Here is a 56,455-nt window from a genome sequence, read left to right as displayed (position 1 = left end):
CAGCGCGTTCGGGTTCTCGCCGCCCTTGAATTCGTTCATCGAGCGCTGGGCCCAGCGCAGCGACATGCGCATCGACTTGGCCGCCTCCTCGGCGGTGGCCGGACGGCCGTCGATCTCGTACGGGGTGCATTCGTCGAACTGCATCACGATGTCCGAGTTCAGCGCGCGCTGGATCTGCATCGAGATCTCCGGCGACAGGAACTGGCGCGAGCCGTCGATCGGCGAGGCGAACTTCACGCCCTCTTCCGTGATCTTGCGCATCGCGCCCAGCGAGAACACCTGGAAGCCGCCCGAGTCGGTCAGGATCGGCTTGTCCCAGCCCATGAACTGGTGCAGGCCGCCGAATTTGTTCATCACGTCCACGCCCGGGCGCAGCCACAGGTGGAAGGTATTACCGAGGATGATCTGCGAGCCCACTTCCTTCAGCTCGACCGGCGACATCGCCTTGACCGAGCCGTAGGTCCCGACCGGCATGAAGATCGGGGTTTCGATGGTGCCGTGGTTGAGCTTCAAGCGGCCGCGGCGCGCGTGCGACAGGCCGCTGGTGTCTTTCTTCAGGAGGGTAAATTCGAGCATCGGTATTCTTAACGGGAGTGAGTCGTCAGCAGCATGGCGTCGCCATAGCTGAAGAAACGGTATTCGTTGGCGATCGCGTGGGCATAGGCCTTGCGGATCTCGTGGTAGCCGGCGAAGGCCGACACCAGCATCATCAGGGTCGACTTGGGCAGGTGGAAGTTGGTGATCAGGCGCGTCACGGTCTTGAACACATAGCCGGGGGTGATGAACAGCGCCGTGTCGCCGCTGCCCGCAGCCAGTTGGCCGGACTGCGAGGCCGATTCCAGCGCGCGCAGCGAGGTCGTGCCCACCGCCACCACGTCGCGGCCCGCCGCCTTGGCGGCGCGCACCGCGTCCACGGTCTCTTGCGGGATCGTGTACCACTCGGTGTGCATCTTGTGCTCTTGCAGGTTCTCCACGCGCACCGGCTGGAAGGTGCCCGCGCCCACGTGCAGGGTGACATAGGCCAGCTTGATGCCCTTGGCGGCCAGGCGGTCCAGCAGCGGCTGGTCGAAGTGCAGGCCGGCGGTCGGCGCGGCGACGGCGCCCGGCTCCTTCGAATACACGGTCTGGTAGCGCTGCTCGTCGAATTCGTCGGCGGTGTGCTCGATGTAGGGCGGCAGCGGCAGGCGGCCATGGGCCTCGATCAGGTCGAACACGTCGCCTTCGAAGTGCAGGGTGAAGAATTCGCCCGCGCGCTCGCCGGTGGTGACGTCGAAAGCGTCGGCCAGGCGGATGCGGTTGCCCGGCTTGGGCGACTTGGAGGCGCGCACCTGGGCCAGCACGGTGCGGTTGTCGAGCACGCGCTCGACCAGCACCTCGACCTGGCCGCCGGTTTCCTTGACGCCGAAGAAGCGCGCCTTCAGCACGCGCGTATTGTTCATCACCAGCAGGTCGCCCGGCTGGAGCTGGTCGACGATGTCGGCGAAATGGCGGTCGGTGATCTGGTCGCCATCGAGCTGCAGGAGGCGCGACGCGCTGCGGTCCGGCAGCGGCAGCTGGGCGATGCGCTCGGGCGGCAGGTCGAAGTCGAAATCGGAAAGCGAGTACATTGTTCTCAATTCTGGGAAAATGGACGCTGCCAGCCTTACAATATAGGCTACAGCGCGTGCGGCGAACCCTCTATTTTACGCCAGCGAACGCCAATTTGCCGCAATATGCCCGCTTCCAAGACCCCTTCCGCCCCGAAAACGACAGAAAGCAAGCTAGCCCGGCTGGGGCTGCGCACCGATATGGACCTGGTGCTGCACCTGCCGATGCGCTACGAGGACGAGACGAAGATCGTCACGATCCGCGAAGCCTGCATGCGCGGCCTGCAAACCTGGCAGGTCGAAGGGATTGTGATCAAAAATGAAATTACCTACAAGCCGCGCCGCCAGCTGCTGGTGACGATCCAGGACGACTCGGGCGACCTGATGCTGCGCTTCATGAATTTCTACGGCAGCCAGGTCAAGCAATTGTCCGAAGGCGTGAGGGTGCGGGCGCGTGGCGAACTCAAGCACGGTTTCTTCGGCGCCGAAATGGTGCACCCGACGTACAAGGTCGTCAACGAAGGCGCGCCCCTGCCGACTTCCCTCACCCCGGTCTATCCCTCGGGCGAGGGCCTGTCGCAGACCATCCTGCGGCGCGCCATCGCCGACGCCATGCGCCGCATCGACTGGACCGACACCGTTCCGGAAGCGATCCGCGCGCGCATGCGCCTGATGGACTTCGCGCCGGCGGTCAAGCTGCTGCACTACCCGCCCAAGGACGTCGACGAACACGCCCTGATCGAACGCTCGCACCCGGCCTGGGAGCGCATGAAGTTCGACGAGCTGCTGGCCCAGCAGCTGTCCCTGAAGCGTGCGCAGCAGGCGCGGCGCGAGAAAGGCGCGCCCCACCTGCGCGCGGTGGGCGCCCTGTCGGAAGCCTTTTTGCAGGCCCTGCCCTTCAAGCTGACCAACGCCCAGCAGCGCGTGGTCAAGGAAATCCGCGCCGACCTGCGCGAAGGCTATCCTATGCAGCGCCTGCTGCAGGGCGATGTCGGGAGCGGCAAGACCGTGGTGTCGGCGCTGGCGGCGGCACAGGCCATCGACAGCGGCTACCAGGCGGCGCTGATGGCGCCGACCGAGATCCTGGCCGAACAGCACTTCCGCAAGATCGCCTCGTGGATGGAGCCGCTGGGGGTGAAGGTCGCGTGGCTGACCGGCAGCCTGAAGAAAAAGGAAAAGACGGCCGCCAACGAGCTGATCGAATCGGGCGAGGCGCAGCTGGTCATCGGCACCCACGCGCTGATCCAGGACACGGTGCAGTTCGCGAAACTGGGCCTGGTGATCGTCGACGAGCAGCACCGCTTCGGCGTCGGCCAGCGCCTCACCCTGCGCAACAAGGGCAGCGACGGCCTGGTGCCGCACCAGCTCATGATGTCGGCCACGCCGATCCCGCGCACCCTGGCGATGACGTATTACGCCGACCTGGAAGTGTCGGTGATCGACGAGCTGCCTCCCGGCCGCAGCCCCATCGTCACGCGCGCCATCGACCAGAACCGGCGCGACGAAGTGATCGAGCGCGTGCACGCGGCGGCGCTGGAAGGACGGCAGGTCTACTGGGTCTGCCCGCTGATCGAGGAATCCGAAGCCTTGCAGCTGCAGACCGCGACCGAGACCTACGAGACACTGGCCGAGGCCCTGCCGGATTTGCAGGTGGGCCTGGTGCATGGGCGCATGAAGCCGGCGGACAAGCAGGTGGTGATGGATGCCTTCTCGGCCGGCGAAGTGCACGTGCTGGTGGCGACCACCGTGATCGAGGTGGGCGTGGACGTGCCGAATGCGTCACTGATGGTGATCGAGCATGCGGAGCGCTTCGGCTTGTCGCAGCTGCACCAGCTGCGCGGGCGCGTCGGCCGGGGATCGGCGGCATCGGTGTGCCTGCTGCTGTATCAGAGCCCGCTGGGCCAGGTGGCCAAGCAGCGCCTGATGACGATGCGCGAGACCACCGACGGCTTCGAGATCGCGCGGCGCGACCTGGAGATCCGCGGACCGGGCGAATTTTTAGGCGCGCGCCAGTCGGGGCAGGCGATGCTGCGCTTCGCGGACCTGGAGACCGACCAGTGGCTGGTGGAGCGGGCACGGGACCTGGCCCATCACTTGCTGCAGCACGAGACGCCGGAGAATATGGCTGTGGTCGATGCCCACCTGTCGCGCTGGCTGGGCGGAAGAGAGGAATTTTTAAAGGTGTAGGACCAAAAAGAAAGAACAGTTATTTGAATTTCTCGACTAGGCAAAAGTCAAGCATTCAATCTCAACTAAATCTTGTTTCCTTTTGCCATTAGCACACCCCAAAAAAATCACTACTGAGCAATTCTTATTGGCTCATCAATTTTTTTGTCGCTTTTTCGCTTGTTGAATAAAGCTTGAAAATTTACAGGCGGAAGAATTGTCGGATCTTGACCCGCATTCACACAAATAATCGAGACAAAGCTGCGCAAATACGGGTAAGCGATAGCTGGCGCATTGACCTGCATAAAAGTATCGCGAAGCGTATCATCTGTCACTTTATATTCAGAATTCTCGCTATCAGCAACCTCAAACTCTGCACAATAGTGAACACGGATACCCATCCCGTCATTAACTATAGTACGAAGTTGAAGATGAATTATTACCGAGCTCTCCGACTCTTTCGACTTGACAGCCTCTACCGATAAAGCAAGATCAGTTCCGTCGAGACCAAGCTCCAACTCTTCCAGCACACCAAATTCGACATGCTTTGCAAAAAACCGTTGAGGTCTGATTTGTAACATTATCAACCTTATGCTGCAAGCGCGTAACTATTATCGTTTGCCGCAAGGAAATCTGCGCCTTGCTCAATGGGAAGACTTAGGGTAGCCAAAGTCTTTTTGTTCTCAAACGCACCATATAATTCTGTAGAACAATCAGTATTTAATAGCTCGACCTTCCTTTCGCACTCGATCCCGAAAGCATGAAGTTCTTTTTCCAAGTCATCCAATGACATTTCGTTAATCTTGCGTGTCAAAAAATCGAAAAAGTTCTTATTCATTTTATTTCACCTTTGCCCACGACAATTGTATTTGAACAGTAATCCTTGCTTCTAACGCAGAGCACTGTAGTATTTGGGACGTTCAATCTAAGGGACAACTTACGCTCCCTTATAGATTTAATATATAAATGATGTTTAACGGCCTGCGCCTCAAAATAGTTCACCATAAAATTGAATAAAATGCAGTTGTGCTGATCTTGCTTTACAAATCTACCGCGGAAATTTTTTTCAATTTTATTAAAAAGAAGCTCTTTTGCATCATTAAAAATTTTTAAGCCATCCGTCGTAGTGATATCAATGAATCGGTCTTCATCGATCGTCACTGTTGACTTCAGCACTGCGAATTCGTGATATTTATTTTTCCCATTTTCGGCGTCCCAAGCCTGTGCTCGCGCCCATTCATGCGCATTCTCAATGGGATCTGAAATACCATCAACAAAGAAGTAGACACCGTGTCCAAGCCACTCGTGCGGCTTCTGGCTATTGTTATAACCTGCCTGGAGAATTCCTTTCGCGCCTGTATCGGAAGTTCCATGATAGGCCTCAAATGCGATTGCAGGCATCTAATAGGTCAAGAAATACATTAGAAATTGCTAGAAAACGCTGCATTGTGAGGAGCGCCCCTAGTACTAGACGATGGCCACCGCCTAGCGTCCGCAGCCTCCACGGCTGCGGACGCTAGGCTTGAGGGTATCACGGTACGAAAATCTGCACAATAACTTTCTTCTTTGAAACGTTACGTGGTCCAGTGGACCGAACTATGCAGCGTGGGCAACAGGGCTGACGGCCAGATGACAAATTACCAACGCTTACTTCGCCAAAGAAGCATGAGCAAATCCCACATCTTTATACGAAAATCATAACTTTATGGTACGCGTCCTATGGAAGATAGTGTCTGGTTGGTGCAATAAGCACGCTCGCGCAGGTCGTGAAAGCAAGGAGTATCGAAGGGCCATGTACCCTTCTCGTACTGAGTAAGCAATCTATACCGTTAGAGAAGACCGGAAGAAACAAGTGCATAGCTCAATGTTCTCGTCTTGCGAAAGCAGTTATCGATACGGATAACGTCCTAGATTCTTAGGTGTCTAATTGGTAATGGCGCTGGTGAAGGTCAGCCGGTTCCCGAACGGATCCTTGACCGCCATGTCGCGCGAGCCCCAGGGCGTCTCGTCGATCTGCGGCCGCGCATAGCCATAGCGCTTGCCGGCCAGCTCGGCGTGCAGCGCGTCGATGTCGCTGGTCTCGATGCGCATCGCCGCTCCCGGGCAGCAGTCGCCATGATGCTCGCTCAGGTGCAGCACAAGGCCGCCGCGCGACACCTGCAGGTAGAGCGGCAGGTCGGGTTCGAAGCGATGCTCCCAATCGACCGTGAAGCCGAGAAAGTCCACATAGAACTCCCTGGCCTTGGCTTCGTCGAAGATGCGCAGGATCGGCGCGACAGGTCCCATCCTCACCGGCTTATTCATCCTTGGTCAGCTCCACGCCGTCGACGGTCATCTTCCATTGCTTGCCCACGCGGTGCGGCGGCTGGCTGACCACGAAGGTGGAGCGCACGATGCCCCAGCCGACGTCGAAGTTGTTGCCGTTGAATTCCAGCAGGTCGACTTCGATATCGACCCGCTTGCCCGGCTGGTCGCGCTTGTACCTGACCTTCCCGTCCTTGGACAAGTTCAGCTCCATGGCCTTGCCTTGCCAGTGGCCGAGATAAGCGGTCTTCGATTCGGGGACGGGAGCGGCGTGGGCGCTGCCGGCCAACAGGCAGGCTGCGAGCAGGCAGCGGCGAAAGATATGCATAGGGGCTCCGGACGAGGAATGGATCGGAACGGCGAACAAGTATTCTCCCGTTCCGCCTCGACTGTCAACTCATCCTAGCGGGCGCGGTCGCTGGTGTAGGTCAGCCCGATCTGGCGCCGGATCTCGTCCATCACGCCCATCAGCGCCAGGGTCTCTTCCATCTTCATCGACGGGCTTTCGATCAGCCCTTCGCGCCAGCAGCGCTGCGCCTCGATCACTTCATGCACGTAGCCGTTGCCGAGGTAAGGCGTGTCGATGGTGCGCGACGTGCCGTCTTCCAGGGTAACGGTCACCGTCTTCGCGCGGTGGAACATGGTGTTCATGCGCACGCTGCCCTTCTCGCCCGATACGGTCAGCTCGCAAGGCGTGCGCGCCAGGAAGGAGCAGCTGCACACCGACATGCCGCCGCCCGCATGCTTGAGCGTGAAGCCGGTCTGCACGTCCACGCCGGTCGGTCCCATCACGGCCTGGGCCTTGATCTCTTCCACTGGACCGAGCAGCGCCGCCGCGATCGACAGCGGGTAGATACCCAGGTCGAGCAGCGCGCCGCCGCCCAGCTCGGGGTTGAACACGCGGTGCTCCGGCCCAAAGCTGGCAGTGAAGCCGAAGTCGGCCACCACCTGGCTCACCTTGCCGATCTCGCCCGATTCGACGATGCGTTTGGTCTCCAGGAAGGCCGGCAGGTAGCGCGTCCACATCGCTTCCATCATGAACAGGCGCTTCGAGCGCGCCAGGGTGACCATCTGCTCGGCTTCGCGCAGGTTCATGGCGAACGGCTTTTCGCACAGCACGCCCTTGCCGGCGCGCAGGGCCATCAGGGCGTTGTCCGCGTGCTGCGGGTGCGGGGTGCCGATATACACCAGGTCGATGCCGTCCGCCGCCGCCAGTTCCTCGTAGGAGCCGAAGGCGGCAGCGGCGCCGAACTCCCCGGCGAAGGCCTGGGCCTTGTCCAGGCTGCGCGACGCGACGGCGGCCAGCACGGCGTCCGGCACGTCCTTCAATGCGTTGGCGAAGGCCTTGGCGATCTTTCCGGTGCCGAGTATGCCCCAGCGTACTGCGTCAGCCATTGTGTGCTCCTTGTCGATCCGCCCGCTTGGGACGGAATACGGTCGTATCCAGATAAAATTCGGCGTCCTGGCCCGGCCACCAGCCCGGCACGCCCAGCGCCTGCAGCGGCGTGAAGGCGGCGGTGCTCAAACCTTCGCGGACCAGTTGATCAGCCACATGTTCGTCCAGCCAGGCGCGCCGCGCCTCATGGCCGAGTGCGAAGAAGGCATCATCGGCGAACACCACGCGCACATGCGCCGTGATCGCCTTGCGCGGTGCGACCAGCTTTTCCATCAGCGCGTGGCCGAACAGCCAGACCTCGGCGTCGCGACCGAACATCGCGCGCTTGTGAAACAGGGCGTCCAGCCAGCGGTGGCCGCGCAGATCGTCGACCAGCGCGCGTCCGGTTTCGTCCTCGCGCACCACCAGCAGGGCGGCGTTCTCGTCGAAGATGGTGGCCGCGTCGCGCGCGGGACCGCGCGACTTGCCGACGCCGTCCTGCGCGATCTGGGCCGCCTGAAGGGCGTTCAGTTCGCGTTTGATGAGCGGGAAGGTCTGCCACACCAGCCCGTTGAAGAAATCGTGCAGGTTGTCGCGCGAGGGCACCTGCCCGGTGGCGCCGATGAATTCCTCATAGGCGCTGCCTTCGGGGAGCGCGGCCTGGGGTACGAAGCGCAGCGGCAGGCCGGCGTGGTTGCGCAGGCCGAGCGCCTGCGCATTGCGGTTGAAGGCGTCCAAAAAGTCCTCGCCTTCGAGCGCCAGCCGTTCGAAGGCCGGGCGCACCGCGTCGTACCACGGACGCGCCCAGTCGATCTGCGCCAGCATGAAGGATTTACACCATCTTCCAGTTGATGGTTTCGCCGGCGTTCAGCGGCACCAGCTGGTGTTCGCCCATCGCCACGCTTTCCGGCAGGGTCCAGGCTTCGCGCTTGAGCGTGATGGTGCCTTCGTTGCGCGGCAGGCCGTAGAAGGCCGGGCCGTTCAGGCTGGCGAAGGCTTCGAGCTTGTCGAGCGCGCCGGCCTGGGCGAAGGCTTCGGTGTACATCTCCATCGCGTGCAGCGCGGTGTAGCAGCCGGCGCAGCCGCAGGCGGCGTACTTGGTGTGCACGGCGTGCGGCGCCGAGTCGGTGCCGAGGAAGAAGCGCTCGTCGCCGCTGGTGGCGGCGGTCACCAGCGCCAGGCGGTGTTCCTCGCGCTTGAGCACCGGCAGGCAGTAATAGTGCGGACGGATGCCGCCGCGGAAGATCTCGTTGCGATTGTAGAGCAGGTGATGGGCGGTGATGGTCGCCGCGATCGGGCCTTCGGCCTCGGCCACGTACTGGGCCGCGTCCTTGGTGGTGATGTGCTCGAACACGACGCTCAAGGTCGGCATGTCACGGCGCAGCGGGCGCATCACGCGCTCGATGAACACGGCTTCGCGGTCGAAGATGTCGATCTCGGGATCGGTGACTTCGCCATGCACCAGCAGCGGCATGCCCACTTCCTGCATCATTTCCAGGGTCTTGTAGCACTTCTTCAGGTCGGTCACGCCCGCCGCCGAGTTGGTGGTGGCGCCGGCCGGGTAGAGCTTGACCGCGTGGATGAAGCCGGTGTCCTGGGCGCGGCGGATCTCGTCCGGGTCCGTATTGTCGGTCAGGTACAGGGTCATCAGCGGCTCGAACTGGACGCCCTCGGGAATCGCGGCCAGGATGCGCTCGCGGTAGGCCAGCGCCTCGGCGGTCGTGGTGACCGGCGGCTTCAGGTTCGGCATGATGATCGCGCGGCCGAACTGGCGCGCGCTGTGCGGCAGCACGCTGGCCATGGCGGCGCCGTCGCGCACGTGCAGGTGCCAGTCGTCGGGACGGACGATGGTGATGGAATCTGGGGTATCGATGGTGGACATGGCGGTTCTCGGATTGCGGATGCCGACATTTTACCCGCAGCGGCCATCCGGGTTACGCGCTTGCGCGGCGCCATGCCGTGAATTGCATTAATGACACCCCTATTTCTTGCCGGGAAAGCCAAAAACTTTTTTCTCGATTCATATAGATGATGTGGTTGACACGTATGAATTCGTGGATTAGCATGGATTCACGTTCCAACAAACCTGGATGGACGAACAAGGAGACAGACATGATTCATTTTGTGGTGCACGAAGATGGTGACTCGGTCGGTACGGTCGTGGTCGAGGGTGTGAAGTCCGGCGCAACGCTCAACGGCTGGGTGATGGAGCAGGACCGCGTGGTCGAGGTGCGCACCGTCAGCGATATCCCGATCGGCCACAAGATCGCGCTGAACGCGCTGCAGCCGGGCGACACGGTGATGAAGTACGGCGTCGACATCGGCAAGGTGGTGGCCCCGATCGCGGCCGGCGAACACCTGCATGTCCATAACGTCAAGACCAAGCGCTGGTAAGCCGCATCGCCCTACCCGGCCATCATCGAATACCGAACTGCGAATTGAACGGAGACACCCCATGATCAACCAGGACACCACCTTCCTCGGCTACCGCCGCGAAAACGGCCGCGTCGGCGTGCGCAACCACGTCATCGTGCTGCCGGTCGACGATATTTCCAACGCCGCCGCCGAGGCCGTGGCGAACAACATCAAGGGCACCATGGCCCTGCCCCACCCCTACGGCCGCCTGCAGTTCGGCGCCGACCTCGAGCTGCACTTCCGCACCATGATCGGTACCGGCGCCAATCCGAACGTGGCGGCCGTGATCGTGATCGGCATCGAGCCGCAGTGGACCCAGCTCATCGTCGACGGCATCGCCAAGACCGGCAAGCCGGTACAGGGATTCGCGATCGAGGGTCACGGCGACCACGACACGATCTACCGCGCGTCGAAGGCGGCGCGCCAGATGGTGCAGTGGGCGTCCGAAAAACAGCGCGAGGAATGCCCGATCAGCGAACTGTGGGTGTCGACCAAGTGCGGCGAGTCCGACACCACCTCCGGCTGCGGCGCCAACCCGACGGTGGGCAATGCCTTCGACAAGCTGTACGGCCTGGGCGCGACCCTGGTGTTCGGCGAAACCTCGGAACTGACGGGCGGCGAGCACCTGGTGGCGGCGCGCTGCGCCACCCCGGACGTCAAGGAAAAGTTCATGACCATGTTCAACCGCTACCAGGACATGATCAACCGCTACAAGACCTCGGACCTGTCCGATTCGCAGCCGACCAAGGGCAATATCGCGGGCGGCCTGACCACGATCGAGGAAAAGGCGCTGGGTAATATCCAGAAGATCGGCAAGAAATGCCGCGTCGACGGGGTGCTGGACAAGGCCGAGACCCCGACCGGTCCGGGACTGTGGTTCATGGACTCGTCCTCGGCCGCCGCCGAGATGGTGACCCTGTGCGCAGCCTCGGGCTATGCGGTGCACTTCTTCCCGACCGGCCAGGGCAATGTGATCGGCAACCCGATCGTCCCCGTCATCAAGATCTGCGCCAACCCGAAAACGGTGCGCGTGATGGAAGAGCACATCGACGTCGACACCTCGGGCCTGCTGCAGCGCGAGATCAACATGGACGGCGCGGGCGACAAGCTGCTCGAGTGCATGCTGCGCACCGCCAACGGCCGCCTGACGGCAGCCGAAGCGCTGGGCCACCGCGAGTTCGTGCTGACCCGCCTGTACGAAAGCGCATAAGGTCCGCCCGGTCCCGCGGGCGACCGGACACCGTTCTTGCCGCGATGCGCGGCGAGGACGGTGTTTCAGTTTCGACGGCGCGCGCCTATGCCGCCTAGGGCTGCCGGTCCCGGACCGGCCTGTCCGCGAAGTATTCCTTGATGGCCGCCGTGAACGCCATGCGGCTATGGCGCGTCCTCTCCACCATCCCCACGCAGCGCTCGACAGTCACGCCGCGCAGCCGGACCACCCTGAGCCCCTCGTCCTGTTCCCAGCGCACATTGGCCAGCTGGGGCACGATCGACACGCCGAAGCCCTGGCGGACGATCTCGATGATCGCCTCCACCGAGTTCAGCTCGAGTTCCTCGCGCGCACCCACGCCGCATTCGTCCAGCACGTCCTTCACCAGGCTCCCGGTCCAGGTATGGCGGTCGAAGCGGATGAAGGGCGCTTCGCGCAGCACGTCGAGCGGCTTGTCGGGCAGGTCGAAGTGCGGCCGGCGCGGGACGATCAGCACCATCGGTTCGTGATACAGCGGGGTCCACACCAGGCTCGACGCCAGCGCGCGCGGCGGCTGGGTGACGATCGCGGCGTCGAGTTCGCCGCGCTCCACCTGCACGACGAAGTCAGCCGACAGGCCGCCGAACAGCTGAACCTTCAGCGCCGGATGCTGCCGCTTGATGGTCCACAGTGCGTCGGCGAAGGCGCCCATCAGCGCCGACACCAGGGCGCCCATCACGACCCTGCCGGACAACTCGTCATGGCTGTCGGAGCCGGCCAGGGCCTCGAAACGCGCCAGCAGGTCTTCGATCTGCGGCACCGCCTTGCGTCCCGCCGTGTTCAGCACCACCGAGCGCGGGCCGCGGTCGAACAGCACCTGGTCCAGCTCCTCCTCCAGCGCCCGCACCTGCAGGCCGACCGCCGCCGCGGTCAAGCCGATCTCCTTGCCGGCGGCCGCGAAGCTGCCGTGCCTGGCGACGGCGAGGAAAGTCTTGAAATTGCGGATCGAGGCCATGGGGTCCCAGCGGGATGATCGATAGAGGAATAGTAAAGAATTACTGTATCTCGTACAAATAAAGATTAGCTTTATTTTGTAGGAGAAGTCCTCGACAATGGCCTTGTCAAAGCTGAATTTTTAAGCAGATTATCAAGGTGATCTAGATGACCGAAATGCTTGAAGTAAAGATTTGGAGAGGCAGGGAGAACGGCGAGTTCGTCACCTACGAGGTGCCCCGCCTCGAGAGCCAGACCGTGCTGGACGTGGTGACCCATATCCAGCGCCACATCGATCCCGGGCTCAGCTACCGCTACGCCTGCCGGGTCGGAATGTGCGGGTCCTGCGCCATGACCGTCAACGGCAAGGCGCGCTGGACCTGCCGCACCCACGTGGCCAAGGTCGCCACGCACGGCAAGCTGGAGCTGGCGCCGCTGTCCAACCTGCCCGTGGTGAAGGACCTGGTCACCGACATGACCGAGTTCTTCGACAAATGGGCGGGCGCCAAGGGCCGCTTCAAGGGCGAACGCACCCGGCACGAGGACTTCGCCCTGGTCCAGCCGGACTCGAAGGAAAGGCGCGCGGCCGACGCCGGAATCGAATGCATCGGCTGCTCGATCTGCTATTCCTCCTGCGACGTGGTGAGCTGGCGTCCCGAGTTCCTCGGCCCCGCCGCCCTGAACCGGGCCTGGACCCTGGTCAACGACGTGCGCGACGTGGAGCGCGACGCGCGCCTGCTCGCGGTGTCCGGGGACGCCGGCTGCCATGCCTGCCACACCCAGGGCTCGTGCACCGAGCGCTGTCCCAAGCAGCTGGCGCCGACCGCGGCGATCTCCGGCCTCAAGCGCCTGTCGATCATGGCCCTGCGGAGGGACAAATGAGCGCGGTCCTCACCGAAATCCGGCTCTGGTACTGGCAGCGCCTCAGCGCCATGGTGCTGGCCTTCTGCGTCCTGGTCCACCTGGCCATGATCATCTACGCGGTGCGCGGCGGCCTGTCCGGCGCCGAGATCCTGGCGCGCACCCACGGCAGCGTGGGCTTCGGCCTGTTCTACACCGTCTTCGTGCTGGCCTGCGCCATGCACGTGCCGATCGGCCTGGCGCGCATCCTGCGCGAGGCCCTGCACTGGCGCGAGCCGGCGATCCGCCTGGCCGCCGGCCTGTTCGCGCTGCTCCTGCTGGTGCTGGGGCTGCGCTCCGTCTATGGAGTGGTCCTCTCATGAAACGCCGCAACGACTACCGCGCCCGCAACCACCCGGCCTACTGGGCCTTCATGGTCAACCGCGTCGCCGGCCTCGCGCTGGCCCTGTTCCTCCCGGTGCACTTCTGGGCGCTGGGCCAGGCGATCGGCGGCGAGGCCCAGCTGGAAGGCTTCCTGCGCTTCACCGACCAGCCGCTGTTCAAGTTCGCCGAATGGGGCCTGGTGCTGCTGCTGGCCGCCCACACGGCGGGCGGCGTACGCCTGATGCTGATCGAGTTCGGCGCCTGGAGCGGCCTGCGCAAGAACCTGATCGCCGCCAGCGCCGGTTTCGCCGCCATGACCAGCATGGCCTTCGCCCTCGCGCTGGTCTTCTGACCAGCCCCGCCAGCCAGAACTGAAAGGTACAACTCCATGAAAATCGATCTGCCGGCAGTCGAAGAAGCTGCCAAGGAACTCTACATCCGGGCCCTCAAGATGCTGCCGCCCGATATCAAGGGCGGCTTTGCCCGCCTCACCGAAACCGAGAGCCGGCCGCGCGCCCAGGGCATCCTGGCCACCATGGTGCAGAACATCCAGGTGGCCGAGGAGAACGAGAACCTGCTGTGCCAGGATACCGGCGTCCCCATCTACAACGTCACGATCGGCAGCGGCGTCGAGGTCGACGGCCATGCGCTGAAGGCGGCGATCCGCAAGGGCTGCGAGCGGGCCACCCGCGAACACCCGCTGCGCTCCTCGGTGGTGCACCCGATCACCCGCAAGAACGAGCACACTTCCTGCGGCGCCGAGGTTCCGGTGATCCACATCGACTTCAGCGACCAGCCGCAGGAACTCGACATCCTGATGGTCCCCAAGGGCAGCGGCTCGGAAAACAACTCCTTCCTGAAAATGGCGATTCCGGCGGAAGGCATCGCCGCCGTCAAGGCCTTCGTCATCGATTCGGTGGTGAATGCCGGCGGCAAGACCTGCCCGCCGACCGTGGTCGGCGTCGGCATCGGCGGCACCTCGGACCTGTGCGTGGCGCTGGCCAAGCGCGCCGCCATCCGCCCGCTGGGCAGCCGCTGCGAGGATCCGGAAGGAGCCAGGCTGGAAGAAGAGCTGACGGCCGCGGTCAACCGCCTCGGCGTCGGCCCGCAGGGACTGGGCGGCGATTCCACCGCCTTCGCCGTGCACATCGAGCTGGCGGCCACCCACATCACCATGAACCCGGTCGCCGTCAACATGCAATGCCATTCGGCGCGCCGGGCGCGCGCGCGCTTCACGCCCGACGGACTCACCTACGGATACTGACCATGGCCCACTACCAATTCACCATGCCGGTGACCGAAGAGCAGGTCCGGCAGCTGCGCGTCAACGATACCGTCACCCTCGAGTCGACCCTGTTCGGCATCCGCGACGCCACCCAGATCCACATGCTCGACCGCGGCCGCAGCACCCGCTTCGACCTGGACGGCCACGCGGTGATCCATACCGCGCCGAACGTGCGCAAGGTCGAGCGGAGCGAAGCCTTCCCGGCCGGCTACCAGCCGGTCTGCATCGGCACCACCACCTCCGACCGCATGGAACGCTTCACCCGCCCGCTGATGGAACGCTTCGGCGTGCGCTTCATCGTCGGCAAGGGCGGCATGCGCGAAGGCTCGCTCGAGGCCTTCCGCGACCTGGGCGGCGCCTACCTGGCGATCGTCGGCGGCACCGCGGCCCTCGAGACCACCTGGATCGAGCAGATCGAGGACGTCGACCTCGACGACCTGAACCCGGAATCGCTGTGGAAGTTCCGGATCCGCCATTTCGGCCCGCTGCTGGTGGCGATGGACAGCCACGGCGGCAGCCTGTACACCGAAGTCAGGGCCGACGTCGACGCACGCCGCGCCGAGGTCCTGGCCAGCCTGGGAGTCGTGTAATGAAACCGATCAAGCGCATCCAGACGGACATCCTGATCCTGGGCTCGGGCGGCGCCGGCCTGTTCGCGGCCCTGCACGCCCACCAGGCCAACCCGGGCCTGTCGATCACGGTCGCGGTCAAGGGCTTGCTGGGCAAGTGCGGCTGCACCCGCATGGTCCAGGGCGGCTACAACGTGGCGCTGGCCGAGGGCGACTCGGTCGAGCGCCATTTCATGGACACCATCGAAGGCAGCAAGTGGCTGGCCAACCAGGAACTGGCCTGGACCCTGGTGACCAAGGCGGTGGAGCGCATCCGCGAGCTCGAAAACGAACTGGGCTGCTTCTTCGACCGCAATCCGGACGGCACCGTGCACCAGAAGGCCTTCGCCGGCCAGACCTTCGACCGCACCGTGCACAAGGGCGACCTGACCGGCATCGAGATCATCAACCGGCTGGCCGAGCAGGTGTGGGCGCGCGGCATCGGGCGGCTGGAGGAGCACCGCGCGGTGGAACTGGTCAAGACCGCGGACGGCGCGGCGCTGGCCGGGGTCCTGATGATCGACATGCGCAGCGGCGAATTCGTGTTCGTGCAGGCCAAGGCGGTGCTGCTGGCCACCGGCGGCGGACCGACCATGTACAAGTTCCACACGCCCTCCGGCGACAAAAGCTGCGACGGCCTGGCGATGGCCCTGCGCGCCGGCCTGCCGCTGCGCGACATGGAGATGGTGCAGTTCCACCCGACCGGGCTGCTGGCCGGCACCCACACCCGCATGACCGGCACCGTGCTCGAGGAGGGCCTGCGCGGCGCCGGCGGCTGGCTGGTCAACGGCGAGGGCGAGCGCTTCATGAGCAACTACGATCCGCGCGGCGAGCGCGCCACCCGCGACATCGTCTCGCGCGGGATCTATTCCGAGATGCGGGCCGGCCGCACCACGCCCAACGGCGGGGTCTACATCCAGATGTCGCACCTGGGCGTCGACAAGGTGCGCAAGCAGTTCAAGGGCATGGTCGAACGCTGCGGCGACTGCGGCTTCGACCTGGCCGGCGGCAAGGTCGAGGTGGTCCCGACCGCCCACTACATGATGGGCGGCGTGGTGTTCCGTCCCGACTGCACGACCCACCTGCACGGCCTGTTCGCCGCGGGCGAGGACACCGGCGGCGTGCATGGCGCCAACCGCCTGGGCGGCAACGGCGTGGCCAACTCCACCGTCTTCGGCGGCATCGCCGGCGAGAGCATGGCCGCATGGACCGCGCGCAACCCGGACTGGCGCGCGCCGGATGAAGACGCCATCGCGCGCAGCATCGCCGCCCACGAAGCGCCGTTCGGCCAGGCCGCCGGCAGCCTGGAGGCGATCCGCGAGGCGCTGTACGAATGCATGTGGAGCGACGTCGGCATCCTGCGCAGCGCCGCGGGCCTGCGGCGCGCCCAGGCGCGCCTGGCGGAGCTGGAGGCCCAGCTGCTGCGCACGGGGATCGCGGACGGCGAGCGCGCCTACGCCCTCAGCTGGCACGACTGGATGAACCTGCGCAACCTGATCGCCGTGAGCCAGGTGATCGCCGCCGCCGCGCTGCTGCGCCAGGATTCGCGCGGCGCTCACTTCCGCGAGGACTTCCCCCTGCCCGGCGAACTGCAGCAATCGAGCTTCACGGTGGCGCGCGCCGATGGCGATGCGCTGGTGCTGGACCGCGAGCCGGTGCGCTTCGAGCGCGTGCGTCCGGGCGAGACCATCCTGGAGGAAGAACAGGCGCCGGCGACCGCCTGAATTGGATCCCCGTGGAAACAGACATAAAAAGATTAAAAAAATGTCCAACTCATTCAGGTCATCTAGTTGAATTGCATGGAAAGTTGGGCTAGTATGAACTCTCGAATTTGCATCAAGAGGCACACAGACAAAGCATTTCGCCGGGGCAGCAACAACAACCACTGCCAAAGCAGGGACCCCACCCACTCTTGGAGGAGACATCCATGCGTTTCAGATCCATCCTGCCGTACGCCGCAAGCGCCGTCCTGCTGACCACCTCGCTGGCCAGCCATGCCGAAGTCACCGAACTGAAGGTCGCAGAGCAGTATGGCATCAGCTACCTGCCGCTGATGATCATGGAAGAACAGAAGCTGGTCGAGAAGCACGCGGCCGCGGCCGGCATCCCCAACCTCAAGGTCTCGTGGGCCAAGTTCGCGGGCGGTAACGTCATGAACGACGCGCTGCTGTCCGACAGCCTGCACTTCGCGGCCGGCGGCGTGGCGCCCCTGGTGACCCTGTGGGCCAAGACCCGCACCAACTACGGCGTCAAGGCGGTGGCGGCGCTGAACTCGATGCCGCTCTACCTGAACACGCGCAACCCGAACGTCAAGTCGATCAAGGATTTCACCGACAAGGACAAGATCGCCCTGCCGGCGGTGAAGGTCTCGATCCAGGCGGTGACCTTGCAGATGGCGGCCGAGCAGGCCTTCGGCCCCGGCAAGCAGAACCAGCTGGACAAGTTCACCGTGTCGATGAGCCACCCCGACGGCCAGGCGGCCCTGCTGTCGCCCAACAGCGAAGTCACCGCGCACTTCAGCTCGCCGCCCTTCCAGTACCAGCAGCTCGAACAGCCTGGCGTGCGCAAGGTGCTCGACTCCTACCAGGTGCTGGGCGGCCCGGGCACCTTCAACCTGGTGTGGGCGACCTCGAAATTCCGCGAAGACAATCCCAAGGTCTACGCCGCCTTCGTCAAGGCGCTCGACGAGGCGGTGGCGATGATCAACAAGGACAAGAAGTGGGCGGCCGAGAGCTACCTGCGGATCTCGAAGGACAAGGACAGCGTCGACGACATCCTCAAGATGCTCAACGATCCGAACGTGGCCTACACCACGACCCCGCAGAATGTCGGCAAGTACGTGGACTTCATGCACAAGATCGGATCGATCAAGGTCAAGCCCGCCACGTGGAAGGACATGTTCTTCCCCAATGTGCACCACCTCCCGGGCAGCTGACATTCGCCTGGCATCAGGACCACGCGCTTTTCCCTGCATGAGCAAAGGAAGGAAGTCATGGACATGATTCAGAAACTGCAACCTGCCCCGTTACTCGACGTGCGCGACGTGACGCTGCAATACAAGACCAAGGCCCACCTGGTGACCGCGACCTACCGCGTGAACTTCCAGGTGTTCAAGTCGGACCGCTACGTGCTGCTCGGGCCTTCCGGCTGCGGCAAGAGCACCCTGCTGAAGGCGATCGGCGGCTACCTCAACCCCACCGAAGGCGAGATCCGGTTGAAGGACAAGCTGGTGTGCCGTCCCGGCCCTGACCGCATGATGGTGTTCCAGGAATTCGACCAGCTGCTGCCCTGGAAGACGGTCAAGGAGAACGTGATGTTCCCCCTGCTCTCTTCCGGCAAGCTGAAGGGGAAGGCGGCGGAAGACAAGGCCATGCAGTACATCGAGAAGGTGAAGCTGGCCAAGTTCGCCGACCACCACCCGCACATGCTGTCGGGCGGGATGAAGCAGCGGGTGGCGATCGCGCGCGGCATGGCGATGGAGCCGGACGTGCTGCTGATGGACGAACCCTATGCGGCGCTCGACGCCCTCACCCGCCGCAAGATGCAGGACGAACTGCTGCAGCTGTGGGACGAGACCCATTTCACGGTGCTGTTCGTGACCCACTCGATCCCGGAAGCGATCAAGTGCGGCAGCCGCATCCTGCTGCTGTCGCCGCACCCCGGCCAGGTCAAGGCCGAACTGGCGAGCGTGCCGCGCGACGAGACCGACCCGCGGGCGGCCAAGGAGCTCGAAAACCAGATCCACCAGATGTTGTTCGCAGATGAAGTCGAAGACAAGGAGGTGCAGCATGTCTAAGGATGCCGTTCTCTGGCCCCGCCCGTCCTTCCAGCGCGAAACGCTCGATTCGGCGGCGTTCGGCGTCGTGGAAAAGCCGCTCTCGGCCTTCGAGAAGCTGTACAACTACAGCGTCGTGCGCAAGACCGCGATCCTGGTCTTCCTGATGGTGGTGTGGGAAGTCGGCGCCCGCATGCTCGGCAACGAGCTGCTGTTCCCGACCTTCGTCGCCACCGTCGAAGCCTTCTTCAGGGGCATCGCCAGCGGTGAGCTGATCCTCAAGGTGTGGGCCTCGCTCAAGGTGCTCCTGATCGGCTACTGGGCCGGCATCGCGCTGGCGGCGGTGCTGACCGCGATCGGGATCGCCTCCAAGATCGGCACCGACTTCCTCGAAACCCTGACCTCGATGTTCAACCCGCTGCCGGCGATCGCGCTGCTGCCGATCGCGCTGATCTGGTTCGGCCTGGGCAACGGCAGCCTGGTGTTCGTGCTGGTCCACTCGGTGCTGTGGGCGGTGGCGCTGAATACCCACTCGGGCTTCCTGGCGGTGTCCAACACCATGCGCATGGTCGGCCGCAACTACGGCCTGGGCGGCTTCACCTACGTGACCAGGATCCTGATCCCGGCCGCCTTCCCCAGCATCCTGACCGGTCTCAAGATCGGCTGGGCCTTCGCCTGGCGCACCCTGATCGCCTCCGAGCTGGTGTTCGGCGTGAGCTCCGGTTCGGGCGGCCTGGGCTGGTTCATCTACGAGAACAAGAACATGCTCGAGATCCCGAACGTGTTCGCCGGCCTGCTGACCGTGATCCTGATCGGCCTGGTGGTGGAGAACCTGGTGTTCCGCACCATCGAGAACAACACCGTGCGCAAGTGGGGCATGCAGAACTGAAGCCAGGGAGACCGAGATGAAGATTGTGATCTGCGAATTCATGGACGAGAGCGCGGTCGACGCCCTGCGCCAGCGCTTCGAGGTGCGCTACGACCCCGCGCTGGTCGACCGGCGCGCCGAGCTGGAACGGCTGCTGGCGGACGCCGAGGCGCTGGTGGTGCGCAACCGCACCCAGGTCGATGGCGGACTGCTCGACGCCGCGCCGCGGCTGCGGGTGGTCGGCCGCCTCGGGGTAGGACTGGACAACATCGACGTGGCGGCCTGCGAGGCGCGCGGCGTGGCCGTGATCCCGGCCACCGGGGCCAACGCCCTGGCGGTGGCGGAGTACGTGGTCGCCTGCGGCATGATGCTGCTGCGCGGCGCCTACCTGTCGAGCGACGCGGTGGCGTCCGGCGCCTGGCCGCGCACCAGGCTGTCCGAGGGCCGGGAAACCGGCGGCAAGACGCTCGGCCTGGTCGGCTTCGGGGGCATCGGCCGCCTGACGGCGCGTCTGGCCAAGGGGCTCGGGATGCAGGTCGTCGCCTACGACCCGATCCTGCCCAGGGATGCGCCGGTGTGGGAAGAAACCGGCGTCAAGCGCCTCGACCTGGACATGCTGCTGGCCCAGTCCGATGTCGTCAGCCTGCATGTCCCGCTCACCGACGCCACCCGCGGCCTGATGAACATGACGCGGATCGCCGCCATGAAGCCGGGCGCGGTCCTGATCAACACCGCGCGCGGCGGCATCGTGGACGAGATGGCGCTCGCCGAGGCGCTGCGCCAGGGCCGCCTGGCAGGCGCCGCGCTCGACGTGTTCGGTCAGGAACCGCTGCCCGCCGGCTCGGCGCTGGCGAACGTGCCCAACCTGGTCCTGACGCCGCACATCGGCGGCGTCACGCGCGAATCGAACGAGCGCGTGAGCGCGCTGATCGCCGAGAAGGTCGCCGACCGCCTGCTGGAACTCGACGCCATGGAGCAGGCATGACGGCCCTCTCGATGGCAGAACTGGCAGCGCTGGCCACCGATGCGCTGGTGCGCGCCGGCGCCGGTCCCGAGATGGCGGCCGCCACGGCGCGTGCGCTGGTGGCGGCGGAAGCGCAGGGGCTGGCCTCGCATGGCCTGTCGCGCGTGGCGCAGTATGCGGGCCACCTGCGCTGCGGCCGCGTGAACGGCGAAGCGCGGCCGCGCATGCGGCAGCACAAAGCGGCGGCGCTGCTGGTCGACGCCCAGGAAGGCCTGGCCTTCCCCGCCTGCGCACTGGCGGTGCGCGAGGCGATCCGCAGCGCGGGCGAAGCCGGCGCAGCCTTCGCCGGCGTCACCAACAGCCACCATTTCGGCGCCGCCGCCTATCACCTCGAACCGGTGGCCGAGGCCGGGATGGTCGGCCTTGCGTTCGGCAACTCGCCGGCGGCCATGCCGGCCTGGGGCGGCAAGCGCGCGCTGTTCGGCACCAACCCGATCGCCGCCGTCTTCCCGCGCCGCGCCGGGCCGCCGCTGGTCATCGACCTGTCGCTGTCGGAAGTCGCACGCGGCAAGCTGATGGTGGCGGCCAAGCAGGGCAAGCCGATCCCGGAAGGGTGGGCGCTCGACAAGGACGGCAACCCGACCACCGACCCGCAGGCCGGACTGGAAGGCATGATGCTGCCGGCGGGCGGCGTCAAGGGCGCGATGCTGGCGCTGGTGGTCGAGCTGCTGTGCTGCGCGCTGACCGGCGCGGCCTATGGCTTCGAGGCCGATTCCTTCTTCACCGACGAAGGCAACCGGCCGCGCATCGGCCAGGCCTTCCTGGTGATCGATCCGGGCGCGCTGGCGGGCGCCGGCGTGTTCGACGAACGCATCGAGACCCTGGTGTCGGCCATGCTGGCGGACGCCGACGTGCGCCTGCCGGGCCAGCGGCGCCATGCCCTCGCGCAGGCCGCCGAGTCCGACGGGATCGAGATCGCGCCGGCACTGCTCGGGCAGCTGCAGGCGCTGGCCGGCGCCTGAGCCGGGAGGAGCGATGGCCTTTGGCGCCGACACGATCGCGCTGCTGGCGCTTACCATCCTCCTCGCCTACACCGTCTTCGGCCTGACCGGCTTCGGCTCCGCGATCACGGCGATGCCGCTGCTGGTCCAGCTGATCCCGCTGCGCATGGCGGTGCCGCTGATGCTGGTCTTCGACCTGGCGGCGGGCCTGCTGATGGGCCTCAAGAACCGGCGCGTGGTCAACCGCAAGGAGCTGCTGCGCCTGGTGCCCTTCATGCTGGGCGGGATGGCCATCGGCCTGTTCGCCCTCGTCAATGCGCCCGAGCGCCTGCTGCTGCTGACGCTCGGCATCTTCATCCTCGCCTACTGCGCCTGGAGCCTGGTGCTGCAGCCAGGCATCCGGCCGATAGGCAGCCGCTGGGCGATGCCGCTCGGGATCGCCGGCGGCATCTTCACCGCGCTGTTCGGCACCGGCGGGCCGATCTACACGATCTACCTGGCGCGCCGCCTGGACGACAAGCTGATCCTGCGCGCGACGATCAGCTCTCTCATCTTCATCAGCGGCCTGTCGCGGCTGGCGATGTTCTCCACGGCCGGGCTGTACCGGCAGGAGTCGCTGCTGGTCCTGGCGGCCTTCCTGTTGCCTTGCGCGCTCGCCGGGCTTTACCTGGGAAACCACCTGCACAGCCGCCTGCCGGCCGCACGGGTTGTGCAGGCGATCTGGGGGGTGCTGATCCTGGGTGGGGTGAGCCTAGTGGTTCGCAATCTCTGAAGCCCAGCAGTGCGTTGCGAGCGGCCAAGGTGTATCTGACTAAGGGCGCCTACCAAACCCGTTCCTTGCCCTGATGGCAACAAGCTCTTACACTAAGTCATACCGACGGTCTGCTATCGGCCAGAAGCAGTCATTCACCACATCTGTTTGCCAAGCGAGTATGTAATGTCATCCATCAAAATCTACGATGTGGTCAGAATCAAAGAACTGCGTAAGCCAGTCGATTTTCAGCCCGACGGTACTAGCGTTCGCGCCAAGCGTTGGCGATGTGGCAGCAGTTATCGAGGTGTACAGTAACCCTCCAGGCTATGAGCTTGAGTGCAGAGGAAAAGACGGAATTACCATTTGGCTTTGGTCATTCGCGCCTGAAGATGTCCAGCTTGAAGTAGTGGCCTGACTAGCGGTCTCGCCGCTGTTCCAATGTCTGCAATGGGTCGGTTGCGGTCCTTCGCTGGTAGACTGCCTCGGCCAGAAGCGGACCTCCCCCGATCATTAAGAGCGACCTGTTACTGAAAACGACCTGCGATGGAAAAACTGACCCTATCCGGTCTTGCGGCCGAGTTTCGCTCAATGGCTGAGCACTTGGATGTGGAGCCGTACTACAAGGCATTCCATACCTTCCCGCAGCATGATGGAGCGCCCCATGTTGAGATGAGATCCGGAAAGTTTGAGTTCGTGGTAACTGAACGTGGCTCGGAACTCGAAAGGATATCGGGGCTCGATAATGATGAGGTCCTGTATATGCTTTTTGAGGGGATCACCTCTATCATGGCCACCTCGTATGAACTACGCAATCGAAAGCCGACTGGTGATGGCAGGGCCGTGTGGTTCCCATATCAAGAGAACTTAATGGCAGGATTAAGACCATCTTGGGGAGTACGACTGAGAGCAGAGCACGAACAAATCTTGCAGAAGTCCCCGCTCCGGCAATGACACTGGCCTTTGGCCGGGGAGCAAAAAGGCCTGCTGCACCTTGTGAGAGCGAGTAGCAAAGCCACTACGGAGCACAGGAACCCAAGGGTCCGCTTCGGGTCGATAGCGGACGTACGCAGGCTCATTCAGAGCATTAGCATGGCGTCCGTGTTTGCAGACGGACTGATGCCCAAGCACTTCTTCCCCAACACCTTTGGCCGCTCATAGCCGCCCAGCTTCCGGCCCACCGCCGAGAACAGCGCCGGTGCAAAAAAACTCCCGGCGAAACCCCACCGGGAGAGCACAAGGAAAACCAGTTCAGCCGCAGCCTGCTACACCAGCTTCGCCGCCGCCGGCAGCGGGACCAGACCCGCATCGCCCACGTCCGCCACATCGTCGGCCGGGTGCTCGCCGTCGAGCACGCGGCGCGCCTGCTCCAGGTCCATCTCGCCTTCCCAGCGCGCCACGACGATCGCCGCCACCGCATTGCCGATCAGGTTGGTGATGGCCCGGATCTCGTTCATCAGGCGGTCGATGCCGATCACCAGCGCGATGCCGGCCACCGGAATCAGCGACATCGACGACAGGGTCGCCGCGAGCGCCACCAGCGCCGCGCCCGCCACGCCGGCGCCGCCTTTCGAGGTCACCAGCAGGATCGCCAGCAGGCCGAGCTGCTGCCACAGGTTCAGGTCGATGTTCAGGGCCTGGGCGATGAACAGCGAGGTCATGGTCAGGTAGATCGCGGCGCCGTCCAGGTTGAACGAGTAGCCGGTCGGGATCACCATGCCCACCACCGAGCGCGCGATGCCGAGCTTCTCCAGCTTGGTCATCATCTGCGGCAGCACCGATTCGGTGCTGGCCGTGCCCAGCACGATGAAGATCTCTTCCTTCAGGTAGCGCACCAGCTTCCACAGCGAGACCCCGGCGGCGCGCGCGATCGAGCCCAGCACGACGACGATGAAGATGAGGGTGGTCGCGTAGTAGCAGGCGATCAAGAGCGCCAGCTGCTGCAGGGTGCCGATGCCGAACTTGCCGACCGTGAAAGCCATGGCGCCGAAGGCGCCGAGCGGGGCGAGCTTCATCACCAGGCCGACGATACCGAGCAGCACCTTGCCGAATTCGTCGATGACGACGCGCGCCTTATCGCCGCGCTGGCCCAGGATCGACAGGCTGACGCCGAACAGGATCGAGAACAGCAGCACCTGCAGCAGGTTACCCTTGGCGAAGGCATCCACCACCGAGGACGGGATGATCGCCGCCAGGAACTGGCCGGTCGACTGGGGCTGCGCCTTCTGGGCGATCTGGGCCACCGCGCCCTGGTCGAGCGAGGCGATGTCGGCGTTGATCCCGGCGCCGGGCTGCATGACGTTCGCGATCACCATGCCGATGATCAGGGCGAGCGTCGTGATGACTTCGAAATACAGCAGCGCCTTGCCGCCCACGCTGCCTACCTTCTTGAGGCTCTCCATGCCCGCGATCCCGCACACGACGGTACAGAAGATGACCGGCGTGATGACCATCTTGATGCTGTTGATGAAGGCATCCCCGAGCGGTTTGAGATCGGTGGCGATGGCCGGATAGTAATGCCCCACCGCGATGCCGGCGACGAGCGCCACGATGACCTGGAAATACAGACTGCGAAAAAGCGAGCTCCTCATTTAACTCCTCCTAGACCGCTGCATTGATTGTCCTCGTGCGGCGTAGGCCATCTGTCGATCCGCTCTGCGGCGGGCACTGGGAATAAAGCCGGACTGCGGAATTACAGCCCGGTGAACCCTGTCCGTCTTGTTGTGCGCGGCTCAGCTGGACACGCCTTGATGCTAGCGTGGCCCCCTATCACTGTCAAACACATCATCTACATGACTTTTTGAAGAAAAAAAGAAAATCCCGCGTGTCAAATCAGGGAAGTCACGCCCAGGTTGATCGCATAGCCGCCCACCACCAGGAACAGGAACAGCACGCTGGCCAGCAGGATCGGCTTCAGCCCCGCCTGGCGGATTGCGGAGGCCTGGGTACGCAAGCCGAGCGCGCCCATCGCCATCGCCAGCAGGACGGTATCGACCTGCACGATCCAGTGCACCAGCGCCGGCGGCAGCACGCCCAGCGAATTGACGCCGCTGGCGACGATGAACAGCAGCGCGAACCAGGGGATCGTGATGCGGCCCTTGGCCGCGCCCGTCTCCGCTCCCTCTTCGGCGCCGAGGCGGCTGCTCAGGATCACCAGGAAGGGAGCGAGCATCATCACGCGCAGCATCTTCTCGATCACGGCGGCCGAGGCGGCCTGCTCGCCGACCGCCTTGCCGGCCACCACCACCTGCGCCACCTCATGGATGGTGGAACCGGCATACAGGCCGTAGCCCAGCTCGGTCAGCTGCAGGTAGGGGTACATCAGCGGGTACAGGAACATGCCGATGGTGCCGAACACGACCACGGTGGCCACCGCCACCGAGACCTTGTGGGCGTGGGCGCGCACCACGGGCTCGGTCGCCATCACCGCGGCCGCCCCGCAGATCGCGCTGCCGGCGCCGATCAGCATGGCGGTCTGCTTGTCCAGGCCGAACATGCGGGTGCCGAGCTGCACCGCGAGGGTGAAGGTGATGGCGATGACCAGGATATCGATCACCACGCCCGCCCAGCCGATCTCGCCGATCTGCTGGAAGGTGATGCGGAAGCCGTACAGGATGATGCCGAGGCGCAGCAGGCGCGCCTTGCTGAAGTCGACCCCGCTGGCGCAGTGCGGCGCGATCCGCCCGAACACGGTATTGCCGGCGACGATGCCGATCAGGATGGCCACGGTCAGCGCGCTGATGCCCATCTCCTGGACGGCCGGCAGGCCGGCGCTCCACATCGCCAGGGCGGCGATGGCGCCCGCGACAGCCAAGCCGGCGGCGAACTGGCGCGGTGTACCGGGTGTCGTGCTCATTTTTATTCCCCTGTTGAATGTTTCAGCCAAGGGTAGCGCCGTGCGCTAATAAGTAAAAACGAGTTATATTTATATAATTAATCAATTAAATTGATATAGAGACGGGAGCGAGCATGCTGCGGACAAGCCTGCGACAGATCGAGGTGTTCGTCGCCACGGCCCAGAAAGGGAACGTGACCCAGGCGGCGGCGCTGGTCGGCATCACGCAATCGGCCGCCAGCATGGCCCTGGCCGAGTTCGAGAACCAGCTGGCGACGCGCCTGTTCGACCGTATCGGCAAGCGCCTGGCGCTCAACGAGGACGGGCGCGCGCTATATCCGAAAGCGGTCGAGATGGTCGAGCGGGCGCGCGAGATGGAGGGCCTGTTCCGCCAGCCCGGGGGCGCGGTGGACCTGCGGCTGGGCGCCAGTTCCACCATCGGCAATTACCTGCTGCCCCAGATCCTCGGGTCCTTTCGCGCCAACCGGCCCGGCTGCCGCATCGAACTCGAAGTCGGCAATACGCAACAGGTGATCAACGCGATCCTGCATTTCGAGATCGATGTCGGCTTTGTCGAAGGCCCCTGCCTGCATCCGGACATCGAGGCGGGCTTCTGGCGCCCGGACGAGCTGGCGATCTGCGCGGCGCCCGGCCACCCGATCGCCCAGCCGGGCGGCGCCGGCATCGAGGCCTTGCGGGCGGCCGACTGGATCCTGCGCGAGCGCGGTTCCGGCACCCGCGAGGTGGTGGATCAGATGCTGATGAGCCAGCTGGGCGGGATCCGGGTCATGATGGAGCTGGGCGGCACCGAAGCGATCAAGCGCGCCGTCGAGAGCGGCATGGGGATTTCGTGCCTGCCGAAGATCGCCCTGGTGGGCGCGGTCGAGCGCGGCAACCTGGTGAGCATTCCGACGCCTTATCTGCAGCTCACCCGCGCCTTCCACATCCTGGTGCACAAGGATAAATACCGTACCGGCGGCATGAGCAGCCTGATCCGGCTGTGCCAGTCCATGGCGGCGCAAAATTCAACCATGTGATCTGTATGTATTTTACGGCGCCGGAAGGCGGGATGCGCTATGATACGCGCACTCGGACCCTTTCTGTCGCCCACATATGGAACAAATTTTTCGATCGGATGTTGCCTTGGGCCTCCCGCTGTATCGCGAGGTCAAGCACAAGCTCCTGGAGTCGCTGCGCGGCGGCGAATGGAAGCCGGGGGAGATCATCCCGGCCGAAAAGCGCCTGTGCGAGCGCTTCGGCGTCAGCGTCGGCACGCTGCGCAAGGCCGTCGACGAGCTGACCGCCGAGAATATCCTGATCCGGCACCAGGGACGCGGCACCTTCGTCGCCTCGCACAGCCAGGACCGCTACATGTTCGGCTTCTTCCACGTCTTCGCCCAGGATGGCCGCAAGGAATATCCAAAGGTGGAATTCATCAGCCTGACGAAAGACAAGGCCGACGCCGACAGCGCCGCCCGGCTCGGCGTCAAGAAAGGGGCAAAGCTGATCCGCATCGTGAACCGGCTCAGCCTGGGCGGGCGGGCCGTGATCATCGACGACATCTTGTTGCCGGAGCACTTCTTTGCCGGCATGAGCGAAGCCCAGGTCCGCGAGCGCCGCACCACGCTCTACCAGTTATACCAGGACAGCTTCGGCGTCGGCGTGCTGCGCACCGAGGAGCGCCTGCGCGCCTGCGGCGCCAATGCGCAGATGGCGCAGCTGCTCGGCGTCGCCGAAGGCACGCCGCTGCTGCACGTCATCCGCCGCGCGCTCAGCTTCCGCGACGAAGTGGTGGAACTGCGCCACTCCTACGTCCTGACCGACCAGCACGAGTATTTCGCGGGCGACGACAGCCAGGGCCACGGCTGAGCTGGCGCCTGGGCGCCCGCTCAGTGAATGATCCGGTCCAGGAAGTCGCGCGCCCGGTCCGAGCGCGGCGCAGCGAAGAAGGCTTCCTTGGGGCTGTCCTCGACGATCCGCCCCTGGTCCATGAAGACGATGCGGTCGGCCACCTTGCGCGCGAAGCCCATCTCGTGGGTCACGACCATCATCGTCATGCCCTCCTGCGCCAGCCCCACCATGACGTCGAGCACCTCGCCCACCATTTCCGGGTCCAGCGCGGAAGTCGGCTCGTCGAAGAGCATCGCTTTCGGGTCCATGGCCAGGGCCCGGGCGATCGCCACCCGCTGCTGCTGGCCGCCCGATAGCTGGTTCGGATACTTGTCCTGGTGCGCCAGCAGGCCCACCCGGTCGAGATAGGCCAGGCCGCGCTCGGTAGCCTCCGCCTTGCTGCGGCCGAGCACCTTGATCTGGGCAAGTGTCAGATTCTCGCGTACCGACAGGTGCGGGAACAGCTCGAAATTCTGGAACACCATGCCGATGTGGGCGCGCAGCCGGCGCAGGTCGGTCTTCGGGTCGCCCACCGGGATGCCGTCCACCCGCACGCTGCCCTGCTGGAAGGGCTCCAGGCCGTTGACGGTCTTGATCAGGGTCGACTTGCCCGAGCCGGACGGACCGCATACGACGACCACGTCGCCGCGCGCCACCTGCGTCGTGCAGTCGCGCAGCACCTGGAACTCGCCATACCACTTGCTGACGTTCTCGATGTCGATCATTTGTACTCCATTTTCTCTTCCGTTGCGTGCTTGTTGCACGTGCAGTAAGCATGCTTGACAGCATTATCAGCGCCTAGGATACTGCCAAACTTGCCATAACCATCAGACGAACTGGCCGTTTCGCTCCTCGGAAAGCCAGGTATTTTGCCCGATTCACCCGCCTGCGACAGCGCCACCCGTTGCCGCCGGTTGTGCACAGGTCTATAAGACAGGAAGCAGTTATGAATAATCGAAACCGCCTGACCACCTACATCCTGGTCGCCCTCGTGCTCGGGATCATCGCAGGCTATGGCGTCAACGCCAGCGTGACGCCGGAGCAGGCGAAGTCCTTCTCCGACACGATGTCGCTGATCACGACCTTGTTCCTCCGCCTGATCAAGATGATCATCGCGCCACTGGTGTTCTCCACCCTGGTGGTCGGCATCGCCAAGATGGGCGACGCCAAGGAAGTGGGCCGCATCGGCGTCAAGGCGCTGGGCTGGTTCATCATCGCTTCCATCATCTCGCTGTCGCTGGGCCTGGTCCTGGTGAACCTGTTCCGTCCGGGCGACGCCATGGCCGTGTCGGGCGCGCTGCCGGCGGTCGGCACCTCGTCGGGCATCGCCACCACCAGCCTGACCCTGAAGGAGTTCATTACCCACCTGGTGCCGTCCTCCATCGCCGACGGCATGGCCAAGAACGAGATCCTGCAGATCGTCGTGTTCTCGCTGTTCTTCGGCACCGCTGCGGCGGCTGTCGGCGCGCGCGCCACCCCGCTGATCGATGCGGTCGACGGCGTCGCCCACATCATGCTGAAAGTGACCGGCTACGTGATGAACTTCGCGCCGATCGCCGTGTTCGCGGCGGTGGCGGGCATCATCGCCAAGAGCGGCCTGGGCGTGCTGTCGACCTACGGCATCTTCATGGCCGAGTTCTACCTGGGCATCGTGCTGCTGTGGGTGGTGCTGATCGGTATCGGCATGGCCTTCCTCGGCCCGCGCGTGCTGCGCCTGATCGCCGAGCTGCGCGGCCCGACCCTGCTGGCTTTCTCGACCGCGTCGTCGGAAGCGGCCTTCCCGAAAACCCTGGAAGGCCTGGAGCGCTTCGGCGTCAAGAACCGCCTGGCCGCCTTCGTGCTGCCGATCGGCTACTCGTTCAACCTGGACGGCTCGATGATGTACTGCACCTTCGCAGCCGTGTTCATCGCCCAGGCCTACGGCATCGAGCTGTCGCTGTCGACCCAGCTGACCATGATGCTGGTGCTGATGCTGACCTCGAAGGGCATGGCCGGCGTGCCGCGCGCCTCGCTGGTGGTGATTGCCGCTACCCTGTCCCAGTTCAACATCCCGGAAGCCGGCCTGCTGCTCCTGCTGGGCATCGACCACTTCCTGGACATGGCGCGCTCGGCCACCAACGTGATCGGCAACGGCATCGCCACCGCCGTGGTCGCGAAGTGGGAGGGCGACCTGGGCGAGCCGAGCAAGGACCCGGCCGTGGCGCCGCTGCGCTGAGCGCGCACCGTATCGATTGCAAGACCGAAGGCCTTCCAGCGATGGGAGGCCTTTTTTATAACGACAAGAGGAGCGAGACATGAAACAGCTGTACATGGCGGCGGGCCTGCTGCTTGCTGCAACCGGCGCCAGCGCCGCCACCCAGACGGTCAACTGCGGCCGCCTGCTCGACGTGAAGAGCGGGACCTGGCGCGAGAAGGTCGGCATCGTGGTCGAGAACGGCAGCGTCAAGTCGGTCGGCCCGATGAGCCAGGACGCCGGCGCCATCGACCTGTCGCGCCACGCCTGCCTGCCGGGCCTGATCGACATGCACGTGCACCTGACCAGCGAAACCACGCCGGTGGTCGACGCCTACCGCGATCGCCTCACCGCCGATCCTTCCGACATGGCCTTTCGCTCGGTGAAGTTCGCCCAGCGCACCTTGATGGCCGGCTTCACCACGGTACGCGACCTGGGCGCGGCCGACGGCCTGAACGTCTCGCTCAAGCGCGCCATCAACGCCGGCGAGATCCCCGGCCCGCGCATGTTCACCGCCGGGAAGTCGATCGCCACCACCGGCGGCCACGCCGACCCGACCAACAACCTGTCGCATTTCCTGAGCGAGAAGATCGGCACGCCCGGTCCCGAACAGGGTGTGGTCGACAGCCCGGAAGAAGCCCGCCAGGCCGTGCGTGCGCGCTACAAGGAAGGCGCGGACCTGATCAAGATCACCGCCACCGGTGGGGTGCTGAGCCAGGCCGCCAATGGCCAGAACTCGCAGTACACCGAAGACGAGCTGCGCGCCATCGTCAGCACCGCCAAGGACTACGGCTTCCGCGTCGCGGCCCACGCGCACGGTGCCGAAGGCATGAAGCGCGCGCTGCGCGCCGGCGTCGACTCGATCGAGCACGGCACCCTGATGGACGACGAGGTCATCGGCCTGTTCAAGAAGACCGGCGGCTGGTATGTGCCGACCATTTCGGCGGGCCGCTACGTCGCCGACAAGGCCAAGGATCCGAACTACTATTCCGCGCTGGTGCGCCCGAAGGCCGCCGCCATCGGGCCGCAGCTGCAGAACACCTTCGCCCGCGCCCATAAAGCCGGTGTGAAGATCGCCTTCGGCACCGACGCCGGCGTGTTCCCACACGGCGAGAACGCCAGGGAGTTCGGCTACATGGTCGAGGCGGGCATGAGCCCGATCGACGCGATCCGCGCCGCCACCATGCACGCCGCCGCGCTGCTCGACCAGGGCAAGCGCCTGGGCGCCATCGAGCCGGGCTTCGCCGCCGACATCATCGCGGTCGAAGGCGATCCGCTGCGCGACGTGAAGCAGCTCGAGCAAGTCAAGTTTGTCATGAAGGAAGGCGTCGTCTTCAAGAAGCTGTAAGACGTTTGCCGCAACGCCGTTCCCGTTACCGCGGGGACGGCTTTTTTGTTTAGGAGAAGTCCATGCTGTTCCACAAATCCGTCCGCGCCACGAGCGCGCTGTTCGGCTTTCTGTTCCTGCTCGTTACCGCGGCGCAGGCGCAGACTGCCAAGCTGCCGAACGTCACCATCCTCGCCACCGGCGGCACCATCGCCGGCACCGGCGCCACCAGCACCACCACGGTGGGCTACACCGCCGCCACGGTCGGCGTCCAGGCGCTGATCCAGGCCGTGCCCGAGATGACGAAGGTCGCCAACGTCACCGGCGAGCAGGTGTTCCAGATCGCCAGCGAAAACATGGGCAACGAGCACTGGCTGCAGCTGGCCAAGCGCGTCAACGTGCTGCTGGGCCAGCCGAATGTGGACGGGATCGTGATCACGCATGGCACCGATACGCTGGAAGAGACGGCCTACTTCCTGAACCTGGTCGTCAAGAGCAGGAAGCCGGTGGTGCTGGTGGGCTCGATGCGTCCGTCGACCGCGCTGTCGGCGGATGGTCCGATCAACCTGTACAACGCGGTCAACCTGGCCGGCAGCCCGGCGGCCGTCGGCAAGGGCGTGCTGGTGGCAATGAACGACCAGATCCACGCGGCGCGCGACGTGACCAAGGCGAATACCACGACCGCCGATACCTTCCGCGCGGCGGAGCTGGGCATGATCGGCTACATCCAGGGCGGCAAGCCTTATTTTTACCGCGAGGTGACGCGCAAGCATACGGTGGAGACCGAGTTCGATATCTCCAGGCTGGATGCGCTGCCGCAGGTGGATGTGGCGTATGCCTATGCGAACGTGGGCGCGGTGGCGGTCAATGCGCTGGTGGCAGCGGGCGCCAAGGGGCTGGTGCATGCGGGCGTGGGCAATGGCAGCTTGCCGGCCAGGACCAAGCCTGCGCTGGTCGCTGCGCGTGAAAAAGGCGTGGTGATCGTGCGTTCGAGCCGTGTGGGCCAGGGCATCGTGGCGCGTAATGGCGAGGCGAATGACGATCAGCTGGACTTCGTGGTGGCGGATACGCTCAGCCCGCAGAAGGCGCGTATTCTGCTGATGCTGGCGTTGACCAAGACCAGCAATACCAAGGAGATTCAGCGGATGTTCTATACCTACTAAGTCTTCAATACCCTCTTAGCCAGATCCGTCGTCCCGGCGAAGGCCGGGACCCAATTCCGCAGTACAGTGAGAACGCATGCGGTATCGGCGTGCATGCAAACTTGGATCCCGGCCTTCGCCGGGATGACGGTCTTAAAGCTAGCGGGAAGAATTTACTCCTGCTGTAATTCGAGCGGCGGCGAAGCCAGCTCCTCATCCGGCCTGGCCAGCTGCCTTTCCCACATCTGCGCATACAAACCACGCGCCGCCAGCAGCGAGCCGTGCGTCCCCCGCTCCACGATCTTCCCGTGATCCAGCACGATGATCTGCTGCGCATCCGCGATGGTCGACAACCTGTGTGCAATCACCAGCGTCGTCCGGTCCTTCGCGATCTCCTTCAACTGCGCCTGGATCGCCTGCTCCGACTTGGAATCCAGGGCCGACGTGGCTTCGTCGAAAATCAGGATCGCCGGGTCCTTGAGCAAGGTCCTCGCAATCGCCACGCGCTGCTTCTCCCCGCCCGACAGTTTCAGCCCGCGCTCGCCCACCATGGTCTTGTACCCGTCCGGCAAACTCTCGATGAAATCATGGATCGACGCCGCCCTCGCCGCCGCCACGATGTCCTCATGCGACGCCCCCGGCCGGCCATAGGCGATGTTGTATTCGATGGTGTCGTTGAACAGCACCGTATCCTGCGGCACGATGCCAATTGCCGCGCGCAACGACTGCTGGGTGACTCCACGCAGATCCTGCCCGTCGATGCGGATCGATCCGCCGTTGACGTCGTAGAAGCGGAACAGCAGCCGCGACAAGGTCGACTTGCCCGAGCCGCTGTGCCCCACCACCGCCGTCGTGGTCCCGGCGGGAATGGTGAAGTCGACGTCGAACAGGATCTGGCGCTTGGTTTCGTAGCTGAACTCCACATGCGAGAACTCGACCCGCGCGCCCCTGGTTACCAGCGGCTGAGCAGCCGGCGCATCGGCCACCTCGCGGTTCTGGTCGAGCAGCGAGAACAGGCGCTCCATGTCCGCAAGGCTTTGCTTGATCTCGCGGTAGATCACGCCCAGGAAGTTGAGCGGAATGTACAGCTGGATCATGAAGGAGTTCACCAGGACCAGGTCGCCCAAGGTCATGGTGCCCGCGATCACGCCCTCGGTGGCGCGCCACAGGATCAGGGTGACGGCGGTGGCGATGATCAGCGACTGGCCGGTGTTCAGCACCGACAGCGAAGTCTGCGAGCGCACCGCGGCGTTCTCGTAGTTCTGCAGTCCCTGGTCGTAGCGCCTGGCTTCGTAGTCCTCGTTGCCGAAGTACTTCACCGTCTCGTAGTTGAGCAGCGAATCGATGGCCTTGGTGTTGGCCTTCGAGTCCAGGTCGTTCATCGTGCGGCGGAAGTGGGTGCGCCATTCGGTGACGATCACGGTGAAGGCGATGTAGGTCGCCAGCGCCACGGCCGTGATCACGCTGAACCAGATGTCGTAGTTGATCACCAGGTAGCCGAGCACCAAGGTGATCTCGACCAGGGTCGGCAGCACGTTGAACAGCGAATACGAGATCAGCGAATTCACGCCGCGCGTGCCGCGCTCGATGTCGCGCGTCATGCCGCCGGTCTGGCGGTTCAGGTGGAAGCGCAGCGAGAGCGCGTGCAGGTGGCGGAAGACTTTCAGCGCGATGGTGCGCACCGCGCGCTGGGTCACGCGCGCGAACAGGAATTCGCGCAGCTCCGTGAATACCGTGGTCGACAGGCGCAGCAGGCCGTAGGCGACCAGGGCGCCGAGCGGCAGCACCAGCAGCGCCTGCGGATGAGCAGGGTCGATGGCCAGCTGGTCGATCAGCTGCTTGAGCACCAGCGGCACGCCGACGTTGGCCATCTTGGCGCCGATCAGGGCGCCGAGCGCGGCCAGCACCCGCCATTTGTAGACCCACAGATAGGGGAAGAGCGTGCGCAGGGTGGCCCAGTCGTTGCGGGGCGCGCCGCCGGCAGTGGGCGGCGGTGGGAGGGAACTCGCGGATGAGCGTCGCATGGCAGGGCTTCGTGATTTATGGTTCAATTCGGGACGATTGTAGCTTTTACCGAGATTTCAAGATGACGACCCCAGAAAACACCCTCCCCACCACCACCCGACTGCCGGCAGGAAAGATGCCGGAGTTGCGCGTCATGCCGGCACCGAGCGACGCCAACGTGTACGGCGACGTGTTCGGCGGCTGGATCATGGCCCAGGTCGACATCGCCGGCTCGCTGCCGGCCACCCGCCGCGCCAACGGCCGCGTGGCGACCATCGCCGTCAATTCCTTCGTGTTCAAGAATCCGGTGTTCGTGGGCGACCTGCTCTCCTTCTACGCCGATATCACCAAGGTTGGCAACACCTCCGTCACCGTGTGCGTCGAGGTCTACGCCGAACGCAATCGCCTGCAGGCCGAAGTCGTCAAGGTCACCGAGGCGACCCTGACCTACGTCGCCACCGGCCCGGACCGCAAGCCGCGCCAGCTGCCGCCGCTCGATTCCCTGATCGCGCACCGCTAAAGAATGCAGGGCGCGCGCCGGCTGTTCCTGTTACAGGGTGCACGCTGGTCGGCCGCGCTCACCGCTTCCTCGCTCGCCGCGCCGGCCAGCTCCGCCGGCACGGTCTATCCCTTCAGCCTCGGCGTCGCCTCGGGTTCTCCCCTGCCCGACTCGGTGATCCTGTGGACCCGCATCCTCGCCAATCCGCTCGACGCATCCAGCACGCCGCCGGTCGCCCTGGCCGTGCGCTGGGAAGTGGCGGAAGACCAGGCTTTCCGCCGCATCGCCGCCAAGGGCAGCGCCACCGCCGTGCCGGAGCTCGCGCATAGCGTCCATGTGGACGTGAAGGGCCTGCTGCCGGAACGCTGGTACTGGTACCGCTTCATGCTGGGCGACACCGTCAGCCCGGTCGGCCGCACGCGCACCGCGCCGGCGCCGGGCGCCATGCCTGCGATGCTGAAGCTGGCCGTGGCCTCCTGCCAGCACTGGGAATTCGGCAGCTATGCGGCGCACCGCCACATCGCGGCCAGCGCGCCGGACCTGGTGGCCTTCCTGGGCGACTACATCTACGAATGGGGTCCGTATCACCTCCAGCATCCGCAGCGCGTCACCCGCAACAACGAATCCTTCACGCTCGACGATTACCGGCGCCGCTATGCGCAGTACAAGAGCGATCCGGACCTGCAGGCCGCGCACCGCGCCGCTCCCTGGATCGTGACCTGGGACGACCACGAGGTGGCCAATGATTACGCCAACGGACGCGACGAGCTGCTGAGGAAGGATTTCGCCGGACGGCGGGCGGCGGCCTACCAGGCCTTTTACGAGCACATGCCGCTGCGTCTTCCGCGGCCCGGCAGCTTCGCCCGGGTAAGCCTGCACCAGCGCTACGACTGGGGGCGCCTGGCGCGCATCCATGTGCTCGACGACCGCCAGTACCGCTCGGTGCAGGCCTGCCCACGCAAGGGACGCGGCGGCTCGAACGCCATGTTCGCGCACGAGTGCGCGGCGCTGCAGGATCCAAGGCGCTCGATGCTGGGACGGGAGCAGGAAGCCTGGCTGGGCGCCGGGCTGGCTTCGTCGCGCGCGCAGTGGAACATCCTGGCGCAGCAGACCCTCATGGCGCAGTCGAGCAGCTTCCCGGTCATCGGGACGGGGACCAACCGGGTGTGGACGGATGGATGGGATGGGTATCCGCTGGCGCGGCGCAGGCTGCTGGAGTCCGTGCTCAAGTCCGGGGCGAGGAATCCGGTGGTGCTGGGGGGCGATGTGCACACCTTTTATGCCTGCGAGCTGCGGCCGGATTTTGCGCGGGCGGTGTCGAAGGCCAATCCATTGGTGGCGACGGAGTTTTGCGGGACTTCGGTGACCTCGAGTTCACGGGCTCAGGCGAGGACGTTGGCGCATGTGTCGAATAATCCGCACATGAAGTATGGGCGGAGCGACAAGCGGGGTTATATGCTGATGGAGGTCACAGCCAAGGGATTGGCGACGCACTTCATGGGGCTGGATAATGTGTTCGATGCCAGGTCGGGGGCGGGGGTGCTGGCGTCGTTCCGCGTGGCGGATGGGAGGGTTGGGGTGGAGAGAGTAGGTTAGCGGCTGCGCATCGGAACTTGGGTCCCCGCCTTCGCGGGGACCCAAGTTCTGTCCGAACAGTGTTAGCCCTTAAGCCGGCTGCTGCACCTTCTCATCCCTCAGCTCACGCCGCAGGATCTTGCCCACGTTCGTCTTCGGCAGCGTCTCGCGGAACTCGACGAACTTCGGACGCTTGTAACCGGTCAGCTGCTCCTTGCAGAAATCGATGACATCTTCAGCGCTCAGCGCCGGGTCCTTGCGCACGATGTAGAGCTTGACCGCCTCGCCCGAGTGCTGGTCCGGTACGCCCACGCAAGCCACTTCCAGTACGCCCGGCATGCCGGCCACCACGCCTTCGACTTCGTTCGGATACACGTTGAAGCCCGACACCAGGATCATGTCCTTCTTGCGGTCGACGATGCGGGTGTAGCCGGTCGCTTCCATGATGCCGACGTCGCCGGTCTTGAAGAAGCCGTCCCTGGTCATGACCTTGGCCGTTTCGTCCGGACGGTTCCAGTAGCCCGCCATCACCTGCGGACCGCGCACGGCGATCTCGCCGGCGGTGCCGTAGGGCGCTTCGTTGTCCTGCTCGTCCACGATGCGCAGTTCGGTCGAGGGCAGCGGCAGGCCGATGGTGCCGGTGAACTCGGTGATGTCGCAGCGGTTCGCCGCCACCACCGGCGAGGTCTCCGACAGGCCGTAGCCTTCCACGATAGGCGCGCCGGTCACCTGCAGCCACTTGTCGGCCACCGGCTTTTGCACCGCCATGCCGCCGCCCGGGCAGACCATCAGGCTGGAATGGTCCAGCCTGGCGAATTCCGCGTTGTTGAGCAGGCCGTTGTACAGGGTGTTCACGGCCGGGAATACGTTGATGCGGTACTTGCCCAGTTCCTTGACGAAGCCCGGGATGTCGCGCGGGTTCGGGATCAGGAGGTTCATGCCGCCGGTGCGCATGCCCATCAGCGCGCACACGGTCAGCGCATAGATGTGGTACAGCGGCAGCGCGCAGGCATACTGCGCCTGCTCGCCCGGCTTCAGGCGCGCCAGGGTCGGGGCGAACCAGGCTTCGTTCTGCAGCACGTTGGCGATCACGTTGCGGTGCAGGAGCACGGCGCCTTTCGACACGCCGGTGGTGCCGCCGGTGTACTGCAGGAAGGCGATGTCGTCATGGCCGATGGTGACCGGCTTCATGGCCAGGCGCGCGCCTTCGGCCAGCACCTTGTTGAAGGCCACCGCGCCCGGGACCGAGAAGCCCGGCACCATCTTCTTGACCTTGCGCACCACCAGGTTGACCAGCAGGCCCTTCAGGCCCAGCAGGTCGCCCATGGTGGCGATCACGACGTGCTTGACCTGGGTCTTGTCGACCACCTGCTCCAGCGTGTGCGCGAAGTTCTCCAGCACGACGATGGCTTCGGCGCCCGAGTCGGTCAGCTGGTGCTGCAGTTCGCGCGGGGTGTACAGCGGATTGACGTTGACGACCACATAGCCGGCGCGCAGCACGGCGGCCAGCGCCACCGGGTATTGCAGGATGTTGGGCATCATCAGTGCCACGCGCGCGCCCGGCTTCAGGCCGCGGTTCTGCAGCCAGGCCGCCATGCGCTGCGACATCGCGTCCAGCTCGGCATAGGTGATGGACTTGCCCATGCAGGCGTAGGCCTTGCGGTCGGCGTACTTGCGGAACGCCTCCTCCAGCAAATGCGTCAGGGAGCGATACTGGGTCGGATCGATCTCCGGCACCACGCCTTTCTCGTACGACCCAAGCCAAAACTTATCCATCTGTGCCTTACCTTCCATATTGGTTCTCATAAAACGCGTGAGCCGTCCCTGCCGGGCGACCAGCGCCAGCCGAATGCCACCGCCGTGCTATTCGCGATGCGATTTACGCTGCCTGCTTCTCGTCCCTCAGCGCACGCCTCAGGATCTTGCCGACGTTCGTCTTGGGCAGCTCGTCGCGGAATTCGATGTACTTCGGCTTCTTGTAGCCGGTGAGCTGCTGCTTGCAGTAGTCCATCAGCTGCTCCACGGTGAGGTTCGGGTCCTTGCGCACCACGAACACCTTCACCGCCTCGCCCGAATGCGCGTCGGGCACGCCGATCACGGCGCATTCAAGCACGCCCGGATGGGCCGCGATCACGCCTTCCAGTTCGTTCGGGTAGACGTTGAAGCCCGACACCAGGATCATGTCCTTCTTGCGGTCGACGATCTTCACGTACCCGTTGTCATCCATCATACCCACGTCGCCGGTCTTGAAGAAACCGTCCGGCGTCATGACCTTGGCCGTCTCGTCCGGCCTGTTCCAGTAGCCCGCCATCACCTGCGGACCGCGAATCGCGATCTCGCCGACCTGGCCGTGGGCCAGCTCGCGGCCTTCGTCGTCCAGGATCGCGACCTCGGTCGACGACACCGGCAGGCCGATGGTGCCGGTGAATTCCGTCACGTCGCCGCGGTTCGCGGTCGCCAGCGGCGCGGTCTCCGACAGCCCGTAGGCTTCGGTGATGCCGGTGCCGGTAATGCTGCGCCACTTGTCGTTGACGACCTGCTGCACCGCCATCCCGCCGCCGACCGAGAACTTCAGCGACGAAAAATCGAGGTTGGCGAAGTCCGCGTTGTTCACCAGCGCGTTGTACAGCGTGTTCACCGCCGGGAACATGTGGAAGCGGTACTTGGCCAGCTCCTTCACGAAACCGGGGATGTCGCGCGGGTTCGGGATCAGCACCACCAGCGCGCCGCTGCGCATGCCCCACATCGCGCAGGCCGTCAGCGCGAAGATGTGGTACAGCGGCAGCGCGCAGATGGTCACCGGCTGCTCGTCCGGCGCCAGCCCCTGCAGTCCAGGCGCGGCCCAGGCTTCGGTCTGCAGCAGGTTGGCGATCACGTTGCGGTGCGTGAGCGTGGCGCCCTTCGACACGCCCGTGGTCCCGCCCGTGTACTGCAGGAAGGCCACGTCGTCCGACTTCAGCTCGGGCGCCTTGAACGGCATGCGGCTGCCCTGCGCCAGCGCTTCCTTGAAGCGCACCATGTTCGGCAGCGCGAAATCCGGCACCATCTTCTTGACGCTGCGCACCACGAAGTTGACCAGCACGCCCTTCACGCCGCCCAGCATCTCGCCCATGCTCGCCACCACCACGTGGCGCAACGGGGTCTTGCCCAGCACCTGCTGCACCGTGTGGGCGAAGTTCTCCAGCACGATGATCGCTTCGCTGCCCGAATCCTTGAGCTGGTGCTCGAGCTCGCGCGCCGTGTACAGCGGGTTCACATTGACCACGGTGTAGCCGGCGCGCAGGATCGCCGCGATGGCGATCGGGTACTGCAATACGTTCGGCATCATGATCGCCACCCGCGCGCCCGGGGCCATGCCCCGGCTTTGCAGCCAGGCCGCCAGTTTCTTCGAGTAGGCGTCCAGCTCGCGGTAGGTCATGAACTTGTCCATGCACACATACGCGTTGCGGTCAGCATAGGCGCTGAACGATTCTTCCAACAAATGCACCAGTGAACGGTATTGATCTGGATCAATCTCCGTAGGGACGCCCGGGGGATACGACTTGAGCCAAATTTTTTCCATCGGATGCCTCTGCCTCGAAATAGTTATCGTTGTGGTCGAGCGCCCTGGCTGGTGAGGCAGGCGCGCGTACGCGCGCATACCTTATGCCTTTGTTATCGCCGATGATGATGCTATCGGGCAGTGCTTTGATGCGCAAGCGCTTTCGGCGCGATTGGAACGGGTCCTCTATCTCTCTAACGCGCGCCGACCATGCTGCGCTGCACCACGAGCGGCGCCGGGGTGACGCTCGCGCCCAGGGTCTTCAGCACCCGGTGGCGGTCCGTCTTCTCCAGCTTGGCCAGCTGGTTGACAGCCTTGTAGAAGCCGCGCCAGCTCCTCTCGCGCTGCAGCAAAGCCCGGAAAGCGGGCACGAAATCGTTGTAGGTGGCGATCGAGGCCAGGTGGGCGTTCGACAGCGGCTCCTCGAAGAACTTGTCGTAGCCCGCATAGCCGCCCCAGCTCGCCTTGAGCACCTGGTAGTCGTCCTTCAGGGCCAGGAACAGGCGCGCCTTGGCCACCCGCTTCTCGCTATCCGGGACCATGCTCTTGTAAGTACGGTCCAGTTCGCCGCGATACTTGAGCAGCAGCGCCAGGAAGTCCTTCTTGCGCGCCGCATAGCGGTCGTAGGCTTCGCGCATCATGGGATTGCCGAAGCGTTCCAGCCAGCCTTCCACGCCCGCCTCCTCCACCGCGCTGGCGAAGGATTCGTTGAACTGCGAGTCGCCCGCCACATAGGTGACCTGGTGCGCCAGCTCATGGAAGAGCATGCGCGCCAGCTGGGCGTCCGGGTAGTTGATGAAGGTCGAGATCAAGGGGTCGCTGAACCATCCGAGCGTGGAATACGCGGCCACCCCGCCCACTTCGACGTCGTGGCCCTTGGCGCGCAAGTCCCTGGCGAAGGCCTGGGCTTCGGCCTTGCTGTAGTAGCCGCGGTAGTTCACGCAGCCGGCCACCGGGAAGCACCATTGCACGGGCTTGAGCGAGAGCTCGGGCGTGGCGACCACGTTCCACAGCACATAGGGACGCTTCAGGTGGGTGTAGTTGCTGTAGCTGCCATTGTCGGGCAGCTTCATTTCCTGGACCGCGTAGCGGCGGATCTGGCGCGCCGTCTCGAGGCGGTGGCGCAGCTTCACGCTGGTGCCGGGATCGGCGATCCAGTCGTCGATGGGACGCGAGTCGGTCAGCAGTTCGAGCTGACCTTGCGCGGCCTGGGAATAGTAGGAGAGGGATGAGCAGCTTGACAACATCAGGGCCGCGCAAGCGGCGGCCATCAGGGGCCGGAAGGCCTGGGAGAATCTAGACGGTTTCATCTCGCGTTGTTGATGCGGCCTTTTCGACCTGCACCAGGGTGTCGTAGAAAGTGGGCGCCCTGCCCATGTCGGTCAGACGCTGGCTGGTGACTTCATTGGCGTTCTTGCCATCGCTGGAAAGCTTCTTCCACCAGATGGACAAGCCCACCACCAGCCCTGGACGCGCCTTGTCGGTCACGCGTGCGCGGGCGACGAACGAGCCGCGGTCGTTATAGATGCGCGCCATATCCCCGTGCCCGATGCCGCGCGCGGCGGCATCCTCAGGGTGGATATCGAGGTGCGGCTCGCCCTCGGTAGCGCGCAGGCTCTGCACATTGACAAACGTTGAGTTGAGGAAGTTCCTCGCCGGTGGAGAGATCATCGCCAACGGATATTTCTCGGCAAGCTTCGGGTTGGAAGCGGCCGATTCATACGGAGCAATATAGGTCGGGAGCGGATCGAGTCCGTCCTTCGCCATGGTGCTCGAATAAAACTCGCACTTGCCTGACGGGGTCGGGAAGCCGCCTTCGGCGAACGGGGCGGCCGGCATGTTCAGTTTTTCCCAGCCCTTGCGCTTGAGCGATTCCCAGTCGAAGTGGATCGCGCGCACGTCCTTCTTGTTGAAGGCCTGGGCAGCGAGCTCGTCGTCGCTCTCCTTGAAGCAGGGATCGTCGAAGCCCATGCGCGCCGCCAGCAGGCGGAAGAATTCGGTGTTCGGCTTGGCCTCGCCCACCGGCGCCACGGCCGCGTTGTTGGCCATCATGTACAGGTGGCCATAGGCCAGGTGCGCATCGACGTGCTCGAGCTGGGTGGTGGCCGGCAGCAGGATGTCGGCGTAATCGGCGCTGTCGGTGCGGAAGTGTTCCAGCACCACCGTGAACAGGTCTTCGCGCTCGAAGCCCTGCTGCACCTTGGACGAATCCGGCGCGATCGCCAGCGGGTTGGCGTTGTAGACGATCACGGCTTCGATTTTGGGGCCGAACTCGGGCGAGGCCTGCTTGAGCAGGTCGTCGCCGATGGTGGTCATGTTGATCGTGCGCGGCATGCGGCCGTCCAGCAGGTCCGGGCGCTGCAGCGCCGCGCGGTCCGCCGGGAAGGTGCCCGAGGTCGACAGCTGGACGCCGCCGGCCGGATGGCGCCAGGCGCCCACCAGGGCCGGCAGGCAGGCGATGTTACGCACCGACATGCCGCCGCCGCGCACGCGCTGCAGGCCGTAGTTCATGCGGATCGCGGCCGCTTCGCCGCGCTTCGCGGTCTGGCCGTAGATGCGCGCCAGCTCCAGCACCTCTTCGACCGAGATGCCGCAGGTCTCGGCGGTGCGTTCCGGCGTCCATTCCGCGGCGCGCGCCTCGAGTTCCTCGAAGCCGAGGGTGTAGTTGGCGATGTAGTCGTGGTCGAGCAGGTCTTCCTTGATCAGCACGTGCATCATGCCCAGCGCCAGCGCGGCGTCGGTGCCCGGCAGCAGCGCGATGTGCTGGTGGCATTTCTCGGCCGTCAGCGAGCGGTAGGGGTCGATGGCGATCAGGGTCGCGCCGCGGCGCTTGGCTTCCTGGGCGCGCATCCAGAAGTGCAGGTTCGAGGCGATCGGGTTGCCGCCCCAGATCAGGATCAGTTTCGCGTTCTGGAATTCCTCGATGTCGGTGCCCATCGAGCCGCCGATGCTGTACTTGTAGCCGGTGGCGCCGGCCGTGGCGCAGATGGTGCGGTCGAGCAGCGAGGCGCCCAGCTTGTTGAAGAAGCGCAGCGACATCGAATCGCCCTGCACCAGGCCCATGGTGCCGGCATAGCTGTAGGGCAGGATGGCTTGCGGGTCGCGCGCGGCGATGTCCTTCAGGCGCGTGGCGATCTCGTCCATCGCCTGGTCCCAGCTGATGCGTTCGAACTTGCCCTCGCCCTTGCGGCCCACGCGGCGCATCGGATACAGCAGGCGGTCGGCGTGGTAGGTGCGGTCGACGTAGCGCGACACCTTGGTGCACAACACCCCGGCCGTGGTCGGATGCTCCGGATCGCCGCGCACCTCGGTCGCGACGCCGTCTTCGACGGTGACGAGCAGCGCGCAGGTATCGGGGCAATCGTGGGGGCAGGTCGCACGGACTTGGGTGGTGGTCATGTTCTTGTGATTTAGAAAACTGCGTATTAAAAACTGCTACGGACGGCGGGAAAACTGCGGGAAACCAATACTTTAAACGATTCCGGAGGCCTCTGTACCCTCCTCTATCAAGACTGTTTGAGGCAGGCTACAATAGTTCAAATCATGCAATGCAAACAAGACAAGCAGCATGACAAGACCAGGAGATCCCGAATGAAATTAGTGGAACCCATCCTTGCTTTCCAGACCGAGTTGCAGGCTATCCGCCGCGACCTGCACGCCCACCCGGAGCTGTGCTATGAAGAGGTGCGCACCGCCGACATGGTGGCCGAGCGCCTGACGGCCTGGGGCATTCCCATCGTGCGCGGGCTGGGGCTGACCGGCGTGGTCGGCATCATCAAGAACGGCACCTCGAACCGCGCCATCGGCCTGCGCGCCGACATGGATGCGCTGCCGATGCAGGAGCTGAACGGCTTCGCGCACGCCTCGACCAATCCGGGCAAGATGCACGCCTGCGGCCACGACGGCCACACCGCCATGCTGCTGGGCGCGGCCCACTACCTGGCGACCCACCGCAACTTCGATGGCACCGTGTACGTGATCTTCCAGCCGGCCGAGGAAGGCGGCGGCGGCGCCAGGCGCATGATGGACGACGGCCTGTTCGAGCAGTTCCCGATGGAAGCCGTGTACGGCATGCACAACTGGCCGGGCCTGGCCGAAGGCAGCTTCGGCGTGGTGGCCGGTCCGATGATGGCATCGAGTAACGAATTCCGCGTGGTGGTGCGCGGCAAGGGCGCACACGCGGCCCAGCCGCATCGCGCAATCGACCCGGTGATGGTGGCGGTGCAGATCGCCCAGAGCTGGCAGACGATCATCTCGCGCGAAAAGAACCCGCTGGAGACGGCGGTGCTGTCGATTACGCAAATCCATGCGGGCAGCGCCACCAATGTCATTCCGGACGAGGCCGAGCTGATCGGCACCGTGCGTACGTTCTCGACAGGCGTGCTCGACCTGATCGAACGGCGCATGAACGAGATCGCGGGCGGCGTGGCCGGGGGCTTCAATGCCAGCGTCGACTTCAGCTTCAAGCGTAACTATCCGCCGCTGGTGAACCATGCCGAGCAGACCGCGTTCGCGATCGAGGCCATGCGCGCGGTGGTGGGCCATGAGCGGGTCGACACCAATGTCGAGCCGACCATGGGAGCGGAGGACTTCGCCTTCATGCTGCAGGAAAAGCCGGGCTGCTATGTCTTCATCGGCAACGGCGAAGGCGAGCACCGCACGGGCGGACACGGGCTGGGGCCCTGCCAGCTGCACAACGGCAGCTACGACTTCAACGACAACCTGCTGCCGATCGGCGCCAGCTACTGGGTGCGGCTGGTGGAGATGAGCCTGCCGGCCTCAGCTTAAGCGGTCGGGCGCATCGCCCAGGCGCTGGCCCGGGTTCATGCGTTCCAGCGCGATCAGTGCGGCCGCATGGTCGGCCTGGGGCAGCTCGCCCGCGATCGTCTCGTACTGCCGCGTCACCAGCTCGGTGACCGGCAGCGCCAGCCCTGCCGCGCCCGCGGCGGCCAGCACATTGTGCAAGTCTTTCAGCTGGCTCTTCACCTGCCCGCCCGCAACAAAATTACGCTCGAGCATGCGCTGGCCATGCACTTCCAGGATGCGGCTGCCCGCGAAGCCGCCGCGGATCGCTTCGCGCACCTCGACCGGATCGGCGCCGGCGGCCTGCGCCAGCAGCAGCGCCTCGGCCACCACGTTCAGGGTCGCGCCGACGATCAGCTGGTTGCACAGCTTGGCCACTTGCCCGCTGCCCGCCGGGCCTACCAGGCGCGGCGTACCCATCGCGCGCAGCAGCGGCGCGGCCTCGTCGAAGTCCGCCTGGCTTCCGCCGGCCATGATGGCCAGCTGGCCGTTTTGCGCGCCGCCCACGCCGCCGGAAACCGGCGCGTCGAGGAAGCGGCAGCCCCGCGCCGCCAGGATCGCGTGGAAGTCCAGCGCCTCGTCCTGGCGGGTCGAGCTCATGTCGATCCACAGGCTGCCCGGCGCCAGGGCAGGCAGCGCCGCCGCCATCACTTCCCTGACGATGGGCCCCGCCTCCAGCATCGAGATCACGATGCGCGCGCCCGCAACGGCGTCGGGCAGCTTCGCGTGCGGCTCGGCGCCTTCCGCGCGCAAGGCCTCGGCCTTGGCGAATGTGCGGTTCCAGGCGCGCACCGGGTGGCCGGCCCGCGCCAGCCGCGCCGCCATCGGCCCGCCCATCAGGCCGATGCCCAGGAAAGCGATGACGGGGCGGTCCATCAGAACAGTCCCAGGAATTTCTTCTTGACCGTGTTGACCCGGTCCGGCACGACCACGTCGGTGACGTTCTTGTCGTTGAACTTGTCGAGCAGCTCGGCGAAGCCGCGGCGGCGCACCAGGTCCAACTCTTCGCGGTAGAGCGGCACCACGCAATGGAAATACACGTCCTTGCCGTCCACGTTCACGAAATGGAAGGGCTCGGGCGCCGACACCGGCGGCAGCAGGATCGCGCCTTCGAACTTGACGCCGGCCGTGTAGGGCTTGGCCGGGCTGCCGTTCGGCACCGTGTGGCCGAGGCCGATCCAGGTCGCGTGCTGGTGCGGATAATGGGCCAGGTGGCGCATCAGGGCCACCGGCCAGTACCAGCGCTCGTCCTTGACCGATTCCTCGTCCAGCTTCCAGTCGGGCGGCAGCGACATCATCAGCTCGCCGTAGGGCGGCGCGCCTTCCGGGGTGGTCATCGGGCGCTGGCTCATACCGGAGCTCACCAGGCGCAGGAAGGGATAGGCGGGACCGGCCGGAATCACGTGGATGTCGACCTGCACCGGATCGGCCACGGTGTCGTGGAAGACCATGGCGGGCGCGCCGAGGTGGGCGGCGATGTGCTCGGCAATGGGGTCGTGAGGCAGCACGGCGGCTTGCGTCTGGCGCTCCATGGGGGCGGCGAGCGGGTACAGGGGGGTGGTGCTGGGTTCGGCCATGTCGGACTCGGTTCAATGTGGTCGGCGGGCGCCTATGATACCCGCGCCGCCTAAGTTTGCGGGCTGTCAGCACGGGTTTGTTCACACTAGTACAATACCGCATCCCTGACTTATATTTAACAGTTCAGGCACCTATTTCGAAGGCATAACATGAAGATGATGAAAAATAGCGCCGTGGCGCTGGCGTTCGTCAGCACCGCCCTGTTCGCCCAGGCCGGCCACGCCGCCGACGGCTGGATCGATTCCGCCTCGGTCGAAGTCGGCAGCAAGTCGGAGCAGAAGATGGTCCGCTTCGCCCTGCAGTCGGACTGGAGCCGGCGCTGGTTCGCCTCCAACGGCCGCCACCTGTCGGGCTACTGGGACGCCAACCTGGCGCTCTGGCGCCTGGAGGCCTACCGCAACGTGCCGGGCCAGAAGAAAAACATCGCCGTGGCCGGCTTCACCCCGGTGTTCCGCTACCAGGCCGACGACAAGCTGGGCTGGTATGCCGAGGCCGGCATCGGCGTGAGCCTGCTGTCGGACCTGTACAAGAACGAGGACAAGGAACTCTCGACCGCCTTCCAGTTCGCCGACCATCTGGGCGTGGGCTACACCACCGCCAAGTGGGACCTGGGCCTGCGCTTCCAGCACTACTCGAACGGCAGCATCAAGAGCCCGAACGCCGGCGCCAACTGGCTGGTCGCGCGCGCGGCCTGGCGCTTCTAAGACTGTGCACGCACCGGGCTCGCTGGCGCGGGCCCGGTGCGCGGACTTACTTCGATTTGTGACACAATCGGCCGGAGCGCCCGCCGCGGCGTGCATCCCTGCCCGAGGCCCGATTGACCCCATCCAGCAACACCTTCAAGCGCTACCTTCCGTGGCTCGTCGCCACTGCCCTGTTCATGGAGCAGCTCGACGCCACCATCGTCAATACAGCCATTCCCAGCATCGCGGCCAGCCTCGGCGTGACCCCGCTCAGCCTCAAGTCCGTGGTCACCAGCTACATCCTCGGCCTGGCCGTGGGCATCCCGGTCAGCGGCTGGATGGCCGACCGCTTCGGCACGCGGCGCGTGTTCTTCACCGCGATCGCGATCTTCACCCTGGCCTCGGTGCTGTGCGGGCTGTCGCTGAACGCCGGCATGATGACCGCCGCGCGCCTGCTGCAAGGCCTGGGCGGGGCGATGATGATGCCGGTCGGGCGCCTGGCCATCGTGCGCACCTTCCCCAAGAACGAGCTGCTGGGGGCGATGAATTTCGTGATCATCCCGGCCCTGATCGGTCCCCTGCTCGGGCCGACGGTGGGCGGCCTGATCGTGCACTGGACCACGTGGCGCGTGATCTTCTTCGTCAACGTGCCGGTCGGCCTGCTGGCGCTCTGGTTCGTGTGGCGCCACATGCCGGACTACGCGGCCGATGAACGCCGGCCGCTGGACGTCATCGGGCTGATCCTGTTCAGCAGCGGCACCGCCATCCTGTCCTGGCTGCTGGAAGTGTTCGGCGAACATACGCTGGCGCCGCTCACGGCCGGCCTGCTGTTCGCGCTCTCGGCGGCCCTGCTGGCCGCCTACGCCTGGCACGCCAGCCGCACCAAGCACCCGCTGCTGCGCCTGGCTTTGCTGAAAGTGCGCACCTTCCGCATCGCGGTACTGGGCGGCTTCGTCACGCGGCTCGGCGTGGGCGGCCTGCCCTTCCTGCTGCCGCTGCTGTACCAGCTCGGCCTGGGCCTGCCGGCCTGGCAATCGGGCCTGCTGATGATGCCCGCCGCGGCCGCCGCGATGGGCATGAAGCTGTTCGCGTCCAAGCTGCTGGGACGCTTCGGCTACCGCCAGGTGCTGGTGGTGAACACGGTCTGCATCGGCATCACCATCGCCCTGTTCACCCTGGTGGGAACGGGCACGCCGCTCTATGCGATCGTGGCCATCAGCCTGATGCAGGGCTTCTTCAATTCGCTGCAGTTCTCCAGCATGAATACCCTGGCCTACGCCGATATCGAGCCGCAGGATTCGAGCATGGCCAGCACCATCTCCAGCTCCTTCCAGCAGCTGTCGATGAGCTTCGGCCTGGCGGCCGGCTCGATCGTGACCGCCTGGTTCCTGGGCGGCGTACCGCAGACCGATCACGTCCAGGTGACGCGCGCGCTGCACCACGGCTTCGCGACCCTGGCGCTGCTGACGGTGATCTCGGCCTTCGTGTTCTGGCGCCTGCGGCGCGACGACGGCGACAGCATCAGCCGCGGCCACGCGATGGCCAAGGAAGCGGCTCCGGTGACAGCGACGACAGAGTAAGCGGCACGCGTTTCACCCCGCCCTTTCGGCAGGCAGTGCGTCCGGGATGGTCTCCGCGTTACGCCGCCTTGCCCGCTGCGCGTACAGCACCAGCGCGAACACGATGGCGGAGGCGATCCACATCGACCACAGGGTATGGGTCAGGAAGTGCGCGCCGCGCAGCTGCTGCATCCAGCCGACCGCGAAGCCCGCCGCCAGCGAGAACACGGCCGCCAGCATCGCCTTGCGCGGCGAGCCGGGCAGCCAGAGCACGAGGACCGAAACCAGCCACAGCGCACTGGAGGCGTGACCGGCGGGCAGGCAATGGCCGGCCGACGCGCCGAGCGGCAAGGCTTCGAAGATGCGCACATAGGGTTCCGCGCCGCCATAGCGGGCCAGGTCCCAGGGACAGTGGGCGATGCTCCGCGACTTGAGCAGGCTGGTGACGAGCGGCACCAGTACCGCCGACAGGGCGACGATGCGCAGGCGCAGGCGCTGCACATGGTCCAGGCGCTCGCGCGGCCAGGCCGCATCCGCGATCGCGGCGGCGATCACGAAGGAAGCCATTACCGTCAGCACCGTCTTGAGGATGCGGTGGTTGAAGGTATCGGCCAGCCAGGCATCGCGCCAGGGAAAGACGCCGTGCAGGCGGTCGAACATGGCGTCGGCCAGGCGCAGGTCGACGTCGGTCCAGCTTCCGAGCCAGTAGATGAGCAGCGCACAGGCGGCCAGGCCCAGGGCGATGCGCCGGGTGGCTGCGCTGCTCAACAACTGATTGGATCCGAACCGTTCGCGCCGCGCCTCAGGAACCGCGGACACAGGCATGGAACAGGTCCAGCTTGGGATTGAGCACCGCCGTGTTCACGTCGAGCATGCCGAGCACCGAATGGAACACGTTGTCGTGCGAGAGCGGCTGCTGGCGCCGCGCCGCCAGGCAGGTGCGGTCGATTCCGAAGCGTTCGCTGAAGCGGTCCGACATCCACAACATCATCGGCACGTGGGTCTGCTCGCTCGGCGCGAACAAATAGGGCGCGCCGTGCAGGTACATATTGCCTTCGCCGAGCGACTCGCCGTGGTCGGAGAAGTACAGCATCGCCGTGTCCACGCCATCGAGGCCGCGCAGCAGGTCGATGGTCCTGGCGAGGAAGGTGTCGGTGTACAGGATGGTGTTGTCGTAGGCGTCGATGATGGACTCGCGCGAGCACTTCTCGAATTCGCTGGTGTCGCACACCGGGCCGAAGCGGCCGAAGCCCTGCGGATAGCGCTTGGCGTAGGCCGGGCCGTGGCTGCCCTTCTGGTGCAGCACGACGACGACATCGCGGCTGCTGTCCCTCACCAGCTGCGGCAGTTCCTCGAGCAGGCGCTCGTCGTAGCACTCGTCGCCCGCGCAATGGGCCGAGCCGGGCTTGGGAGCCGACAGGTCGCGGAACTCGACGCGGTCACAGGCGCCCTTGCAGCCGGAATTGTTGTCGAGCCAGACCACGCGGAAGCCCGCATGCGCCAGCACGTCCAGCAGCCCTTCCTGGTGATAGGCCTTGTCGCCGTCGTAGCGCTCGCGTCCCAGCGCCGAGAACACGCAGGGGACCGACACCGCCGTCGCGGTGCCGCAGGACCGCACATTGGCGAAGTTGATCAGGCCGGACTCGCGCGCCAGCCTGGGATTGGTGTCGCGGGCATAGCCGTTGAGCGAGAAGTTCTGGGCGCGCGCCGTTTCGCCGACCACGATGACGGTGACGGTCTTGCGGGCCTGCCCGGCCCAGGCGTTGCCCTTGACGGCGTCGCGGCCAAGCGGCGCGATGGCGACCAGCGAGCGCCATTTGTTGCGCAGGTAGCCGTGCAGGGCCTGGATATAGTTGGTCGGCGTGAGCAGGTAGCGCAGCTCGCGGTGCTCGCGCAGCGCCGGCGCCAGGCTCTTGAAGAACAGGACCAGCAGCAGGGCGGCCAGGGCCAGCGAGCCGGCGGCGATGCCGGAGCGGCGCAGCACGCCGCGCAAGCCCTGGGGGAACTGGATGCGGGCGCGCGCCACGAACAGCGAAGGCAGCACGCCGAAGGCCATGACCGACAGCACCATCCTCCAGTTGAGCAGCTCGCTCGCTTCGTGCACGTCGGTCTCGAACACGTTCTGGATCATGGCCTTGTCGATCACGATGCCGTATTCGTGGATGAAGTAGCTGGCGCAGGATGCGCTCAAGAGGATCGCGATCAGGACCGGCTTGGCGACGAAGCGGAAGCTCGCCAGGGTCAGCAGCGCGTTGAAGAACAGGACCACGATCACGAAGGCGCCGAGCAGGAGCGGCAGGTGCGCCGGCGTCAGCCCGCCCGCGGCGCGGATGAAGGTGGACCAGAAATCGATATTGCCTGCGGTCGCGAGCAGCAGCGACATCGTCAGGATGAGCATGGGTGCGCTGATGCGCGGAGAGATGACCTTGTCCAAGTATTACCACCGTGAAGCACGGACAGCCAGGTGCGGCCGCCTTACCTTTGCACGATAGCGGGATGCTCGTCAGTGCCGCGTCAACGCGGCGTTAAGTTTGCGTTAAATGCGCTGCGTTAAATCGGGTGAAAAGCTGATCGTGAAGCGGCTCCCGCCGCCGGGGCGGTCTTCGTAGTGGAAGCCGGCGTGGAGGTAGTCGCAGATGCGGCGCGCGAGCGCCAGGCCCAGGCCCGTTCCCGATGAGCCGGTGGAGCGCACGGCCGGGCCCTTGCCCAGGGTGGCCCGCACGGCTTCGGGTAGGCCGGGGCCGGTGTCCTCGACGACGATCTGGCCCGGCCCCAGCTTGACCGACACCTCGCCGTGCTCGGTGTACTGGCAGGCGTTGCGCACCAGGTTGCCGATCGCCGCCGCGCACAGCTCGCGCGGGGCCCGCACGCTGAAGGCTGCACCATCGAGGTAGCGCAGCGTGACCGGCTTGTGCTCCACCAGGTGGCGGTAGCGTTCGACTTCGTCGCCGGCGATGTCATGGACGTCGACCGGCGGCTGGGCCTTGAGCTCGGGCGCGCGCGCCAGCATCAAGAGCACGGTCACGCACTCCGCCGCCTCTTGCGCGGCGCGGTAGATGCGTTCGGCGGGCGCACGCACGGCGGGGGCGTGGGACTCGTCCATCAAGATCTCGGCGGCGCCCATGATGACGGTCAGGGGACTGCGCAGCTCGTGGCTGACGTCGCCGGTGAAGTAGCGTTCGCGGTCGAGGACTTCGCGCAGTTCGCGGGTGTGGGTTTCGAGGGCGCGCGCCAGCACGCCCAGTTCGTCCTGGCGGCCGGTGAGCTGGACCGGCTGGCGCTCGGCGCCGACCGAATCGGCCAGCTGCCGGATCGGCGTCACGACGCGGGTGCCGAGGAAGCGCCCGAGCATCGCCGCGAACAGCAGGAAGCCGCCGAAGCACACCGCGTACATGGAATATACGACCCGCTCGATCTTGTCGTAGTCGCTCTCGTGGTCGACCAGGACCCAGCGTCCGAGCGCATCCTGGCCCGCCAGCACGTGCAGGCGCGTGCTCTCGACGTCGATCTTGTGCACGCCGTCGCCCAGGTCCCTGAGCGGCGCGGGAATGGCCTCGTTGCGGTGGAAGCGCAGGCCGGCCGGCATGTCCACGCCCAGCCCGGCGGCCTGGCGCGGCGCGGCCCATGCGGCGGCCGCGGCGAGCCGGTTGTCCACCAGCTGCACTTCGATGCCCTCGACGGCGATGGCGGCGATCACGCCGAACAGCACCGTCGACACGAGCCCGAACAGGAGGAAGGCGACGACGATACGCCGCCTGAGCGATTCAGCGCGCGCCATCTTGCCCCACCAGTTTGTAGCCGACGCCGGCCACCGTGTGCAGCATCGGGAAGGCGAACGGCTTGTCGATCGCCTGGCGCAGCGCGTGGATATGGGTGCGCAGTGCGTCGCTGTCGGGGCGGTCCTCGCCCCATACCGCATGCTCGAGCGCTTCGCGGGTGACGATGCGCGGCGCGGCGGCGATCAGGGTGCGCAGCAGGATGTAGCCGGTCTTGGTGAGCGTGACGGGCACGCCGGCGCGACTGGCTTCCTGGGTGTCGGGGTCGTAGCTGAGCTCACCGAAACGCAGCGTGCTGTTGACGCTATGGGCGCCGGCGGAACGGCGCACCAGGGCCTTCAGGCGCACCTCGAGTTCGACCAGCGAGAAGGGTTTGACCAGGTAGTCGTCGGCGCCGCTGTCGAAGCCCGCCACCTTGTCCGGCAGGCTGTCGCGCGCGGTCAGCATCAGGACGGGCGTGGCCTTGCCCAGTTCCGCGCGCAGCTTCTGGCACAGTTCCAGGCCGTTCAGGCCGGGCAGCATGACGTCCAGGATGATTACGTCGTAGTCGTTCTCCGAAGCCAGGGCCAGGCCGCCGTAGCCGTTGCGGGCGGAATCGAGTACGTGCCCCTTGGGCTCGAAAAAGCCGTACAGGTTGGCCAGGATGTCGGGATGGTCTTCGACGATGAGGATGCGCATCGGCCTATTGTATCCCTCCTGTCCGCCCGGGGTGTCCGAGCCGCCGCTGAGTCGACCCGGCCGTAGGAAAACTACGATTACACGATTGACTTGATGCAAATAGGGTAGTAGCGTTGGCCCTGTGTATTGATGAGCTTCCCGGCAGAGGTAGCGAAAGTACAAAGCAAGCCCCATAGAGGGCATCGACAACTTACGGAGACAAGATATGCAATTGCAACGCACATTGCTGGCTGCGCTATGCGCCGGCGCATTGCTCGGCGCACCCGCCTGGGCCGCCATCAACCCGAATGCGCTGGGCGCCGCCTACGACGCCACCAAGGCCAACGTCAGCTTCAAGGTCTATTCGAGCAAGGCCACGCGGATCGAGCTTTACCTGTACAGCACCGCCACCGGCACTGCGGAAAAAGCGCGCTACGTGATGACCAACTCGAACGGCGTCTGGAGCGTGACGATTCCGACATCGACCCTGAGCGCACAAGGCCTGTCGGGCACCCTGTACTACGGCTACCGCGCCTGGGGCCCGAACTGGCCGTACAACAGCAGCTGGACCAAAGGGTCGAGCCTGGGCTTTATCACCGACGTCGACGCCGCCGGCAACCGCTTCAACCCGAACAAGCTGCTGACCGACCCATACGCGCTCGAGCTGAGTCACGATCCGACCACGCCGACCATGACCAACGGGACGATCTACGCCAGCGGCGCCACCTACCGCAACATCGACAGCGGTTCGTCCGCGCCGAAAGGGATCGTGCTGGCGGGCGACACCCAATCCATCGGCGTCAAGCCGACCCGCGCGCTCAAGGACGATGTGGTCTACGAGGCCCATGTGCGCGGCCTGACCATGAACGACACCAGCATCGCCAGCGCCTATCGCGGCACCTACAAGGGCGCCGGACTGAAGGCGGCCTACCTGGCGAGCCTGGGCGTCACCGCGGTCGAATTCCTGCCGCTGCAGGAAACCCAGAACGACACCAACGACAACGATCCGACCAGCACGAACGGCGACAACTACTGGGGTTACATGACCCTCGCCTACTTCGCACCGGACCGCCGCTACGCCTACGACAAGTCGCCGGGCGGGCCGACCCGCGAGTTCAAGGAAATGGTGAAGGCCTTCCACGACAACGGCATCAAGGTGCTGATCGATGTGGTGTACAACCACACGGGCGAAGGCGGAGCGTGGTCATCGACTGACAAGACGACCTACAACCTGTACGGCATGCGCGGCCTGGACAACCCGACCTATTACAGCCTGACCTCGGACATGCAGAACTCCTGGGACAACACGGGCGTGGGCGGCAACTACAACACGCGCAACACGATCGCCCAGAACCTGATCGTCGACTCGCTCGCCTACTGGCGCGACAAGCTGGGCGTCGACGGCTATCGCTTCGACCTGGCTTCGGTGCTGGGCAACACCTGCCAGCACGGCTGCTTCAACTTCGACAAGATGGATGCCGGCAATGCGCTCAACCGCATCGTGGCCGAGCTGCCGCCGCGGCCGGCAGCTGGTGGTACCGGCGTGGATCTGATCGCGGAACCGTGGGCGATCGGCGGCAACTCCTATCAGGTGGGCGGCTTCCCGAGCGGCTGGGCGGAGTGGAACGGCGCCTACCGTGACGTCGTGCGTCAGGCGCAGAACAAGCTGGGCAGCGTGGCGATCACCACCGGACAGATGGCGACGCGCTTTTCCGGGTCGAGCGACCTGTATGGGGATGACGGCCGCAAGCCCTGGCACTCGGTGAACTTCATCACCGCGCATGACGGCTTCACGCTGAAGGACCTGTACAGCTGCAACAGCAAGAACAATAACCAGGCGTGGCCGTATGGCCCGAGCGATGGCGGCGAGGACAACAACAACAGCTGGGACCAGGGAGGTATCGCAGCCGACCAACGCAAGGCGGCGCGCAACGGCATGGCGCTGATGATGCTGTCAGCCGGCGTGCCGATGATCGTCGGCGGGGATGAGGCGCTACGCAGCATCAACTGCAACAACAATCCCTACAACCTGGACTCTTCTGCGAACTGGCTGGGATATACCCGCACCACGGACCAGAACAACTTCCAGTCCTTCAGCAAGGCGATGATCGCCTTCCGCAAAGCCCATCCGGCGCTGCGACCGACGAACTTCTATTCGAGCGTGGACAACAACGGCAACGTGATGGAGCAGCTGCGCTGGTTCAAGCCGGATGGCGGGGTGGCGGATGCGGCTTACTTCGACAATTCGGCGAATCATGCGATTGCGTGGCGCATCGATGGATCGGAGTTTGGGGATTCGGCGTCGGCGATCTATGTGGCGCATAACGCGTGGAGTGCAGCGGTGAACTTCGTGCTGCCGTGGCCGGGGACGGGCAAGACCTGGTATCGGGTGACGGATACCTGTACCTGGGCGGAAGGTGCTTCGCAGGTGCGGGCGCCGGGGGCTGAGGATCTGATTGGCGGGGAGTACACGAATTACAGCGTGTGTGGCCGGGGTACGCTGCTGCTGATCGCTAAGTAACATGGCGAAGTAGAACAGCCCCGTGGCGCGAGCCACGGGGCTGTTTGTTTTTGTGGGGTGGCGGCGTGAGTCGTGTGGTGGCCAAAGGAGCTATTCGGTCTGCACGCTCTGTGAACTTGGGTTCCGGCCTCCGCCGGAACGACGGTCTTAAGGATGCAGGTCGAAATCGGTCCGCGTATAGCGCACACACCTTCAGCACGTCGTTCCCGCGGAGGCCGGAACAATGCCACTGGCATTGTTCCGTCCAAGTTCGTCGCATCCCAATAGCACTTTTATCGACCACAAAAGCAAAAAACCCCACCCGAGATCACTCGAGTGGGGTTCTGCT

52 protein-coding genes (1 of these 52 cut by a window edge) are annotated in these 56,455 nt (G+C 65.0%); 27 read left to right on the top strand and 25 right to left on the bottom strand.

From position 1 onward, the window contains the following. A protein-coding gene (gene tgt, locus J8847_RS17260) for a tRNA guanosine(34) transglycosylase Tgt (protein WP_211525943.1) crosses the window boundary here: on the bottom strand, window positions 1-576 show its 5' portion. 564 nt of this gene lie to the left of the window's left edge; only the first 576 of its 1,140 coding nucleotides appear in the window; the start codon lies at window positions 574-576; the stop codon falls past the left edge of the window. Window positions 577-584: 8 nt separating this feature from the next. Beyond that, complete coding sequence (gene queA / locus J8847_RS17255; RefSeq protein WP_211525942.1) at window positions 585-1,607, bottom strand: tRNA preQ1(34) S-adenosylmethionine ribosyltransferase-isomerase QueA; 1,023 nt, start codon at window positions 1,605-1,607, stop codon at window positions 585-587. Window positions 1,608-1,712: 105 nt separating this feature from the next. Between queA and recG the strand changes: the two genes are divergently transcribed. Then, window positions 1,713-3,773 (top strand): ATP-dependent DNA helicase RecG, encoded by a 2,061-nt coding sequence (recG, locus tag J8847_RS17250; protein WP_211525941.1) that lies wholly within the window; start codon window positions 1,713-1,715, stop codon window positions 3,771-3,773. 110 nt (window positions 3,774-3,883) lie between these two features. Here the strand turns inward: recG and J8847_RS17245 are convergent, their stop codons facing one another. The 8 genes from J8847_RS17245 to pyrC form a co-directional block, all read right to left on the bottom strand. Beyond that, entirely contained in the window at window positions 3,884-4,333 is a 450-nt protein-coding gene (locus tag J8847_RS17245; protein ID WP_211525940.1) for a protein-export chaperone SecB, read from the bottom strand. 8 nt (window positions 4,334-4,341) lie between these two features. Next, a complete protein-coding gene (locus J8847_RS17240; protein ID WP_211525939.1) occupies window positions 4,342-4,590 on the bottom strand; it encodes a hypothetical protein in 249 nt (82 codons plus the stop codon). Beyond that, the gene (locus tag J8847_RS17235) at window positions 4,587-5,153 is read right to left on the bottom strand and encodes a hypothetical protein (protein WP_211525938.1); all 567 of its coding nucleotides are present in this window, start codon (window positions 5,151-5,153) and stop codon (window positions 4,587-4,589) included. The genes J8847_RS17240 and J8847_RS17235 overlap by 4 nt, the downstream gene beginning before the upstream one ends. A gap of 522 nt (window positions 5,154-5,675) precedes the next feature. After that, the gene (locus J8847_RS17230; protein ID WP_211525937.1) at window positions 5,676-6,056 is read right to left on the bottom strand and encodes a glyoxalase superfamily protein; all 381 of its coding nucleotides are present in this window, start codon (window positions 6,054-6,056) and stop codon (window positions 5,676-5,678) included. Then, window positions 6,049-6,384, bottom strand: a complete 336-nt coding sequence (locus tag J8847_RS17225) for a hypothetical protein (RefSeq protein ID WP_211525936.1) — start codon at window positions 6,382-6,384, stop codon at window positions 6,049-6,051. Before J8847_RS17225 ends, J8847_RS17230 begins: the two co-directional genes overlap by 8 nt. Before the next feature lie 74 nt (window positions 6,385-6,458). Next, a complete protein-coding gene (locus J8847_RS17220; RefSeq protein WP_211525935.1) occupies window positions 6,459-7,451 on the bottom strand; it encodes a Gfo/Idh/MocA family protein in 993 nt (330 codons plus the stop codon). After that, window positions 7,444-8,256, bottom strand: coding sequence for a DUF3025 domain-containing protein (locus tag J8847_RS17215; RefSeq protein ID WP_211525934.1), 813 nt, complete (start codon window positions 8,254-8,256; stop codon window positions 7,444-7,446). The genes J8847_RS17220 and J8847_RS17215 overlap by 8 nt, the downstream gene beginning before the upstream one ends. 7 nt (window positions 8,257-8,263) lie before the next feature. Then, window positions 8,264-9,313, bottom strand: coding sequence for a dihydroorotase (pyrC, locus tag J8847_RS17210; RefSeq protein ID WP_211525933.1), 1,050 nt, complete (start codon window positions 9,311-9,313; stop codon window positions 8,264-8,266). 230 nt (window positions 9,314-9,543) lie between these two features. Here pyrC and J8847_RS17205 point away from each other — a divergent pair, with 230 nt between their 5' ends. Beyond that, entirely contained in the window at window positions 9,544-9,825 is a 282-nt protein-coding gene (locus J8847_RS17205; RefSeq protein WP_020653945.1) for a UxaA family hydrolase, read from the top strand. A gap of 61 nt (window positions 9,826-9,886) precedes the next feature. Then, the gene (locus J8847_RS17200) at window positions 9,887-11,056 is read left to right on the top strand and encodes a UxaA family hydrolase (protein ID WP_211525932.1); all 1,170 of its coding nucleotides are present in this window, start codon (window positions 9,887-9,889) and stop codon (window positions 11,054-11,056) included. Window positions 11,057-11,150: 94 nt separating this feature from the next. Here the strand turns inward: J8847_RS17200 and J8847_RS17195 are convergent, their stop codons facing one another. Next, window positions 11,151-12,050 carry a LysR family transcriptional regulator gene (locus J8847_RS17195; protein WP_211525931.1) on the bottom strand — a complete coding sequence of 300 codons (900 nt, stop codon included), beginning with the start codon at window positions 12,048-12,050 and terminating at the stop codon, window positions 11,151-11,153. A gap of 146 nt (window positions 12,051-12,196) precedes the next feature. On the opposite strand from J8847_RS17195, the gene J8847_RS17190 reads away from it, so the two are divergent. From J8847_RS17190 to J8847_RS17130, 13 genes are all read left to right on the top strand, one after another. Continuing rightward, on the top strand, window positions 12,197-12,910 hold the full coding sequence (locus J8847_RS17190) for a succinate dehydrogenase/fumarate reductase iron-sulfur subunit (RefSeq protein WP_211525930.1): 714 nt from the start codon (window positions 12,197-12,199) through the stop codon (window positions 12,908-12,910). After that, a complete protein-coding gene (locus J8847_RS17185) occupies window positions 12,907-13,251 on the top strand; it encodes a succinate dehydrogenase (protein ID WP_211525929.1) in 345 nt (114 codons plus the stop codon). Before J8847_RS17190 ends, J8847_RS17185 begins: the two co-directional genes overlap by 4 nt. Continuing rightward, window positions 13,248-13,604, top strand: coding sequence for a succinate dehydrogenase, cytochrome b556 subunit (sdhC, locus tag J8847_RS17180; protein ID WP_211525928.1), 357 nt, complete (start codon window positions 13,248-13,250; stop codon window positions 13,602-13,604). Before J8847_RS17185 ends, sdhC begins: the two co-directional genes overlap by 4 nt. Before the next feature lie 36 nt (window positions 13,605-13,640). Beyond that, window positions 13,641-14,516 (top strand): fumarate hydratase, encoded by an 876-nt coding sequence (locus J8847_RS17175; protein ID WP_211525927.1) that lies wholly within the window; start codon window positions 13,641-13,643, stop codon window positions 14,514-14,516. Between the two features lie 2 nt (window positions 14,517-14,518). After that, complete coding sequence (locus J8847_RS17170; protein WP_211525926.1) at window positions 14,519-15,127, top strand: fumarate hydratase C-terminal domain-containing protein; 609 nt, start codon at window positions 14,519-14,521, stop codon at window positions 15,125-15,127. Continuing rightward, a complete protein-coding gene (locus J8847_RS17165; RefSeq protein ID WP_211525925.1) occupies window positions 15,127-16,869 on the top strand; it encodes an L-aspartate oxidase in 1,743 nt (580 codons plus the stop codon). The genes J8847_RS17170 and J8847_RS17165 overlap by 1 nt, the downstream gene beginning before the upstream one ends. Window positions 16,870-17,072: 203 nt before the next feature. Next, the gene (locus J8847_RS17160) at window positions 17,073-18,080 is read left to right on the top strand and encodes an ABC transporter substrate-binding protein (protein WP_211525924.1); all 1,008 of its coding nucleotides are present in this window, start codon (window positions 17,073-17,075) and stop codon (window positions 18,078-18,080) included. 57 nt (window positions 18,081-18,137) lie between these two features. Then, window positions 18,138-18,941 carry an ABC transporter ATP-binding protein gene (locus J8847_RS17155; protein WP_211525923.1) on the top strand — a complete coding sequence of 268 codons (804 nt, stop codon included), beginning with the start codon at window positions 18,138-18,140 and terminating at the stop codon, window positions 18,939-18,941. Beyond that, window positions 18,934-19,809 (top strand): ABC transporter permease, encoded by an 876-nt coding sequence (locus tag J8847_RS17150; protein ID WP_211525922.1) that lies wholly within the window; start codon window positions 18,934-18,936, stop codon window positions 19,807-19,809. The genes J8847_RS17155 and J8847_RS17150 overlap by 8 nt, the downstream gene beginning before the upstream one ends. 16 nt (window positions 19,810-19,825) lie before the next feature. Then, entirely contained in the window at window positions 19,826-20,773 is a 948-nt protein-coding gene (locus J8847_RS17145) for a hydroxyacid dehydrogenase (RefSeq protein WP_211525921.1), read from the top strand. Beyond that, a complete protein-coding gene (locus J8847_RS17140; RefSeq protein WP_211525920.1) occupies window positions 20,770-21,774 on the top strand; it encodes an Ldh family oxidoreductase in 1,005 nt (334 codons plus the stop codon). The genes J8847_RS17145 and J8847_RS17140 overlap by 4 nt, the downstream gene beginning before the upstream one ends. 13 nt (window positions 21,775-21,787) lie before the next feature. Continuing rightward, window positions 21,788-22,525 (top strand): sulfite exporter TauE/SafE family protein, encoded by a 738-nt coding sequence (locus J8847_RS17135; RefSeq protein ID WP_211525919.1) that lies wholly within the window; start codon window positions 21,788-21,790, stop codon window positions 22,523-22,525. A gap of 525 nt (window positions 22,526-23,050) precedes the next feature. Further along, on the top strand, window positions 23,051-23,458 hold the full coding sequence (locus J8847_RS17130) for an Imm63 family immunity protein (protein ID WP_211525918.1): 408 nt from the start codon (window positions 23,051-23,053) through the stop codon (window positions 23,456-23,458). Between the two features lie 311 nt (window positions 23,459-23,769). On the opposite strand, the gene dctA is transcribed toward J8847_RS17130, so the two are convergent. Together dctA and J8847_RS17120 are read right to left on the bottom strand one after the other, a co-directional pair. Continuing rightward, window positions 23,770-25,095: a C4-dicarboxylate transporter DctA gene (dctA, locus tag J8847_RS17125; protein WP_211525917.1), complete on the bottom strand. Its 1,326-nt coding sequence runs from the start codon at window positions 25,093-25,095 to the stop codon at window positions 23,770-23,772. 236 nt (window positions 25,096-25,331) lie between these two features. After that, window positions 25,332-26,360: a YeiH family protein gene (locus J8847_RS17120; RefSeq protein ID WP_211525916.1), complete on the bottom strand. Its 1,029-nt coding sequence runs from the start codon at window positions 26,358-26,360 to the stop codon at window positions 25,332-25,334. A gap of 113 nt (window positions 26,361-26,473) precedes the next feature. Here J8847_RS17120 and J8847_RS17115 point away from each other — a divergent pair, with 113 nt between their 5' ends. Further along, window positions 26,474-27,376: a LysR family transcriptional regulator gene (locus J8847_RS17115; protein WP_211525915.1), complete on the top strand. Its 903-nt coding sequence runs from the start codon at window positions 26,474-26,476 to the stop codon at window positions 27,374-27,376. Window positions 27,377-27,482: 106 nt separating this feature from the next. Then, window positions 27,483-28,208, top strand: a complete 726-nt coding sequence (locus J8847_RS17110) for a GntR family transcriptional regulator (protein WP_373888736.1) — start codon at window positions 27,483-27,485, stop codon at window positions 28,206-28,208. A gap of 20 nt (window positions 28,209-28,228) precedes the next feature. Here J8847_RS17110 and J8847_RS17105 read toward each other — a convergent pair whose 3' ends face one another. Next, window positions 28,229-28,954 (bottom strand): amino acid ABC transporter ATP-binding protein, encoded by a 726-nt coding sequence (locus tag J8847_RS17105; protein ID WP_211525913.1) that lies wholly within the window; start codon window positions 28,952-28,954, stop codon window positions 28,229-28,231. A gap of 221 nt (window positions 28,955-29,175) precedes the next feature. Here J8847_RS17105 and J8847_RS17100 point away from each other — a divergent pair, with 221 nt between their 5' ends. From J8847_RS17100 to J8847_RS17090, 3 genes are all read left to right on the top strand, one after another. Then, window positions 29,176-30,444, top strand: a complete 1,269-nt coding sequence (locus J8847_RS17100) for a dicarboxylate/amino acid:cation symporter (RefSeq protein ID WP_211525912.1) — start codon at window positions 29,176-29,178, stop codon at window positions 30,442-30,444. A 79-nt stretch (window positions 30,445-30,523) separates the two neighbouring features. Then, on the top strand, window positions 30,524-31,810 hold the full coding sequence (locus J8847_RS17095; RefSeq protein WP_211525911.1) for an amidohydrolase family protein: 1,287 nt from the start codon (window positions 30,524-30,526) through the stop codon (window positions 31,808-31,810). A gap of 62 nt (window positions 31,811-31,872) precedes the next feature. Continuing rightward, complete coding sequence (locus J8847_RS17090) at window positions 31,873-32,952, top strand: type II asparaginase (RefSeq protein ID WP_211525910.1); 1,080 nt, start codon at window positions 31,873-31,875, stop codon at window positions 32,950-32,952. A gap of 152 nt (window positions 32,953-33,104) precedes the next feature. On the opposite strand, the gene J8847_RS17085 is transcribed toward J8847_RS17090, so the two are convergent. Further along, entirely contained in the window at window positions 33,105-34,955 is a 1,851-nt protein-coding gene (locus tag J8847_RS17085; RefSeq protein WP_211525909.1) for an ABC transporter ATP-binding protein/permease, read from the bottom strand. Window positions 34,956-35,017: 62 nt separating this feature from the next. Between J8847_RS17085 and J8847_RS17080 the strand changes: the two genes are divergently transcribed. Further along, entirely contained in the window at window positions 35,018-35,455 is a 438-nt protein-coding gene (locus J8847_RS17080; RefSeq protein ID WP_211525908.1) for an acyl-CoA thioesterase, read from the top strand. 3 nt (window positions 35,456-35,458) lie between these two features. Next, complete coding sequence (locus tag J8847_RS17075; protein WP_211525907.1) at window positions 35,459-37,030, top strand: alkaline phosphatase; 1,572 nt, start codon at window positions 35,459-35,461, stop codon at window positions 37,028-37,030. Window positions 37,031-37,099: 69 nt separating this feature from the next. Here the strand turns inward: J8847_RS17075 and J8847_RS17070 are convergent, their stop codons facing one another. From J8847_RS17070 to J8847_RS17055, 4 genes are all read right to left on the bottom strand, one after another. Next, the gene (locus tag J8847_RS17070; protein ID WP_211525906.1) at window positions 37,100-38,785 is read right to left on the bottom strand and encodes a long-chain-fatty-acid--CoA ligase; all 1,686 of its coding nucleotides are present in this window, start codon (window positions 38,783-38,785) and stop codon (window positions 37,100-37,102) included. 103 nt (window positions 38,786-38,888) lie between these two features. Further along, window positions 38,889-40,571 carry a long-chain-fatty-acid--CoA ligase gene (locus tag J8847_RS17065; RefSeq protein WP_211525905.1) on the bottom strand — a complete coding sequence of 561 codons (1,683 nt, stop codon included), beginning with the start codon at window positions 40,569-40,571 and terminating at the stop codon, window positions 38,889-38,891. A 173-nt stretch (window positions 40,572-40,744) separates the two neighbouring features. Further along, on the bottom strand, window positions 40,745-41,821 hold the full coding sequence (locus J8847_RS17060; RefSeq protein WP_211525948.1) for an aminopeptidase: 1,077 nt from the start codon (window positions 41,819-41,821) through the stop codon (window positions 40,745-40,747). A gap of 25 nt (window positions 41,822-41,846) precedes the next feature. Further along, on the bottom strand, window positions 41,847-43,949 hold the full coding sequence (locus J8847_RS17055; protein WP_211525904.1) for a molybdopterin-dependent oxidoreductase: 2,103 nt from the start codon (window positions 43,947-43,949) through the stop codon (window positions 41,847-41,849). Between the two features lie 192 nt (window positions 43,950-44,141). On the opposite strand from J8847_RS17055, the gene J8847_RS17050 reads away from it, so the two are divergent. Continuing rightward, the gene (locus J8847_RS17050) at window positions 44,142-45,338 is read left to right on the top strand and encodes a M20 aminoacylase family protein (RefSeq protein WP_211525903.1); all 1,197 of its coding nucleotides are present in this window, start codon (window positions 44,142-44,144) and stop codon (window positions 45,336-45,338) included. Here the strand turns inward: J8847_RS17050 and J8847_RS17045 are convergent. Continuing rightward, a complete protein-coding gene (locus tag J8847_RS17045) occupies window positions 45,330-46,229 on the bottom strand; it encodes an NAD(P)-dependent oxidoreductase (RefSeq protein WP_211525902.1) in 900 nt (299 codons plus the stop codon). The genes J8847_RS17050 and J8847_RS17045 overlap by 9 nt on opposite strands. Next, the gene (locus J8847_RS17040) at window positions 46,229-46,930 is read right to left on the bottom strand and encodes a suppressor of fused domain protein (protein ID WP_211525901.1); all 702 of its coding nucleotides are present in this window, start codon (window positions 46,928-46,930) and stop codon (window positions 46,229-46,231) included. The genes J8847_RS17045 and J8847_RS17040 overlap by 1 nt, the downstream gene beginning before the upstream one ends. 150 nt (window positions 46,931-47,080) lie before the next feature. Between J8847_RS17040 and J8847_RS17035 the strand changes: the two genes are divergently transcribed. Both J8847_RS17035 and J8847_RS17030 read left to right on the top strand, forming a co-directional pair. Further along, the gene (locus J8847_RS17035) at window positions 47,081-47,635 is read left to right on the top strand and encodes an acyloxyacyl hydrolase (protein WP_229429466.1); all 555 of its coding nucleotides are present in this window, start codon (window positions 47,081-47,083) and stop codon (window positions 47,633-47,635) included. A 113-nt stretch (window positions 47,636-47,748) separates the two neighbouring features. Then, window positions 47,749-49,194, top strand: a complete 1,446-nt coding sequence (locus J8847_RS17030; RefSeq protein WP_211525900.1) for a DHA2 family efflux MFS transporter permease subunit — start codon at window positions 47,749-47,751, stop codon at window positions 49,192-49,194. 12 nt (window positions 49,195-49,206) lie between these two features. On the opposite strand, the gene J8847_RS17025 is transcribed toward J8847_RS17030, so the two are convergent. The 4 genes from J8847_RS17025 to J8847_RS17010 all read right to left on the bottom strand — a co-directional run bounded on the left by J8847_RS17025 (window position 49,207) and on the right by J8847_RS17010 (window position 53,627). Continuing rightward, complete coding sequence (locus J8847_RS17025) at window positions 49,207-49,941, bottom strand: phosphatase PAP2 family protein (RefSeq protein ID WP_229512954.1); 735 nt, start codon at window positions 49,939-49,941, stop codon at window positions 49,207-49,209. 34 nt (window positions 49,942-49,975) lie between these two features. Continuing rightward, window positions 49,976-51,607: a phosphoethanolamine transferase gene (locus tag J8847_RS17020; RefSeq protein ID WP_267876287.1), complete on the bottom strand. Its 1,632-nt coding sequence runs from the start codon at window positions 51,605-51,607 to the stop codon at window positions 49,976-49,978. A 102-nt stretch (window positions 51,608-51,709) separates the two neighbouring features. Further along, a complete protein-coding gene (locus J8847_RS17015; protein ID WP_211525897.1) occupies window positions 51,710-52,951 on the bottom strand; it encodes a HAMP domain-containing sensor histidine kinase in 1,242 nt (413 codons plus the stop codon). After that, complete coding sequence (locus J8847_RS17010) at window positions 52,938-53,627, bottom strand: response regulator transcription factor (protein ID WP_211525896.1); 690 nt, start codon at window positions 53,625-53,627, stop codon at window positions 52,938-52,940. The genes J8847_RS17015 and J8847_RS17010 overlap by 14 nt, the downstream gene beginning before the upstream one ends. Window positions 53,628-53,832: 205 nt before the next feature. Between J8847_RS17010 and J8847_RS17005 the strand changes: the two genes are divergently transcribed. After that, on the top strand, window positions 53,833-56,127 hold the full coding sequence (locus J8847_RS17005; RefSeq protein ID WP_211525895.1) for an isoamylase: 2,295 nt from the start codon (window positions 53,833-53,835) through the stop codon (window positions 56,125-56,127). Window positions 56,128-56,455 lie beyond the last annotated feature (328 nt).

It is taken from the genome of Massilia sp. AB1, assembly GCF_018119385.1.
Taxonomy (GTDB): Bacteria; Pseudomonadota; Gammaproteobacteria; order Burkholderiales; family Burkholderiaceae_D; genus Telluria.
Note: the sequence above shows the minus strand (reverse complement) of the source record. Positions and strands in the feature narration are given on the sequence as shown.

What these genes read in the sequence shown, in the direction of transcription:
- queA (WP_211525942.1), bottom strand. Translation starts at nt 1,607, where the DNA reads ATGTACTCGCTTTCCGATTTCGACTTCGACCTGCCGCCCGAGCGCATC.
- recG (WP_211525941.1), top strand. Translation starts at nt 1,713, where the DNA reads ATGCCCGCTTCCAAGACCCCTTCCGCCCCGAAAACGACAGAAAGCAAG.
- J8847_RS17245 (WP_211525940.1), bottom strand. Translation starts at nt 4,333, where the DNA reads ATGTTACAAATCAGACCTCAACGGTTTTTTGCAAAGCATGTCGAATTT.
- J8847_RS17240 (WP_211525939.1), bottom strand. Translation starts at nt 4,590, where the DNA reads ATGAATAAGAACTTTTTCGATTTTTTGACACGCAAGATTAACGAAATG.
- J8847_RS17235 (WP_211525938.1), bottom strand. Translation starts at nt 5,153, where the DNA reads ATGCCTGCAATCGCATTTGAGGCCTATCATGGAACTTCCGATACAGGC.
- J8847_RS17230 (WP_211525937.1), bottom strand. Translation starts at nt 6,056, where the DNA reads ATGAATAAGCCGGTGAGGATGGGACCTGTCGCGCCGATCCTGCGCATC.
- J8847_RS17225 (WP_211525936.1), bottom strand. Translation starts at nt 6,384, where the DNA reads ATGCATATCTTTCGCCGCTGCCTGCTCGCAGCCTGCCTGTTGGCCGGC.
- J8847_RS17220 (WP_211525935.1), bottom strand. Translation starts at nt 7,451, where the DNA reads ATGGCTGACGCAGTACGCTGGGGCATACTCGGCACCGGAAAGATCGCC.
- J8847_RS17215 (WP_211525934.1), bottom strand. Translation starts at nt 8,256, where the DNA reads ATGCTGGCGCAGATCGACTGGGCGCGTCCGTGGTACGACGCGGTGCGC.
- pyrC (WP_211525933.1), bottom strand. Translation starts at nt 9,313, where the DNA reads ATGTCCACCATCGATACCCCAGATTCCATCACCATCGTCCGTCCCGAC.
- J8847_RS17205 (WP_020653945.1), top strand. Translation starts at nt 9,544, where the DNA reads ATGATTCATTTTGTGGTGCACGAAGATGGTGACTCGGTCGGTACGGTC.
- J8847_RS17200 (WP_211525932.1), top strand. Translation starts at nt 9,887, where the DNA reads ATGATCAACCAGGACACCACCTTCCTCGGCTACCGCCGCGAAAACGGC.
- J8847_RS17195 (WP_211525931.1), bottom strand. Translation starts at nt 12,050, where the DNA reads ATGGCCTCGATCCGCAATTTCAAGACTTTCCTCGCCGTCGCCAGGCAC.
- J8847_RS17190 (WP_211525930.1), top strand. Translation starts at nt 12,197, where the DNA reads ATGACCGAAATGCTTGAAGTAAAGATTTGGAGAGGCAGGGAGAACGGC.
- J8847_RS17185 (WP_211525929.1), top strand. Translation starts at nt 12,907, where the DNA reads ATGAGCGCGGTCCTCACCGAAATCCGGCTCTGGTACTGGCAGCGCCTC.
- sdhC (WP_211525928.1), top strand. Translation starts at nt 13,248, where the DNA reads ATGAAACGCCGCAACGACTACCGCGCCCGCAACCACCCGGCCTACTGG.
- J8847_RS17175 (WP_211525927.1), top strand. Translation starts at nt 13,641, where the DNA reads ATGAAAATCGATCTGCCGGCAGTCGAAGAAGCTGCCAAGGAACTCTAC.
- J8847_RS17170 (WP_211525926.1), top strand. Translation starts at nt 14,519, where the DNA reads ATGGCCCACTACCAATTCACCATGCCGGTGACCGAAGAGCAGGTCCGG.
- J8847_RS17165 (WP_211525925.1), top strand. Translation starts at nt 15,127, where the DNA reads ATGAAACCGATCAAGCGCATCCAGACGGACATCCTGATCCTGGGCTCG.
- J8847_RS17160 (WP_211525924.1), top strand. Translation starts at nt 17,073, where the DNA reads ATGCGTTTCAGATCCATCCTGCCGTACGCCGCAAGCGCCGTCCTGCTG.
- J8847_RS17155 (WP_211525923.1), top strand. Translation starts at nt 18,138, where the DNA reads ATGGACATGATTCAGAAACTGCAACCTGCCCCGTTACTCGACGTGCGC.
- J8847_RS17150 (WP_211525922.1), top strand. Translation starts at nt 18,934, where the DNA reads ATGTCTAAGGATGCCGTTCTCTGGCCCCGCCCGTCCTTCCAGCGCGAA.
- J8847_RS17145 (WP_211525921.1), top strand. Translation starts at nt 19,826, where the DNA reads ATGAAGATTGTGATCTGCGAATTCATGGACGAGAGCGCGGTCGACGCC.
- J8847_RS17140 (WP_211525920.1), top strand. Translation starts at nt 20,770, where the DNA reads ATGACGGCCCTCTCGATGGCAGAACTGGCAGCGCTGGCCACCGATGCG.
- J8847_RS17135 (WP_211525919.1), top strand. Translation starts at nt 21,788, where the DNA reads ATGGCCTTTGGCGCCGACACGATCGCGCTGCTGGCGCTTACCATCCTC.
- J8847_RS17130 (WP_211525918.1), top strand. Translation starts at nt 23,051, where the DNA reads ATGGAAAAACTGACCCTATCCGGTCTTGCGGCCGAGTTTCGCTCAATG.
- dctA (WP_211525917.1), bottom strand. Translation starts at nt 25,095, where the DNA reads ATGAGGAGCTCGCTTTTTCGCAGTCTGTATTTCCAGGTCATCGTGGCG.
- J8847_RS17120 (WP_211525916.1), bottom strand. Translation starts at nt 26,360, where the DNA reads ATGAGCACGACACCCGGTACACCGCGCCAGTTCGCCGCCGGCTTGGCT.
- J8847_RS17115 (WP_211525915.1), top strand. Translation starts at nt 26,474, where the DNA reads ATGCTGCGGACAAGCCTGCGACAGATCGAGGTGTTCGTCGCCACGGCC.
- J8847_RS17105 (WP_211525913.1), bottom strand. Translation starts at nt 28,954, where the DNA reads ATGATCGACATCGAGAACGTCAGCAAGTGGTATGGCGAGTTCCAGGTG.
- J8847_RS17100 (WP_211525912.1), top strand. Translation starts at nt 29,176, where the DNA reads ATGAATAATCGAAACCGCCTGACCACCTACATCCTGGTCGCCCTCGTG.
- J8847_RS17095 (WP_211525911.1), top strand. Translation starts at nt 30,524, where the DNA reads ATGAAACAGCTGTACATGGCGGCGGGCCTGCTGCTTGCTGCAACCGGC.
- J8847_RS17090 (WP_211525910.1), top strand. Translation starts at nt 31,873, where the DNA reads ATGCTGTTCCACAAATCCGTCCGCGCCACGAGCGCGCTGTTCGGCTTT.
- J8847_RS17085 (WP_211525909.1), bottom strand. Translation starts at nt 34,955, where the DNA reads ATGCGACGCTCATCCGCGAGTTCCCTCCCACCGCCGCCCACTGCCGGC.
- J8847_RS17080 (WP_211525908.1), top strand. Translation starts at nt 35,018, where the DNA reads ATGACGACCCCAGAAAACACCCTCCCCACCACCACCCGACTGCCGGCA.
- J8847_RS17075 (WP_211525907.1), top strand. Translation starts at nt 35,459, where the DNA reads ATGCAGGGCGCGCGCCGGCTGTTCCTGTTACAGGGTGCACGCTGGTCG.
- J8847_RS17070 (WP_211525906.1), bottom strand. Translation starts at nt 38,785, where the DNA reads ATGGATAAGTTTTGGCTTGGGTCGTACGAGAAAGGCGTGGTGCCGGAG.
- J8847_RS17065 (WP_211525905.1), bottom strand. Translation starts at nt 40,571, where the DNA reads ATGGAAAAAATTTGGCTCAAGTCGTATCCCCCGGGCGTCCCTACGGAG.
- J8847_RS17060 (WP_211525948.1), bottom strand. Translation starts at nt 41,821, where the DNA reads ATGGCCGCCGCTTGCGCGGCCCTGATGTTGTCAAGCTGCTCATCCCTC.
- J8847_RS17055 (WP_211525904.1), bottom strand. Translation starts at nt 43,949, where the DNA reads ATGACCACCACCCAAGTCCGTGCGACCTGCCCCCACGATTGCCCCGAT.
- J8847_RS17050 (WP_211525903.1), top strand. Translation starts at nt 44,142, where the DNA reads ATGAAATTAGTGGAACCCATCCTTGCTTTCCAGACCGAGTTGCAGGCT.
- J8847_RS17045 (WP_211525902.1), bottom strand. Translation starts at nt 46,229, where the DNA reads ATGGACCGCCCCGTCATCGCTTTCCTGGGCATCGGCCTGATGGGCGGG.
- J8847_RS17040 (WP_211525901.1), bottom strand. Translation starts at nt 46,930, where the DNA reads ATGGCCGAACCCAGCACCACCCCCCTGTACCCGCTCGCCGCCCCCATG.
- J8847_RS17035 (WP_229429466.1), top strand. Translation starts at nt 47,081, where the DNA reads ATGAAGATGATGAAAAATAGCGCCGTGGCGCTGGCGTTCGTCAGCACC.
- J8847_RS17015 (WP_211525897.1), bottom strand. Translation starts at nt 52,951, where the DNA reads ATGGCGCGCGCTGAATCGCTCAGGCGGCGTATCGTCGTCGCCTTCCTC.
- J8847_RS17010 (WP_211525896.1), bottom strand. Translation starts at nt 53,627, where the DNA reads ATGCGCATCCTCATCGTCGAAGACCATCCCGACATCCTGGCCAACCTG.
- J8847_RS17005 (WP_211525895.1), top strand. Translation starts at nt 53,833, where the DNA reads ATGCAATTGCAACGCACATTGCTGGCTGCGCTATGCGCCGGCGCATTG.